This is a genomic window from Delftia sp. CH05 (assembly GCF_009827015.1).
Lineage (GTDB): Bacteria > Pseudomonadota > Gammaproteobacteria > Burkholderiales > Burkholderiaceae_C > Comamonas > Comamonas tsuruhatensis.
In genome coordinates this window covers 1-43,784 of record NZ_WUMG01000050.1, presented here as the reverse complement: position 1 = coordinate 43,784, position 43,784 = coordinate 1, and the positions used below count along the sequence as shown (strand labels likewise).

The following is a 43,784-nucleotide window of genomic DNA, read 5'->3' as shown; positions in this document are numbered from 1 at the left end:
CCCCTGCGTCCCCTGCCCTCCCTGATCTTCGCCAGCCGCTGGCTGCAGCTGCCGCTGTACCTGGGCCTGATCGCCGCCCAGGGCGTCTATGTCTGGCACTTCCTGCTGGAGCTGTGGCACCTGATCGAGGCCGCCTTCGGCAACCAGGAAGCGCTGCAGGCGCTGATCACCAGCATCGGCTACAAGCACGATGCGCCCATCGGCGCGCTCAACGAAACCATCATCATGCTGGTGGTGCTGGCGCTGATCGACGTGGTGATGATCTCCAACCTGCTGATCATGGTCATCGTGGGCGGCTACGAAACCTTCGTCAGCCGCCTGGGCCTGGACAGCCACCCCGACCAGCCCGAGTGGCTGGGCCACGTGAACGCCTCCATCCTCAAGGTCAAGCTGGCCCTGTCCATCATCGGCATCAGCTCCATCCACCTGCTCAAGACCTTCATCAACGCAGGCAGCTACGACGTCAAGGTGCTGATGTGGCAGACCATCATCCACGTCACCTTCCTGGCCAGCGCCCTGGCCATCGCCTACACCGACAAGCTGATCAACAGCACGGCCGGCAACCACTGAGCCGGCGGCATCCCACACCGAAGCCCCGCAGCGCCAGCCGCTGCGGGGCTTTTTTCATTGGCGGGCGCCGGGCACGCTTTTTGCCGCAGATCGGGCCTGAAGCTTTCCTCAAGCTGACGCTTGACCGATTTTATTCATCGATGACAGCATACGCATTGTGAATCATGGCCTCAATGCTCTCATTAATAGAGCAAATAATGGCCGGATTGCAACCCCCAAGGGCTTGAAACAGCCCAAAACAGGCCTTCTTCGGCTCATGCGTTTTGACGCAGTAAAACCTGTTTTATATAATTTCGGCTTCTTTACAACCTGCCAAGCAGGTCATCGGCACCGTCTTCACGGCCTGCCGATCCCTCCGGCGGATCGTTGTGCTCCCGGCACAGCCCCGTCAACCGGGCCGAAACTCGGTCCTGATGTTGTGGGGCATCGCGCTGGCTGATCTTCAGCCACGATGCCCGCCTGAGACACCGCGCGCGCTTGCCGCCGGCTGCTCTCGACCTCTGGCTCTTGCGCACCGCTTCGCGTGCCATCCGAGCCGTCTCGGGTGCTTTCGCACCTGTTTGAATTCCAGCAACGGGGGACGGCCGTCCCCTGCAGCGAACGGCATCAGGGCTTCATTTTTGGCTTGCGCGCCAGCGTCTTCGCCCGTCGAGGACGCTGGACTGTGTTCCATCTCACCCAAAAGGAGAACGCCACAGTGGCCAAGCAGATCATCATCGATCATGTGTTCAAGGTTTTCGGGGACGACCCCAGGACCGCACTCGAGCTCGTCCAACAAGGCCTGAGCAAACAGGAGATCCTGGAGCGCACGGGCCAGTCCATCGGCGTGTTCGACGCCGACTTCACCATCGAGGCCGGCGAGATCTTCGTCGTCATGGGCCTGTCGGGCTCGGGCAAGTCCACCCTGGTGCGCATGCTCAACCGCCTGATCGAGCCCACGGCCGGGCGCATCGTGGTCGATGGCCAGGACATCAATGCCCTGAGCGAGCGCGATCTGCGCGCGCTGCGCCGCAAGGACATCTCCATGGTGTTCCAGTCCTTTGCGCTGATGCCGCACATGACGGTGCTGGACAACACGGCCTTCGGCCTGGAGCTGGCCGGCGCCGACAAGGCCGAGCGCCAGAAGCAGGCCCAGGCCGCGCTGGAGCAGGTGGGCCTGGGCGCCTGGGGCGCAAGCTATCCCGACGAGCTGTCGGGCGGCATGCAGCAGCGCGTGGGCCTGGCCCGGGCGCTGGCGTCCGATCCGTCCATCCTGCTGATGGACGAGGCCTTCTCGGCCCTGGACCCCATCATCCGCACCGAGATGCAGTCCGAGCTGCTGCGCCTGCAGCAGATCCAGCGCCGCACCATCGTCTTCATCTCGCATGACCTGGACGAGGCCATGCGCATCGGCGACCGCATCGCCATCATGAAGGACGGCCAAGTGATCCAGGTCGGCACGCCCGACGAGATCCTGCGCAGCCCCGCCGACGACTATGTGCGCAGCTTCGTGCGTGGCGTGGACGCGGCCTCGGTCTTCAAGGCCGGGGACATTGCGCGCCAGGCCCTGACCGTGGTGTCGGAGCACAGCGACCGCGGCTGCCGCGCCGCCCAGCGCCTGCTGGAAGACTCCGACCGCGACTACGCCTATGTGGTCAACGCGCGCCGCCGCTTCCTGGGCGTGGTGTCCTCGCAATCGCTGCGCGACGCACTGCATGGCCGCCCGGGCATGCTGGGCCTGAGCCACGCCTTCCTGCCCAACGTGGAGCCGCTGTCCGCAGGCACGCCCGTGGCCGAGCTGTTCGGCCCCGTGGCCGCTGCGCCCTGCGCGCTGCCCGTGACCAGCGACGACGGCCAGTTCATGGGCGTGGTCAGCCGCACCACCATGCTGCGCTTCCTGGACCGCGACACGCCGCCCGTGCCGCCGCCGCAGGAGATCGTGCCGCCCGTAACGCTCAACCCGCATTTCCCGGCCTCCAACGCCCCAACCGTCGCCCCCACCGTCGCGCCGACCGTGGAGCCGATCGAACAACGACAAGGAGATGCCGCATGAGCGACGCCAACAACAGCCTGAACCCGAACACCGCCGCTGCCGCCACCGATCCCTGGGCCGAAGCAGGTGCCAATGCAAACGCAGCCCCTGCTGCCGCCGATGCCGCGGCCCCCGCAAGCGCCGATCCCTGGGCAGCCGCCTCCACGCAGGCGCCCGCCGATGCGTCGCCCGATCCCTGGGGCGCTGCCAGCAGCGGCGATGCACCGGGCGGCGACTGGCTGGGCGCGTCGGCCGGGGTTCCCGACGACGCACAGGCCAGCCTCTGGCACCAACTAACCACGGACGGCCTGCCCGTGCAGGGCTGGATCAACAGCGGCCTGGAATGGGTGGTCCACCATTTCCGCCCCTTCTTCCAGGCCGTGCGCACGCCCATCGACGGCACGCTGTCGGGCATCACCGATGCCATGCTGGCCCTGCCCTGGCCGCTGCTGATCCTGATCCTGACCCTGGTGGCCTGGCAGTTCGCGGGCCGCGCCATGGCCATTGGCGCCGCCGTTTCGCTGGTGGTCGTCGCCATGCTGGGCATCTGGCCCGAGGCCATGGTGACGCTGTCGCTGGTGCTGACCTCGCTGGTGTTCTGCATGGTCATCGGGCTGCCCGTGGGCATCCTGCTGGCCTCCAGCGACCGTGCGCAGCGCTGGACACGCCCGCTGCTCGACGCCATGCAGACCACGCCGGCCTTCGTCTACCTGGTGCCCGTGGTGATGCTGTTCGGCATCGGCAACGTGCCCGGCGTGATCGTGACCATCATCTTCGCGCTGCCGCCGCTGATCCGCCTGACCAACCTGGGCATACGCCAGGTGCGCCCCGACCTGATCGAGGCCAGCCGCGCGTACGGCGCCTCGCCCTGGCAGCTGCTGTGGAAGGTGCAGCTGCCGCTGGCCATGCCGTCCATCATGGCCGGCGTGAACCAGGCGCTGATGCTGTCGCTGTCGATGGTGGTGATCGCCTCCATGATCGCCGTGGGCGGCCTGGGCCAGATGGTGCTGCGCGGCATCGGCCGCCTGGACATGGGCCTGGCCACCGTGGGCGGCCTGGGCATCGTGCTGCTGGCCATCGTGCTGGACCGCATCACCCAGGCCATGGGACAGACCACCCGTGGCGGCGCGCGCTGGTGGCACAGCGGCCCCGCCGGCTGCATTGCCCGCCTGCTGGGCGCCGGCAGCAAGCCAGTTCATCGCGGCAGCACCAGCTGAACGCCTTGCCTGCGGCGCGGACGGGCCTTCTGCCGCGCCGCCTTCCCGAAAAACGGCCAGCCCCGCTGGCCGCCCGCTCCCCTTTCATCACACAACGGAGGAACCCGAGGATGATCCAAGCCCTGAACCCCAACCGACTGCAGGCCAACGCACTGCGCCACTGGCTGCGCGCCGGCGCCATCGCCACAGGCATTGCGCTGGCCAGCGCCAGCGCATGGTCGGCCGACGAACAGCCCGGAAAGGGCGTGAAGGTGTTGCCACTGAAGAGCTCCATCGCCGAAGAGAGCTTCCAGACCCTCATCGTCATGAAGGCCCTGGAGAAGCTGGGCTACGACGTGCAGCCCTTCCAGGAGGTCGAGTACCCCACGGCCCACGTGGCGATTGCCAATGGCGATGCCACTTTCCTGGCCACGCACTGGAACCCGCTGCACGCCGACTACTACAAGAACGCGGGCGGCGACGCCAAGCTGTTCCGCAAGGGCGTGTACTCGGACAACGCCGCCCAGGGCTACCTGATGGACAAGAAGACGGCCGACGAATACAAGATCACCAACCTCGGCCAGCTCAAGGACCCCAAGATCGCCAAGCTGTTCGACTCGGACGGCGACGGCAAGGCCGACCTCACCGGCTGCACGCCGGGCTGGGGCTGCGAGGCCGTGATCGAGCACCACCTGACGGCCTACAAGCTGCGCGACACCGTGACCCACAAGCAGGGCACCTACTCGGCGCTGATCGCCGACACCATCTCGCGCTACAAGGCCGGCAAGCCCATCCTCTACTACACCTGGACGCCCTACTGGGTGAGCAACGTGCTCAAGCCCGGCAAGGACGTGGTATGGCTGGAGGTGCCGTTCTCCTCGCTGCCCGGCGAGCAGGCCAAGCTGGACACCAAGCTGCCCAACGGCAAGAACTACGGCTTCGTGGTGAACAAGCAGCAGATCATCGCCAACAAGGCCTTCACCGACAAGCATCCCGATGCCGCCAAGTTGTTCGAGCTGATGCAGGTCCCCGTGGGTGACATCAGCGCACAGAACCACATGATGAGCCAGGGCCAGAGCAAGCCTTCGGACATCAACCGCCATGTGGACGGCTGGATCAAGGCCCACCAGAAGACCTTCGACGGCTGGCTGGAACAGGCCCGCGCCGCAGCCCGCTGAACGCTGCGGGGGAGCCGCGCCAGGCGCTCCCCCGGCTTCCTGCTTCAAAGGCCCGATTCGGCGGGCCTTTTGAACATGCGCAGGGCGATGGCCGTGACCACCACGCCCGCCACCAGCGCCACCGCATACATGGCCACATGGGTCACGGCATTGGGAATGGGTGCGACGAAGATGCCGCCATGCGGCACCTTCAGCTCCACCCCCGCCAGCATGGACACGGCACCGGCCACGGCCGAGCCCAGTACCAGGGCCGGAATCGTACGCAGCGGATCGCGCGCCGCATAGGGAATGGCCCCCTCGGTGACAAAGGCCAGGCCCAGCACGCCGGCCGAGGCGGCGCTGCCGCGCTCCTCGCGCGTGAAGCGGTCGGCAAACAGGCGCGTGGCCAGGGCCAGCCCCAGCGGCGGCGTCATGCCGGCAATCATGGCCGCAGCCATGGGCGTGTAGACCTGGCTGGCGATCATTCCCGTGGAAAACGCATAGGCGGCCTTGTTCACCGGCCCGCCCATGTCAAAGGCCATCATCGCGCCCAGCAACAGGCCCAGCAGCAAGGCACTGGCGCCCTGCATGCCGCGCAGCCAGGCGCTCAGCCACTGCAGCAGCTCGGCCACGGGCGCACCGACCAGATAGAACATCAGCAGCCCCGTGAACAGGCTGCCCAGCACGGGCAGGATGAGCATGGGCAGCAGGCCCTTGAGCGCCTGCGGCAGCCGGATGTGCGCCGCCATGAAGGCCACGCCGTAGCCTGCAATGAAGCCGGCCGCAATGCCGCCGATGAATCCCGCCCCCATGCTGGACGCGATCATCCCGCCGATCATGCCCGGCGCAATGCCGGGCCGGTCGGCAATGGAATAGGCGATATAGCCGGCCAGTGCCGGCACCATCAGCGCAAAGCCGCCCTTGGCGCCGATCTGGAACAGCGTCCATCCCAGCGTGCCCTGGTGGGCATCGTCATGGACATAGATGCCGCCCAGCGCAAAGGCCATGGCGATCAGAATGCCGCCGGCCGTGACGAAGGGCAGCATGAAGGACACGCCGGTCATCAGGTGGCGATAGGCACCGCCCTGGATCCGGGCCGGCGTGGGCGCGGCGCTGCCTGCAGCAGCAGCGCCCACGGCGGCACCATGCACGGTGGCTTCGGCCAGCGCCTTGGCGATCAGCCCCGAGCCGTCGCGTATGGCCGGCTTGGTGCCGCTGCGCAGCAGCGGCTTGCCCGCGAATCGCGAGAGATCCACCTCGCGGTCGGCGGCAATGATGACCAGATCGGCCTCGGCAATCTCCTGCGGCGTCAGCGCATCGAGCGCGCCCACCGAGCCTTGTGTCTCCACGCGCATGGCGTGGCCCAGCGCCGCCGCGCCGCGCTGCAGCCCCTCGGCCGCCATGAAGGTATGGGCGATGCCCGTGGGGCAGGAGGTGACGGCCACGATCCGCTTGCCCGTGCGCTTGCCCAGGCTCTCGCCCATGCGCTGTGCTGCGGGACTGGCGGCAGCGCAGCGTGCAAGCACGCCGGCCGGATCATCAAGCGCCTCGCGCAGGCTGCAGCGCTCGACGGCGGCGTGCACGAAGCGGGAGGCATCGGCGGCGGTATCTGCATCGTCATGGGTGCCGGCATCCCCCACGATCAGCAATTGCCCGGCCTGCGCGGCGGCATCGGCCGCATGCAGCCCGATCACACCGCCGCTGGCGCGCACTTCCACGGCCAAGGGACGCTGTCCGGCCGCATGGCGCAGGGCTTCGGCGGCCAGCAGCGCTTCGGCGTCGTGCCCGGCCGCTGCGATCACCACAAAAAGAGGGTTCATGAAAGCTCCTGAAGAATGGGGGATCACGGCCACTGGCATGGCTCCAGCAGCACGCTGGCAGCCAGTGCCTGGACGCGGTTGGCATCGACTTCGCGCGCGGGCGCGGCCTGCAGCCAGGCCAGTGCGCTGGCCGTGGACAGGCGCGCGGTGTCCGCCAGATCCAGTCCGCGCAGCCGCGCGGCCACCATGCCCGCGACCATGGCATCGCCCGCACCCACGGAGCTGCCGCGCGCGCGCTGCGGCGGCCGCGCAATCACCGCGCCTTGCGCGCTGGCAAACAGCGCGCCCTCCTCGCCCATGGACACCACGGCCAGCCCCAGCCCCCTGTCCAGCAGGCGGCGCGCGGCGGTCAGCAGCGCGTCGCGGCCGTCCAGGCGCAGGCCGGTGGCGGCCTGCAACTCCTCCCGGTTGGGCTTGATGGCCCAGGGCATGGCCGCATGGGGTGCCGCCAGGGCAGCAGCCAGGGGGGCCTCGCTGGTGTCCAGCAGCACGTCGGCACCGGCGGCCACGGCCTGGGCCTGGAGCCGGGCCCAGCTGTCCGCAGGCAGGCCGGCAGGCAGGCTGCCCGACAGCACCACGGCCAGGCCGGGCCGCAGATACCGGGCCAGCGTGGACATGACGGCGTCCAGATGCGCTTCGGCCAAGGCCAGGCCCGGCAGGTTGATGTCCGTGGTCTGGCGTCCGCCGTCGGCCACCAGCTTGATGTTGGTGCGCGTCTGGCCCGGCACGCGCAGGCAGGCGTCGGCAATGCCGCGCTGGGCGAACAAGGCCTCGAACATGCCGGCGTTGTCACTGCCCAGCACGCCCAGCGCGGCCGTGGACACGCCCAGGCCCGCCAAGGCGGCGGCAACATTGATGCCCTTGCCGCCCGGCGCCTGCACGCTGCCCAGCGCGCGCTGCACCTGGCCGGGCAGCAGCGCGTCCAGGGTCACAAGCTGGTCTATGGCCGGGTTCAGGGTCACGGTAATGGCTTGCGGGGCGTTCATGCCGTCACCTCCTTGGCCAGTGCCCGCACCTGCGCGGCATCCTCGCAGCCGAGCGCCCTGTCTGCGAGCGCCTGCAGCTGCCGCAGGCTGGCCGCGCGCAGGCCGGCCTTGACACCGGCGATGTCGTTGGGGGTCATGGACAGCTCGCCCACCCCCAGCCCGGCCAGCAGCAGCGCACCGAACGGGTCGCCAGCCAGTCCGCCGCAGACGCCCACGGGGCGCGCACGGGTGGCAGCGCCCTGCACGGTGGCGCGCACCATCCGCAGCACGGCCGGATGCAGGCTGTCGGCCTCGGCCGCCAGCTGCGGGTTCTGGCGGTCCATGGCCAGCACGTACTGGGTCAGGTCGTTGGTGCCTATGGAGAAGAAATCGGCGTGGCGGGCCAGTGCGTCGGCCTGCACGGCGGCGGCGGGCACCTCGATCATGATGCCCAGCGGCAGGACCGGGGCGTCCAGTTCGGCACGCAGCCGTTCGCAGGCCGCGCGCAGCGCCAGCAGCTCCTGCACGCTGGTGACCATGGGAAACATCACGGACAGCCTTGCGCCATCGCGGGCCGCCCGGTACAGGGCGCGCATCTGGGGCTCCAGCAGGTCGGGGCGGCGCAGCAGCAGCCGCGCGCCGCGCACGCCCAGGAAGGGGTTGTCCTCGCGCGGCAGCTCCAGGTGGGCGACCTGCTTGTCGCCGCCGATGTCCAGCGCGCGAACGATCAGCGGCCGGCCCTCCAGCGCCTGCGCCATGGCGCGGTAGGTTTCGTACTGCTCGTCCTCGCCGGGCGTGCTGCCGCGCTCCAGGAAAAGGAATTCCGTGCGCATCAGGCCCACGCCCTCGGCGCCCTGGGACAGGGCCAGCGGCACCTGCCCGGGCAGGTTGACGTTGGCGCAGACTTCGATGCGCACGCCATCGGTGGTGATGGCAGGCAGGCTGCGCTGCGCGGCCACGCGTTCCTGCAGTGCCTGCTGCTCGGCCATGTGGGCACGCGCCGAAGCCAGGTCCTGCTCCGAGGGATCAAGGTAGATGCGGCCATTGGCGCCATCGACGATGGCCAGGGCCCCATCGGCCATGCCCAGCACGCCGCCGCCTGCCGCCACGGCGGCCGGCAGCCCCAGCGTGCGCGCGAGTATGGCCGTGTGCGAGGTGGGACTGCCCTGCGCCGTGACCAGCGCGGCCACGCGCGCCGTGTCCAGCTGGGCGGTTTCCGAGGGAGAAAGATCGGCCGCGACCAGGATGCAGCCGCCTTCCGGCAGGCCATCCGGCCCCGCCGCTGCCAGCGAGGGCTGCAGTTGCACGAGCACGCGCCGGCCCACGTCGCGCAGGTCGGCGGCACGCGCGGCCAGCGCAGGGTTGTCCAGCGCCTGGAGACGGGCAGCGCCCTCCTCCACGGCCTGGTCCCAGGCCCAGGCCACGCCGTGGCCCTGGACCATGAACTGGCAGGCGCGCGTGATAAGTCCGGTGTCGCCCAGCCACTCGGCCTGCGCGCTGAAGATGGCCGCATCGCCTTCGCCCAGGCGGCGGCGGGTGTCGTCATGCAGGGCGCGCAGCTGGCCCTGTGTCTCGGCCAGCGCCGCATGCAGCCGCGCACCGCCCACGCTGAGCGGCTCGGGCAGGTCGGGGATCTCGGCGGCCTCCACACGCCACTGGTGGATGCGGGCCACGGCCAGCCCCGGGCTGGCGCCCAGGCCCACAAAGGCAGGCCGCGCCAGCGGCGGCAGCCAGCCCGTGGCGGGCGATTCGGCCGACTTGCGCGCAGCGGCGTCGGCATCGGCACGTTCCTGGGCCACCAGGGCCTGGGCCACGGCGCACAGGCGCTGGACCGCGGCCCTGGCGTCGGGGCCCTCTGCCGAGATGGTGACCTTGTCGCCTTCGCGCAGTCCCAGCTGCAGCAGGCTGGCCATCTGCCGCGCATCGGCCACCTCGCCGCCATGGCGCACCTGCATGCGCGAGGCAAAGCCGCGCGCCGCCTCCGCCCAGCGCGTGGCAGGCCGCGCATGCAGGCCGTTGGGATAGGCAATGGTCCATTCGCACGCCTCGGCCAGGTCCACTGCCGCCGGGCGGGCGGCAGGCGGTGCCGGGTCCGCCTGCCCCTGGAGGACATCGATGACCTGCTGCGCATCGCCGGTGGTGAACAGCGCCTGCAGCCGGGGTGTCTGCAGCAGGCCGGCCAGGCGGCGCAGCAAGGTGATGTGGGCATCGGAGCGTGCCGCCACCGCCACGACCAGATGCACGTTCTGGCCGGCATTCCAATCCAGGCCCTCGCGCACCTGGAGCACGGCCACCGCGTCGCGCAGCACCAGGGCCCGGTCTTCGGCGCGGCCGTGGGGAATGGCCACGCCGTGGCCCAGAAAGGTTTCGGCCTGGGCCTCGCGCGCCTGCATGCCGGCGGCATAGCCAGGGGCCACGCAGCCGCTGTCCTGGAGCAGCCGGGCGGCCTGGTCAATGGCGTCGGCCTTGTCGCGCACCCTGGCGCCCAGGCGCACGGCGATCTGCAGGCCCGCAGGAGCGGTGGGTGCAACCGCCGGGAGGGATGAATGGGCATTGTTCATGGCGCGGATTGTGGGAACGTTCCCAACCATCGGTCAATCTGCACTGCAACATAACCTGGCAACAATCCGGCCATACCCCGGCATTTATTTGGAGTTATCCTCTGCGGCACACCACAACCAACGGGAACGATTGCATTGAGCATCAGCATCAACGATGTGGCCCGTGCGGCCGGGGTTTCCAAATCGACGGTGTCGCGCGCGCTGGCGGGCGGCTCGGTCAGCGAAGAAGTCCGGGCGCGGGTCGCGGCCGCCGTGCAGGCCACGGGCTACCGGCCCAATCTGATGGCACGCCGGCTGCGCGCGCGCGACGCAGGGCCCATGGGCGTGCTGGTGGCCGACATACGCAACCCGTTTTTCACGGCCCTGATCCGCGCGGTCGAGGCCGAGGCCTATCGCCAGGGCCGGCGCGTGCTGTTGTGCAATACCGACGAAGACCCGCAGCGCGAAGCCATGTACCTGCAGCTCATGCAGGAAGAGCGCATCGCGGGACTGATCTTTGCGCCCACCCAGGCCAGCCTGCACAAGCTCGAGCGCATGCAGCTGGAGTTTCCCGTTGTCCTGGTGGACCGGGCGGGCGCCCCGGCCTTCCATGACAGCGTGGTGCTGGACAACGCCCAGGCCTGCGCCACCCTGGTCAGGCATCTGGTGGACCAGGGCCGCCGCCGCATTGCAGGCGTCTTCGGCAGCACCAGCAGCACGGCGCGCGAGCGCTGCGACGGCTATCTGGCCGCCATGCGCGATGCAGGCCTGGAGCCCGACTTGCGCCAATTGCTCCCGACCAGCGATGCCGCCGAGGCCGAAGTCACGCAATGGCTGCGCCAGCCGCAGCGGCCCGACGCCTTCGTGGCCAGCAACGGCCTGCTGCTGGAAGGCTGCCTGCGCGCGATACGCGCAGCCGGCCTGCGCATACCTGCCGATGTGGCGCTCGCCGGTTTCGACAACGAGCGCTGGACAGAACTGGTGGCCCCCGCCATCACCGTGATCGAGCAGCCGATCGACGCCATGGGCCGAACGGCCTTCAGCCTGCTGATGGAGCGGCTGCATGCGCCCGAGCTGCCCGTGCGCAAGGTGGTCATGCAGGGGCGCTGCATTGTGCGCGAGTCCACGCAGGCGATTCGCTGAGCGCGGCTTTCGGGGCCGCCTGCCAAGCCCCGCCTCAGGAGGGGGCACATGGACTTTCAATGTTACAAACAGTCGCAAACAACGGACTTGCACCCATAATCGCTCACAATTTTGTCCCGTTGACCTCATGAACCAGCCCCAACATCCCATCGTCCATGGCACGGAAGACGTGCTGATCAGCCTCTGCAACTCCGTCTCGCGCGTGCTCCAGGTGGCCACGCAGTGCCAGATCCAGTATTCGGGCATGGTGCAGCGCATCACCAAGACCAGCCTCAAGCCCGACATCGGCTGTTTTGTCCTGGTGGACGGCGGCTTTTCGGGCCTGGTGATCATCAACTTCTCGGCCGCCGCCGCCATGGAACTGTACCGCAGCTACATGCTGAGCATGGGCATGGGTGAAGAGGACCTTGCCAGCTCCTACACCTCCGACGATGTCAGCAACGTCATGGGCGAGCTGATGAACCAGGTGGTGGGCGACTTCACCAGCAAGGTCCAGCGCGAGCTTCAGACCTACATCACGCAAAGCCAGCCCAAGATGATCCGCCTGAACAAGCAGGTCAACCTCAGCGTGGATGCCAACCTCGACTCTCCCGAGGCGCGCCGCGTGACCTTCTACACGGGCAACAACAACATCTTCTATCTCGAGCTGGCCATGGACCGCACGGAGTTCATCAAGGTGGTGGATTTCGAACCGCAGGAGCGCCCCGACCCGGACGCCCTCATGGCGCAGGCCAACGCCAGCGCCCCCGCCGCAGCGCCTGAACCGGCCGGCAGCACGGACACCGACGAACTGCTCAAGTCCCTGGGCATGTAGGCCCCGCCTCCCCTGCGGGGGCCAAAACCCTGACGCCTGCGGATGTATCAGGCGACTCCGGGAAACGATATCGTTGACATGCAGATAATTGGAATGCCAACTATTTGAATGCCACGATGTCTTCCCTTCCCGACCAGTCCCCGCCCGCGCAAGCCGATGCCGCCAGCGTGCAGCGGCATTTCATGTTCACGCTGGGCCAGGTCAACAAGCAATGGCGCCGCACGCTGGACAGGCTGCTGGCGCCCATGGGCCTGACCCAGGCGCTGTGGATGCCGCTGATGCACCTGGCGCGTTCGCCTGAAGCCATGCGCCAGAAGGATCTGGCCCATTCCCTGGCGCTGGACAGCTCCTCGGTCGTGCGTCTGGTGGACGGCCTGGCCGCCCAGGGCTGGATAGAGCGCGTGGACGACAGCGACCGCCGCGTCAGGAAAATCCAGCTCACGCCAGCCGGCCATGCCCAGGTCGAAGCCGTGCAGGGCCTGCTGCAACAGGCCCGCGCCCAGGTGCTGGGCGCCGTGCCGCCCGAGGAACTGGACGCGGCCTACGCCACGCTGCAGCGCCTGCTGGAGGCCATGGCCGCCGAGCCCGCCTGCGACACGGACCTGCCCGACGAGCAGGCTGCCTGAGATGGCTGCCGAGCACTCTTCGCTGCCACCCGCCCAGGACCATACAGCGGCCAGCCGCAAGGCGCCGCTGTGGCTGCTGGTGGTCGTGACCATCGTCGGCACGCTGGCCATGCACATGTTCCTGCCCGCCCTGCCCGATGCGGCACACCAGCTCCAGGCCGGCGCCAGCCAGATGCAGCTGACCATCACGGTCTACATCCTGGGCCTGGGCGTGGGCCAGCTGATCTATGGCCCGCTGTCGGACAGCCTGGGGCGCCGCCCCATGCTGCTGGCAGGGCTCATCCTCTATGCGCTGGCCAGCCTGGCGGCCTTTCTCGCCCCGTCCGCCCCCTGGCTGATCGGCGCGCGGCTGCTCCAGGCGCTGGGCGGCTGCGCGGGCCTGGCCCTGGGCCGCGCCATTGCGCGCGATTCGAGCACGCCCGAGAACGCCGTGGGCAGCCTGGCGCTGCTCAACCTGATGATGATGATCGGCCCCGGCATCGCGCCGGCCATCGGTTCGGCCATCGACGACGCCCTGGGCTGGCGCGCCATCTTCGGCACGCTGGCCGTGGTCGGCGGCGTGACGGCCTTCGCCATCTGGAAGCTGCTGCCCGAAACCGGCCAGCCCACGGGCCGCCTGCACCTGGGCACCATCCGCGACGACTACCGCAGCCTGCTGCGCTCGCCGGCCTTCGTGGGCTTTGCCGTGGGCGGCGGCTGCGCCACCACGTCCATCTATGCCTTCCTGGCGGCGGCGCCCTTCGTGTTCATCGAGCAGCTGCATTCCACCAAGCATGAGGTGGCCATCTACCTGGGCCTGCTCATGGGCGGCATGGCCGTGGGCAATGCGCTGGCCCGCCAGCTGATACGCCACTGGCCCCTGGAGCGGCTGATGCTCAACGGCAATCTGCTGAGCCTGGCCAGCGCGGCCATGCTGCTGTTGCTGGCCCTGTTCAACCAGCTCACGCCGGCCATCGTGGTGGGGCTGATGGTGCTGTTCGCGCTGGGTTCGGGCCTGACCAGCCCTGCGGCGCTGGCCAGCGCGCTGAGCGTGCATCCGCGCCTCACGGGCTCGGCCGCAGGTGTCTACGGCAGCACGCAAATGGCCGTGGGCGGCCTGTGCACCTTGGGCGCCAGCCTGGGCAGCAACCCGGCGCTGTCGGCCGCGCTGGCCCTGGTCGTGGCGTGCGTGGTGGGGCAGTTGGGCTTTCGCAGCGCGCTGCGCCACGCGCAGCGTGCGCCCGGCTGAGGGCCATGGTCCCCGAGGCGACGGCCCGGCCGCGCGGAGCGCAGGCGGGGCCAGGGCCTCGATTACATTGGCGCAGCCGTGGGCCCTTGCCACGGACCACAGGAGACAAAAAACATGCGCCAACTTTCCTTTTCCATCGTCCTGCGCCAGGCCGCCTCCGGCACGCTGGCGGCGGCCGCGCTGCTGGCCGGCCCGGCCGCCCAGGCCGGCTCCATCGAGGCCGCCGAGTTCAAGAGCGCCACGCTGCAGCGCAGCTGGACCTACAACGTCTACCTGCCCACGGGCTACGATGCCCAGTCCAGGCTGCGCTACCCCGTCATGTACCTGCTGCACGGCAACGACGGCCAGCGCAACGACTGGCCCGTCAAGGGCAACCTGCTGCGCACGGTGGACCAGCTGATCCAGAACGGGGAGATCCCGCCCGCCATCATCGTCATGCCCGACGCGGGAACGACCTGGTACGTGGACCTCAAGGAGCCCATGGAGACGGCCTTCTTCCAGGACCTCGTCCCCCATGTCGAGAAGAAGTACCGCACCCTCACCAGCCGCGATGGCCGCGTCATCGGCGGCCTGTCCATGGGCGGCTACGGCGCGCTGCGCTACGTGCTCAAGTACCCCGAGAAATTCCAGGCCGCCGCCCTGCTCAGCCCCGCCATCTACAACCCCGAGCCGCCCGCCGATTCCTCGGCACGCTCGGTCAAGGTCTTTGCCGAACCCAACACGGGCGGCCAGTACAGCACCACGGTCTGGAAGAGCTACAACTACCCTGTGCTGTGGGACAGCTTTCTCGCCCGCAAGATCAGCGTGCCCATGTACATCAATTCGGGCGACGACGATGAATTCATGATCGAGTCCGACGCCGCCCAGCTCTACGCCCAGCTGCGCAGGAACAAGCAGCCTGCCGAGCTGCGCATCGTCAACGGCAAGCATGAATGGCCGGTCTGGGAAAGCACCATCGGCGACGCGCTCAAGTACGTGTTCCGCACCGTGCGCCGCCCGCAGGCGGACAACTGAGCCAGGCCATGACGCAAAAAAAGGGGAGCCGATCGGCTCCCCTTTTTGATGGCGTCAGCAGGTCCTACAGATTGCCGACCATCTTGGCAGGGATCACCCAGGCGTCGAACTGTTCGCCGGTCAGGTGGCCGGAAGCCACGGCGGCTTCGCGCAGGCTGGAGCCTTCCTTGTGCGCCTTCTTGGCGATGTAGGCCGCCTTGTCGTAGCCGATGTGGGGGTTCAGCGCCGTCACCAGCATCAGCGAGCGCTGCACCAGCTCGGTGATGCGCTCGCGGTTGGGTTCGATGCCCACGGCGCAGTGGTCGTTGAAGCTCTTCATGCCATCGGCCAGCAGGCGCACGCTCTGCAGGAAGTTGTGCGAGACCATGGGGCGGAACACGTTCAGCTCGAAGTTGCCCGAGGCGCCGCCGAAGTTGATGGCCACGTCGTTGCCGAAGACCTGGGCCGCCAGCATGGTCACGGCTTCGCTCTGCGTGGGGTTGACCTTGCCGGGCATGATGGACGAGCCGGGCTCGTTCTCGGGGATGGAGATCTCGCCCAGGCCGCTGCGCGGGCCGGAGGCCAGCCAGCGCACGTCGTTGGCGATCTTCATCATGCTGGCGGCCAGCGTCTTGAGCGCGCCGTGGGCGTGGACCAGGCCGTCGCACGAGGCCAGGGCCTCGAACTTGCTGGGCGCCGTCACGAACGGGTAGCCGGTGAGCTGGGACAGCTCGGCCGCCACGCCCTCGGCATAGCCCTTGGGCGCATTCAGGCCCGTGCCCACGGCCGTGCCGCCCAGCGCTAGCTCGTACAGGTGCGGCAGCGCGGCGCGCACATGCTTTTCGCCATGGGCCAGCTGGGCCACCCAGCCCGAGATTTCCTGGCCCAGCGTCAGCGGCGTGGCGTCCTGCAGATGGGTGCGGCCGATCTTGACGATGTCGGCATAGGCCTCGCTCTTGGCCTGCAGCGTATTGCGCAGCAGGGCAATGGCGGGCAGCAGCTTTTGCTCGATGGCCGTGACGGCAGCCACGTGCATGGCGGTCGGGAATACGTCGTTGCTCGACTGGCTCTTGTTCACGTCGTCATTGGGGTGGACCAGGCGCGATTCGCCCCGCTCGCCACCGAGGATTTCGCTGGCGCGGTTGGCCAGCACCTCGTTGACGTTCATGTTGGTCTGCGTGCCCGAGCCCGTCTGCCAGACCACCAGCGGGAACTCGTCCGGGTGCTTGCCGGCGATCACCTCGTCGGCGGCAGCCAGGATGGCCCGGGTCTTCTTCTCGTCGAGCAGGCCCAGCTTGTGGTTGACGGTGGCCGAGGCCTTCTTGACCTGGGCCAGCGCGTGGATGATCTCGCGCGGCTGCTGCTCGCCGCTGATGTCGAAGTTCTGCAGCGAACGCTGCGTCTGCGCGCCCCAAAGCTTGTCTGCGGGGACGGCTATGGGTCCGAAAGTGTCTTTTTCCTGGCGGGTCGCGGTCATTGGTGTGGACTCCTTGGTGAAAACAACGCGGCGCAGTTGGCTGGAGGCAGGTCGGCGGGCCGCGCGTTGCGTGGCTCGGGGATGTCTGGCTGGCGGGGCCGCAATGGCAAAAACCCGCCCATGGTAACTCCGCAAATGGGAACCTCTCGCATCCATCCCCCACTGAGGTGTCGCCGAGGCGGGCTTGTCCAGGCAAACCCCTCGACTCTTGTACAAGACTGCACCCCTTGCGTGCACTTTCCGCCGCGCAGCGCCGATAATCGCCCCCGGGATTCCCCTCCCCTGTTCCCCCGATCAAAAAGACACCCCACCGATGACCACCACGATCCGCCAGCAGGACCTGATCGATTCGATCGCAGGCGCCCTGCAGTACATCAGCTACTACCACCCCGCCGACTACATCGCCCACCTGGCCCGCGCCTACGAGCGCGAGCAGAGCCCGGCGGCCAAGGACGCGATGGCCCAGATCCTGACCAACTCCAAGATGTCGGCCACCGGCCACCGCCCGATCTGCCAGGACACCGGCATCGTCAACGTGTTCCTGAAGGTGGGCATGGACGTGCGCTGGGAAGGCTTCACGGGCGGCCTGGAAGACGCCATCAACGAAGGCGTGCGCCGCGGCTACAACCACCCCGACAACACGCTGCGTGCCTCGGTCGTGGCCGATCCGCTGTTCGCGCGCAAGAACACCAAGGACAACACGCCTGCCGTCATCAACGTGCAGATCGTGCCCGGCGACAAGCTGGACGTGACCGTGGCCGCCAAGGGCGGCGGCTCGGAGAACAAGTCCAAGATGATCATGATGAACCCCAGCGACAACCTGGTGGACTGGGTTCTCAAGACCGTTCCGACCATGGGCGCGGGCTGGTGCCCGCCGGGCATGCTGGGCATCGGCATCGGCGGCACCGCCGAGAAGGCCGTGCTGCTGGCCAAGGAAAGCCTGATGGAAGACCTGGACATGTACGAGCTGCAGGCCAAGGCCGCGCGCGGCGAGAAGCTCGACCAGGTCGAGGAACTGCGCCTGGAGCTGTACGAGAAGGTCAACGCCCTGGGCATTGGCGCGCAAGGCCTGGGCGGCCTGGCCACCGTGCTGGACATCAAGATCAAGATGTACCCTACGCATGCGGCCTCCAAGCCCGTGGCCATGATCCCCAACTGCGCGGCTACGCGCCACGCGCACTTCGTGATGGACGGCTCCGGCGCGGTCTACATGGACGCGCCCTCGCTGGACCTGTGGCCCAAGATCGACTGGGAGCCCGACTACAACAAGTCGCGCCGAGTGGACCTCAACGCCCTGACCAAGGAAGAAGTGGCCAGCTGGAAGCCCGGCGACACACTGCTGCTCAACGGCAAGATGCTCACGGGCCGCGATGCCGCCCACAAGCGCATCCAGGACATGCTGGCCAAGGGCGAGAAGCTGCCCGTGGACTTCACCAACCGCGTGATCTACTACGTCGGCCCCGTGGACCCGGTCAAGGACGAAGCCGTGGGCCCCGCAGGCCCGACCACGGCCACCCGCATGGACAAGTTCACCGACATGATGCTGGAGCAGACCGGCCTGATCGCCATGATCGGCAAGGCCGAGCGCGGCCCGGTGGCCATCGAGTCCATCAAGAACCACAAGTCGGCCTACCTGATGGCCGTGGGCGGCGCCGCCTACCTGGTGTCCAAGGCCATCAAGAACGCCAAGGTCGTGGGCTTCGAGGACCTGGGCATGGAAGCCATCTACGAATTCGACGTGGTGGACATGCCCGTGACCGTGGCCGTGGATGCCGGCGGCACCAGCGCCCACATCACCGGCCCTGCCGAATGGCAAAAGCGCATCGCATCCGGCGAGTTCAAGACCATTGAGATTGCCTCGGCCTGACGCCGGCGCCAAGCGCAAAGAGGCCGCCTTCGGGCGGTCTTTTCATTGGCGCGGGCATTTGTGACAGACTGCCCGCTGCCTGCAACACTGCCCATTCAACATGACCATCGCGCTCGTCCTCATCGCCCTGCTGGCCGCGACCAGCCTGGCGTGGCGCCTGTCCTCCCGCCGCCATGTCCTGCCCTGCCCGTCCTGGCTGCGCTGGATGGTCGAGCTCGACAATCCCTTCGCGGCCAGCAACAAGGCCGCCTTCATCGTCGGGCAACTGCAGATCCAGCCAGGCATGAAGGTGCTGGACGCGGGCTGCGGCCCGGGCCGCGTCACCCTGCCGTTGGCACGTGCCGTCGGTGCGCAGGGACAGGTGCTGGCCGTGGACCTGCAGCCGGCCATGCTCGAACAGGTGGCGGCCAAGGCGTGCGCGCAGGGGCTGGAGAATGTGCGCACCCAGGCGGCGGCGCTGGGCCAGGGGCAGCTGGCAGCCGAGCAGCACGACCGCGCCGTGATGGCCGCCGTGCTGGGAGAGATCCCGGACCGCCAGGCCGCGCTGGCCGACGTGTTCCAGAGCCTGCGCCCCGGCGGCCTGCTGGCCGTGGCCGAGCTGGTCTTCGACCCGCATTTCCAGCGCCGCACCAGCGTGGAAAAGCTGGCAGGCAAGGCAGGCTTCATCCCCCACTCCTTCCACGGCCATGCGGCCGCCTATCTGCTGGTGCTGCAGCGCCCTCTCCAACCATGACCACCACACATTCCCCTGTAGCGACCCTGCGGACACCGCGCCTGATACTGCGCCAGTGGCAGGCCGGCGACCGGCAGCCCTTTGCCGCGCTGAATGCCGCCCCACAGGTCATGGAGCACTTTCCGGCACTGCTCAGCCGTGAACAAAGCGATGCCATGGCAGACAGGATCCAGGCACTGATCGAGGAACGCGGCTGGGGCTTCTGGGCGGCAGAACACCTTGCCAGTGGCGAGTTCATGGGCTTCATCGGGCTGCACACTCCCGCCGCGTCTTTGCCGTTCTCGCCCTGCGTGGAAATCGGCTGGCGGCTCGCCCGGCCTTTCTGGGGCCAGGGCCTGGCCAGCGAAGGCGCGCGGGCGGCGCTGGAGCACGGCTTCGGCGCGTTGCATCTGGAGTCCATCGTCTCGTTCACCGCGCTGTCCAACCTGCGTTCGCAGGCCGTGATGCAGCGCCTGGGCATGGAGCGCGACGCCCATGACTTCGACCATCCGGAGGTGCCGGCAGGCCATGCGCTGCGCAGGCATTGCCTGTACCGCCTGACACATGCCCAATGGCTGCAGCAGCAAGCCATGGCCCGAGCATGAACGCGCCCGAGCGGGCATACTGGGCGCCGCCTCCAAAAGCCTTTATCCGCATCTCCACATGACCTCCCCGGCCTCTCCCATCGGCGTCTTCGACAGCGGCATCGGCGGCCTCAGCGTGCTGCAGGCGCTGCGCCATGAGCTGCCGCATGAGCGCTTCATCTACCTGGCCGACAGCGGCTATGCACCGTATGGCGATGCACGCGGCGACGCCTTCGTGCAGCAGCGCACGCGCACCATTGCGCGCCACCTGTGCGAGCAGCACCAGATCAAGGTACTGGTGATCGCCTGCAATACGGCCACGGCCGCTGCCGTGGACATGCTGCGCGCTGAAATGCCCGAACTGCCCCTGATCGGCGTGGAGCCCGCCATCAAGCCTGCTTCGCTATCGAGCCAGACCGGCCACGTGGGCGTGATGGCCACGCGCGGCACGGTGAGCAGTGCGCGCTTTGCCCGGTTGGTGGCCGACCATGGCCAGCGCGTGCAATTCCATGTCCAGCCCTGCGACGGTCTGGCCAAGGCCATCGAGGAAAGCACGGAGCAGCCCGTTCCCGCCGACCCCATGGCCACCGAGGTCGCGCGCCTGTGCGCCAGATATGTGAATGCCCTGGGCAGCTTCGGACAGAAGACGGGCGAGATGGATTCCCTGGTGCTGGGCTGCACCCACTACATATTCGCCCGCGAGCAGTTGCGCACGCTGCTGGGGCCGGACATCCAGTTCATCGACACAGGTGCCCCGGTAGCCCGCCAGACGCGGCGCGTGCTGGACCGCCTGGGCACCCTGGCCAGCGAAACAGGACCCTTGCCCGCGGCGGAGGGCCAGGTCCGGTTGATGACCACGGGATCGCTGCAGGCCCTGCAGGCTGCGGCATCGCGCTGGCTGGATCTGCCCGCGCAATGCTGCTCGTCCGTTCAGGTCGGCGAATCCAGCGCCATCCCCACGGCCGCTTGAATCACGGCTGCGCCTGCCACAGGCGCCGGCCCGAGTGGTCCATCCAGCTCAGGTACAGCCGCAACTCGAACTCCAGCTGGTGGTATTCGGGCTCCATGTGGGTGCACAACTGGTAGAAGGCCTTGTCGTGATCGGGCTCGCGCAGGTGGGCCAGCTCGTGGACGACGATCATGCGCAAAAAAGCCTCGGGCGCTTGCTTGAACAGTGCACCGATGCGGATCTCATGCCGTGCATTGAGGCGACTTCCCTGCACCACGGCGCGGCGCGTGTGCAGGCCCAGGGCGTTGTGGACCACATGGATGCGGCCGTCGTAAGCCACTTTGTTCAGCGTGCCGGCATTGCGCAGGTGCCGGCCCTTGAGGGCATCCACGTAGTCATAGAGGCTCTTGTCCGTGCGCACGGCATGGGCCTCGGGATGCTTGCGCAGCAGCCAGGCCTCGGCCTTGTCATCGGCCAGCCAGCCACGCACCTGTGACTGCAGCGCGGCCGGGTAGGCGGACAGGTAGGGAAGCGGCAGCGCGCCACCGGCCACCTCGCGCCGCTGCTCGCGCTGGCGGCGCACGGTCTCGGTGACTGCTCCGGAATACTTGGGCGTGCTGGTCTGTGCCGCCATGGCTGTACGCTGCGCGGGGCAGCGCCTTGCGCTCAATGCAGGTGGCGGGGGCGGCGGTTGCCGCCGTGGCCCGAACCCGATCCACCCATGCCGCGCGGCGGCTTGCCGATCTCCAGCGAGCTGACCAGGGCGTCGAAGCGCTGGGAGAACAGCTTGTCGATCTCCTGCACCACGCCACCCAGCTCGGAGCCGTCGAAATGGCGCTCCATCAGGTTGACCACGTCCTGCACCAGCAGGTCGCGCTGCACCTGCATGATGGCCGCGGGCGTCGGGCCCACGAAGAGCATGACGAAGTCGTCGCGCGACTCGGCCTCTTCGGACTCCTCTTCCTCGTCGAACTCGGTGTCGTAGAAGGTTACCTCGATGGCAGCACCCTGCTCGGCCAGCTCGTTGATGCCCATGCACATGTCGTCCAGCGACTGGCGGAAGTCCTCATCGCCGCGCACCGTCCAGCACACCTGGAGCAGGCGCTCCTTGGTATCGAACTGGATGCCGGGCTCTTCTTCGTAGACGCTGCCAGCGCCATCGGCCAGGGAGCGGGCACCCGCATACTTCCACAGCGGGCCCAGCGCTTCCTGCAACTGCTCGTAGGTCGTGTCGGGGCGCAGCAGCACCTGGCCGTGCACGTGGATTTCAAATGGAGCGTTGTAATTCGACATGTTCTCGTCTGGGATGAGTTTGGCCACACCTGTCACGCCGCACCATGTGCCACGATCAATGTCAACGGAACGCATGCAGGCATCGCCATCACTGTCTGCCCGAGCCGCGCCATCCAGGCAAGCAGCCCGGGGCCTGATGAAGGGATTCTCGCACGTTATGCCAACGGGCAAGGACTTGGCAACGCATGGACACCGTGCAGCGCAGCAAGCGGGCAGGACCGTCGATGCACGTTGCGGCCCGACGCCTGAATTTGCGGAACAGCAGGCGCCTTGGCTGCTTCAATCCGCTACCGTATAGATAGCAACAATGCCTAGTACGTATTGGGTTGTGGTGCCCCGAGCCGGGATCGAACCGGCACGCCCCTGTTCGGAAGCGGCGGATTTTAAGTCCGCAGTGTCTACCAATTTCACCATCGGGGCCCTGCACCGCAGCGTCACAGGTCAGCGCGAACTGCTCACACCTGCAACTGCAGCACCAACGAAAAAGGGAAGCGTTACCGCTTCCCTTTTTTCTGAATTGGAGCGGGAAAACGGGTTCGAACCGTCGACCTCAACCTTGGCAAGGTTGCGCTCTACCAACTGAGCTATTCCCGCATATCTGTCAAGCTGCGCGCCTCACAGAGCAGACTTGAATTCTAGCGCAGATTTCCGGCACTCCGGACCAAGTCCGGAAAAAATCCACGTCGAAGCGGATCAATGCCCACCCGCACAGCAGCCCGCTCCATGCCGTCGCTTACTTGCCGTCGATGCGGTCCTGCATGCGCTTGGCGCGCTGTTCAGACGGGGGGTGAGAGCTCAGGATGGAGCTGCCGCCACTGCCACCGCTGAGCTTGGCCAGCTTCTGGAACGATGTGACCAGGCCCTGGCGACTCATCTTCTTTTCCGTGAGCAGGTCAAAGGAATAGTCATCAGCCGCCGACTCCTGGGACTGGGAGAACTGGGCGTTGATGAACTTCTCACCCAGATCTCCGGCCTGCGAGCGCGACAGCGAGGCCAGCGCCGAATTGCCGCTATTGGCTGCAATCGAGCGCGCAGCCGATGCCGCATAGGCCGTTTGCATGCGCTTCTTACTATGACCCAGCGCCACATGCCCGATCTCATGGCCAATCACGCCACGCAATTCATCGTCGTTCATCAGATCCATCAGGCCGCTGTAGACGCGAATGCAGCCATTGGCCATGGCCCAGGCATTCACGTCCTGCGTCATATAGACCTTGTAGACGGCTTTTTTCCCATTGACGGCCTGCGGCATGCTGGCAATGACCTTGTTCAGCCGCACCGTGTACTTGCTCTTGGCATCGGCCACCTTGTTCTGCGCATCCATGGCCGCGCAGGAGTCGTTGGACAGCGTGACCACATCGTCATCCGTGAGTGTCATGGCCTTCATGGCCGTGGAGCCCGAATCCAGCAGCCCGCCCACATCAGCGGACTCCATGGTTTTACAACCCGCCAGCACCACGCCGCTGGCAACAATCGCCGTCAATAGCTTGATCTTCATAATCCCTCCCGATGAATGAAGCGCGCATCATATCCACGACCGGCCAATTGAAACCACTGCCAATGGCAAGCCATTTGCACTTTTTTGCAATTTTCCAACCAACTTCCAATAAGCACGCTCGCGGCGAGGATCCAGGCAGAACAATTGGAAACAAAATAATTCACCGAACTGGCAATGAATTACAGAATGGAATTCTCTTCATGTCACAGAAGAACAAGCCCTGAACCACTCGCAGAGTGCCGAAACTTTAGAGAGAGGGAGAGATGGAGCTTGACCGGGCACGGGGCTGGCTCGAACCAGACAGCAAGGACAAGCAATGATCCTGACGCAGAAAAAGAAAAAGGCCCCGAAGGGCCTTTTGAACTGTTTTCGCAATGAATTTTTGGAGGCGCGAACCAGAGTCGAACTGGTCTAACCGGATTTGCAATCCGGGGCATAACCGCTTTGCTATCGCGCCAAGATCACTATCAAACAACTACAGCATTGCTGCAGCTTTTAGAAACTGGAGCGGGAAAACGGGTTCGAACCGTCGACCTCAACCTTGGCAAGGTTGCGCTCTACCAACTGAGCTATTCCCGCAAACATTCAAGCAACTACCCGTCACCTGAATCGAACGTACACAAGGCACATTCAAAACTGGAGCGGGAAAACGGGTTCGAACCGTCGACCTCAACCTTGGCAAGGTTGCGCTCTACCAACTGAGCTATTCCCGCTTGAATCATCCATTCTGGCAGCCAACCGCCACCAGAACCGAACACACCCGAAACGGCATGTTCAAAATCTGGAGCGGGAAAACGGGTTCGAACCGTCGACCTCAACCTTGGCAAGGTTGCGCTCTACCAACTGAGCTATTCCCGCATTTCTATCGAAGCCTGACATTCTACAACGTCGTTTGCTGCGATGGGATGAATTGTAGCGTAGTTCTTGGAGGGTTCAGGAAAAACGCTACATTTTTTCATCTTCAGTGCTTGACTGCAGGCTCCACAGCCTTGGTTTCCGCCGGGGCCACGGCGGCGGCCTCCTCGTCGGACAGAGGCTCTGGCACGCGTTCCAGCGCCACCTTGAGGACCTGGTCGATCCACTTGACGGGGATGATTTCCAGGCCGCTCTTGACGTTGTCGGGGATCTCCTGGAGGTCCTTGACGTTCTCTTCGGGAATCAGCACCGTCTTGATGCCGCCACGCAGGGCAGCCAGCAGCTTTTCCTTGAGGCCGCCGATGGCGGTGACCTCACCGCGCAGCGTGATTTCACCAGTCATGGCGACATCGGCACGCACCGGGATACCCGTCAGCGCAGAGACGAAGGCCGTCGTCATGGCTGCACCCGCGCTGGGGCCGTCCTTGGGGGTTGCGCCATCGGGTACGTGCACGTGGATGTCCTTCTTCTCGAAGGCCTCGTCCTTGATGCCCAGCATGCGCGAGCGGCTGCGCACCACGGTGCGCGCGGCTTCGACCGATTCCTTCATCACGTCGCCCAGCGAGCCGGTGCGCGAGATCACGCCCTTGCCGGGCATGATGGCGGCCTCGATGGTCAGCAGATCGCCGCCGACCTCGGTCCAGGCAAGACCCACGACCTGGCCGATCTGGTTGTTCAGTTCGGCACGGCCATAGGTGTACTTGCGAACACCCAGGTAGTCAGGCAGGTTGTCGGCAGTGACGACGACGGTGGGCTCCAGCTTCTTGAGCTGCAGGCCCTTGACGACCTTGCGGCAGATCTTGGACAGCTCGCGCTCCAGCGAACGCACGCCGGCCTCTCGCGTGTAGTAGCGCACGATGTCGCGGATGGCGGATTCCTCCACCCGCATCTCGCCTTCCTTCACACCGTTGTTGGTGATCTGCTTGGGCAGCAGGTAGCGGATGGCGATGTTGACCTTTTCGTCCTCGGTGTAACCCGACAGGCGGATCACTTCCATGCGGTCCAGCAGCGCGGGCGGGATATTCATGGAGTTGGAGGTCGCCACGAACATCACGTCGCTGAGGTCGAAGTCCACTTCGACGTAGTGATCGCCGAAGGTGTGGTTCTGCTCGGGGTCCAGCACTTCCAGCAGGGCGCTCGACGGATCGCCACGGAAGTCCATGCCGAGCTTGTCGATTTCGTCCAGCAGGAACAGCGGGTTGCGCGTGCCGACCTTGTCCAGGCTTTGCAGCACCTTGCCCGGCATGGCGCCGATGTAGGTGCGGCGGTGGCCGCGGATTTCCGCCTCGTCACGCATGCCGCCCAGCGCCATGCGCACGTACTTGCGGCCCGTGGCCTTGGCGATGGACTGGCCCAGCGAGGTCTTGCCCACGCCCGGAGGTCCGACCAGGCACAGGATGGGCGCCTTGACCTTGTCCACGCGCTGCTGCACAGCAAGATATTCAAGGATGCGGTCCTTGACCTTTTCGAGGCCGAAGTGGTCGGCATTGAGCACCTCCTCGGCATTGGCAAGGTCGTGCTTGATCTTGGTCTTCTTGCTCCAGGGCAGACCCGTGAGCACGTCGATGTAGTTGCGCACCACGGTGGCTTCGGCCGACATGGGCGACATGAGCTTGAGCTTCTTGAGCTCGGCCTCGGCCTTCTTGCGCGCCTCGGCGGGCATGCGGGCCAGCTTGATCTTCTTTTCGATCTCTTCGATGTCGGCGCCGTCTTCGCCCTCGCCCAGTTCCTTCTGGATGGCCTTGACCTGCTCGTTCAGGTAGAAGTCGCGCTGGTTCTTCTCCATCTGGCGCTTGACGCGGCCACGGATGCGCTTGTCGACGTTGAGGATGTCGACCTCACGGTCCAGCTGCTCGAACAGGTTTTCCAGGCGCTCCTTGATGTCCACCAGGTCGAGCACGGCCTGCTTGTTCTCGAGCTTGAGCGGCAGGTGCGCGGCGATGGTGTCGGCCAGGCGGCCGGCATCGTCGATGCTGGCGATGGAGGTGAGGATCTCGGGCGGGATCTTCTTGTTGAGCTTGACGTACTGGTCGAACTGCTGCGTCACGGCGCGGCGCAGGGCTTCGATCTCGCTGGGCTTGTGGGTTTCGGCCTCGGGCGCCACGGGCACGACGGAGCCCACGAAGTGGGTCTCTTCATCCATGACCTGCTTGACCAGCGCGCGCTGCTGGCCTTCGACCAGCACCTTGACCGTGCCGTCGGGCAGCTTGAGCATCTGCAGGATGGTGGACACGCAGCCGACGTCGAACATGTCGGCCGCCGTGGGTTCGTCCTTGGAGGCGGTCTTCTGGGCCACCAGCATGATGCGGCGGTCGCCCTCCATGGCCAGCTCCAGCGCCTTGATGCTCTTGGCGCGGCCCACGAACAGCGGGATCACCATGTGGGGGAACACGACCACATCGCGCAGCGGCAGCAGCGCCAGGTCTAGGGGGGTGGAAGGCAAAGGGGTATGTCCTGACATGGGAATCCTCGGTTTGTCAGCGGAAGATGGTCCGCCCACCGGTGTATTTCAACCCCGCAGCCCGAAAGGATTTCGGGCCACAGGGACTTGCGCTGCCGGACCTTTGCAGGCAGCGGCGCATCAGGCTTTCTTGGCCGCCTCGCGGTAAACCAGCAGCGGTGCTTTTCCGTCTTCGATGGTGGACTCGTCCACCACCACCTTCTCGACATTGTCGGCATTGGGCAGTTCGTACATGGTGCCGATCAGCGATTGCTCCAGGATGGAGCGCAGGCCACGCGCACCCGTCTTGCGCGCCAGCGCCTTGCGGGCGATGGCCTTGAGCGCGGCAGGCCGGATCTCCAGCTCCACGCCTTCCATGGCCAGCAGCTTGCTGTACTGCTTGACCAGGGCGTTCTTGGGCTCGGTCAGGATCTGCACCAGGGCGTCTTCACCCAGTTCAGCCAGGGCCGTGACCACGGGCATGCGGCCGACCAGCTCGGGGATGATGCCGAACTTGATCAGGTCTTCAGGCTCGATCTCCTGGAACACTTCCGAGATGGAGCGCTGCTTCTTGCTCTTGACCGTGGCGCCAAAGCCGATGCCCGACGCCTCGGTACGGTTCTCGATGACCTTCTCCAGGCCCGCGAACGCGCCACCGCAGATGAACAGGATGTTGGTCGTGTCGATCTGCAGGAAGTCCTGGTTCGGATGCTTGCGGCCGCCTTGCGGAGGCACGCTGGCCATGGTGCCTTCGATGAGCTTGAGCAGGGCCTGCTGCACGCCCTCGCCCGACACGTCACGCGTGATGCTGGGGTTGTCGGACTTGCGCGAGATCTTGTCGATCTCGTCGATGTAGACGATGCCGCGCTGCGCACGCTCGACGTCGTATTCGCAGCTTTGCAGCAGCTTCTGGATGATGTTCTCGACGTCCTCGCCCACGTAGCCGGCCTCGGTCAGCGTGGTGGCATCGGCCATGACGAAGGGAACGTTGAGCATGCGTGCCAGCGTCTGCGCCAGCAGCGTCTTGCCGGAGCCCGTGGGACCGATGAGCAGGATGTTGCTCTTGGCCAGCTCAATCTCGTCCTTGCCGGCCTTGTCCTTGTGACGCAGGCGCTTGTAGTGGTTGTATACGGCGACAGCCAGCGTGCGCTTGGGCAGGTCCTGGCCGATCACGTAGTTGTCCAGGTTGGCCTTGATTTCGGCGGGCGTGGGCAGGTCGCCTCGGCCGTCCTTGGCCTCGGTGCTGGGCTGCTCGTCGCGGATGATCTCGTTGCAGAGATCGATGCACTCGTCGCAGATAAAGACTGACGGACCCGCGATCAGCTTCTTGACCTCATGCTGGCTCTTGCCGCAGAAGGTGCAATAAAGGTTTTTTTCGCTGGAGGAGCCTTTTTTCTCGGCCATGGGGTCGGTGCCTTGTTACAGAAATATGGAAAAGGATGATAACCAAATGGAAAGCGGCGTTTTCCGTAGGGGGAAAACGCCGCCCATTCTCATACAGCCTCCGGGCTTCAGGAGCGCTTGTTGATCACCTGATCRACCAGGCCGTAGTCCTTGGCTTCGTCGGCGGACAGGAAGTAGTCGCGCTCGGTGTCGTGCTGGATCTTTTCCAGCGGTTGGCCCGTGCGCTCGGCCAGGATCTTGTTCAGGCGCTCGCGGGTCTTGAGGATCTCGCGGGCGTGGATCTCGATCTCGGTGGCCTGGCCCTGCATGCCGCCCAGCGGCTGGTGGATCATGACCTGGGAATTGGGCAGCGCAAAGCGCTTGCCCTTGGTGCCAGCGGCCAGCAGGAAGGCACCCATGCTGGCTGCAATGCCGGTGCACAGCGTGGACACATCGGGCTTGATGAAGTTCATCGTGTCGAAGATGGCCAGGCCAGCGCTCACGGAGCCGCCGGGGCTGTTGATGTAGAACGAAATGTCCTTGTCGGGGTTTTCGCTTTCAAGGAACAGCAGCTGGGCCACGACGAGGTTGGCCGTCTGGTCATTGACAGGGCCCACCAGGAAGATCACCCGGTCCTTGAGCAGGCGCGAGTAGATGTCGTACGACCGCTCTCCGCGGCCGGACTGTTCGATGACCATTGGGATCATGCCCAAACCCTGAGTTTCCAATGCGCTCATGTTTTCTCCAGTACTAGGGGGCTACTTTAGCCGTATCCGGAAAGAAAATGGGGCTTGTGCGCCAAAGCACAAGCCCCGCAGATGCCAACCCGCCCGCCGATCTCACGAAGCGGCAGGCAGGCGGTGCTCAAACCCTCAGGCCTGGCCCATCAGTTCGTCGAAGGACACGGCCTTGTCGGAGACCTTGGCCTTGCCCAGCACGAACTCGGTCACGTTGTTTTCGATGACAACGGCTTCGACTTCAGCCAGGCGTTGGCGGTCGCCGAAGTACCAGCGTGCCACGTCTTCGGGCTTTTCGTAGCTGGCGGCCAGCTCTTCCACGTGGGCCTTGATCTGCTCGGGGGTGGCGTGCAGCTCGTTGGCGCGCACCAGCTCGGCCACCACCAGGCCCAGGCGCACGCGGCGCTCGGCTTGGGGCAGGAACACGTCTTCAGGGATCTCGGCCTTGTCGGCGTCCTTGATGCCGCGCTGCTGCAGCTCGGCGCGAGCGCCTTCCAGCAGACGGGCGACTTCAGCCTGCACCGAGGCCTTGGGCAGTTCCAGCTCGGCCTTGGACACCAGGGCGTCCATCACGGCCTGCTTGTTGCGGCCCTGGACGCGGAACTTGACTTCACGCTCCAGGTTCTTCTTGATGTCGGCGCGCAGGCCTTCGACCGTGCCTTCAGCCACGCCCAGTGCCTTGGCAAAGGCCTCGTCCACTTCGGGCAGGTTGGCGGCTTCGATCTTCTTGACCGTCACCAGGAAATCGGCGGTCTTGCCGGCCACGTCCTTGCCGTGGTAGTCAGCGGGGAAAGCCAGGGGGAAGGTCTTGGACTCGCCGGCCTTCATGCCGCGCACTGCGTCTTCGAATTCCTTGAGCATCTGGCCTTCGCCGACCAGGAACTGGAAGTCTTCAGCCTTGCCGCCGGAGAAGGTCTCGCCGTCGATCTTGCCTTCGAAGTCCACGGTCACGCGGTCGCCGTCCACGGCCACATCGGCCTGGGCGCGCTGCGCGAAGGTGCGGCGCTGCTTGCGCAGGATGTCCACGGTCTTGTCGATGGCAGCGTCGTCCACTTCGGCCGTCAGCTTCTCGACTTCGGCCGAGGTCAGGTCACCGATCTTGACTTCAGGCATCACTTCGAAGATGGCTTCGAACTGTGCCTCGCCCTCGGGAGCGCCTTCCTTTTCGGAGATGCGGGGCTGGCCGGCCACGCGCAGCTTGGCTTCGTTGACAGCCTGTGCGAAAGCCTCGCCGACCTTGTCGTTGAGCACTTCGTACTGCACCGAATAGCCATAACGCTGGGCCACCACGCTCATCGGCACCTTGCCGGGACGGAAGCCGTCCATCTTCACGGTGCGCGCCACTTGCTTGAGGCGGTTCTCGACTTCGCTCTGGATGGAGTTCAGGGGCAGGCTCAGCGTGATCTTGCGCTCGAGCTTTTCAAGGGTTTCAACAGTAACGGCCATGTTTGTTCCTATGAGGGATTGGACCGTGCCGGCTGCTGTACAGCCCGCACCGTATTGCGCAAAAGTCACGGTGCAACGCGAGCCAAAGCCAGTCGGCCGCGCGGCACCTCAGATTTCAAGGGCTTACATCACATGCGCCTGGCCGCTGGGGACCGCACATGGTTCGCTCAACCCGTGATGTAAGCGAAGCCGGACATTATAAACGAGGCGGTTTTAACCTCCGGACGCACCCACTTGCGGGGAATCCCCCAATCCGTTTGCAAACGGGCCGTCCCTACAGGAAGCGGGCTTGGGCAGTGTTCGCCGCAGTTGAGCGGCGTTGGTGCGTGGTGCGCGGGGGGCGGGTCGTCAACCATTCAAAAACAATCACTTGCCTTCACAGCGCGGGATTCGCGCGGGCCGTTCAAAAGCCTCGAGGTGCACTCTGCACACCCCAGGTCGACATGTACACGACCTGATCAAAACCCCGCTTGCCGTCCTCAATCAGCAGATGAAACAGGGTCACTTCAAATTGAAACATCTGCCCATTCGACCTATACTGTATGTGCATACAGTAGAAAGAAGACGTGATGCAGCACCAGATTGAGACGGTCAGGGACGATGTGGAAAGCGCCAGCGAGCAAGTGGCCGCCATCTGCGAGCTGCTGGCTGCAGCCCGGGGCACGGCCGTGCACGCCTCGGCCATTACCGCATTGCTGCTGCCGGTGTCACGCAAGCTCAGCGCGGCGGCGGGCGACCTGTCCGACCATCTGCATCGCAGCCAGGCAATTGGCAGCAAGCGCAGCTAGCCCAGCCCACCTTCGCCTCGACAAGGCCCCGCCCTGCGGGGCCTTGTCGTTCCTGCACCGGATACGCCGATGGTGTGCCCGGTTTGCGCACAGGCTTCGGCGATTGCCCGGTTGGCGCCCCTGGGCAAACATGGCATTCATCCCCGGCCCGCGCGCCGGACCCGGCATACCGCCTGCCCGGTGCCTCCGTGATCCGGTGGACTGAGGCGTTCCCGGCATCCGCAGCCACATGCATGGCGGGTGCACCAGGAACAGGTCCGCGCGGGCCGGCCCACGAGGAGCTTCAGTGAGTCTTGCCATTCCCTTTCCCGCGCCGGATCAGGCGATACCGCCACCGGCCCGTGCCGCCGCTCCCGCCGACCCTGCATACAGGGAGCGCGACTGATGCAGGCCATCGCCCGTGAATACGAAACGCTGGACGAGCTGTGCATGCGCCAGTTGGGCGCCACGCGCGGCGTGGTGGAAGCCACGCTGGAGCGCAACCCGGGCCTGTCGGCCCACGGGCCCCACCTGCCCGCCGGCCTGGCCGTCGAGCTGACCGAACCCGCCCAGGCACCCAGCCTGCCCTTGATCAGTTTCTGGGATTGACATGGACCGAGAAACCATCGTCAAGACCGCCGCCCTGGAAGGCGCCAAGGCCGCGCCTCCCGTCACCGTCGTGGCCGCTAACGTGGCCAATGGCTGGACCATGACCCATACCGCCACCGCGCTGACCATCGTCTACGTGCTGCTGCAGGCCGTGTATCTGCTGTGGCGCTGGCGCAATGAGCGCGAGGACCGGCGCGCGCGCCAGGCCGAGGACGCTGCGCGCAGGAAGGCATCTTCGACCGCCACAGACACCGGAGCGGCCCCATGAGCACAGCGCGCATGCCAGCGGCAGGCCTGGGCATTGGCGCGGCCATTCTCGCGGCCTGGATTGCCGCAGAAGGCTTCAGCGCAGATCCGATCATCCCGGTTCGCGGCGATGTACCCACCATCGGCCACGGCGCCACGCGCTACGAGGACGGCACGCGCGTGACTCTGGCCGACCCGCCCATCACCCGCGAACGGGCGCGCGAGCTGGCCATCAACCTGCTGGAGCAGCAGTACGGCGCCTGCGTGCGTGATTCGCTGGGCGACACGCGGGTGCACCCGGCCGAGTTCGCCCAGGCGGTGGACTTCGCAGGCCAATACGGCTGCGGGGCCTGGCGCGGCTCCTCGATGCTGACCAGGACACGGGCTGGCGACTACGCCGGCGCCTGCCAGTCCTACCTGTCCTGGCGATTCATGACCAGCAGCCAGCCTTTGCAGGGCTTCAGCCCCTATCGATGGGATGGCGCAGGCCGGCCCACGCGCTGGCGCTTTGACTGCTCTGCACCCGGCAACAAGGTATGCCGCGGCGTGTGGACACGCCAGCAGGCACGCCACGCGGCCTGCATGGAGGCCCAGCCTTGATGGACCGCCTGCAAACCCATGCCTGGCAGCTGCTGGCCCTGCTGCTGGCGGCACTGCTGGTCTGGCAGTCGCTGGCGCGGCTGGGTGCCGAGCGCGATGCGGCGCAGGCACGCACGGATCTGGCGACCGACCGCCAGGCTGCTGCCACCGCCGCGCTGCACGCATCCGAACGCTATCGACAACGGGAAGGAGCCTACCGTGAACGCCTCGACTTTCTTGCACGCGACACGGACCTGGCCCTGGCGCGCGCTGCGGCGGATGCCGATGCTGCCCGCGCTGCTGCTGGCCGGCTGCGCGGCGACCTCGCCGACTACATCACCGCCCACCGTGCCGCCGCCCAGGCTCGCGCCGCTGCCGGACAGTGCGCGCCAGGCACCGGCGCCCTCGATCTGCTCGCCGAGCTGCAGCGCCGCGCTGACGAACGAGCGGGAGCGCTGGCGCGCATTGCTGACGACGCCCGCCACCGAGGCAGCGCCTGCGAGCGCGCCTACGACGCCGGGCTCGCGCTGACCAGCGCCCTGACCAGCACCATGACCCAGGACCCACGCCATGCTCAAGCCCGCTAGCCTGCGCGACGCGCTCGTCGCTGCCCTGCCCCAGCTGCAACAGTCGCCGGGGAACATCCGTTTCACCATCCAGAGGGGCCGTGTGGTCAACACGGGCACGCCGTCCCTTTCCTGGGAATACCGCTACACGCTGAGCCTGGTGATTGCGGACTTCACCGGCAGCATCGATGCCGTGACCGTGCCGCTGCTGGTCTGGGCGCGGCGCCACCAGCCCGACCTGTTCGACCATGCAGAAAGGCGCGAGCAGGCGATCCGCTTCGACATTGCGCCTCCTTCCACGGACCCTGCAGCCGCCTCGCAGCCGCAGCAGCTCGCCATCGAGATCGACCTGGTGGAGGCCGTGCTAGCGCGCCCGCGCGAGGGCAGCCCCGGCGCCTTCGACCTGATCTACAAGCCCGAGCCGCCGGGCCAGCTCGACATTGCGCAGCGCCAGTTGTGGGAGCTGTTCCTGTTCGGCGAGAAGGTGGCCGAGTGGAATTACGACCCGCGCTGAGGCGTGGCCGGGCTGCATGCCGGGCTGCATGTGGCAGCGTGCGCCACGCCCGGCACACGGCGACACGCAAGGGCCCGGCCGGCACCATGAACGCCATGGATTCGCCCGTCGCACAAACCGAGAGCCCGTACGAGATCATCCGCCGCCTGGAGGGGCTGATCCGCACGGGCACCATCGCCGCAGTCCGCCATGCGCGCCCTGCGCGCTGCCGCGTCAAGACCGGCAACCTGACCACCAACTGGATTCCCTGGCTGGCCCTGCGCGCCGCAGGCGAGAACGCCAGCGTCTGGTGGCCGCCTGCCGTGGGCGAGCAGTGCGTGCTGCTGTCGCCCGGCGGCGACCTGCTGGGCGCCGTGGCGCTGACCGGCATCTACAGCAGTGCCGCAGCCCAGCCCAGCGACCGCGAAGGGGTGTGCCACACGCAGTGGAGCCCCACTGATTTCATGGAGCACGACAGCACCACGGGCCGTCTCAACATCAACGTGGCCCACGGCATCACGCTGCGCGTGGGCAACTCGGTGATCAGCATCGACGAGCAAGGCATCAGCCTGCAGGCCGGCGGCGGTTCGGCCACCGTCAATGCGCAGGGCCTGGCCGGCGCGCCCGATGTGACCACCGGCCCCATCAGCCTGCTGCGCCATCGACATGGCGGCGTCAGGGCAGGCGACGCCATCACGCAGGGGCCGCTATGAACCGCCATACAGGCCGCCGCATCGAGGGCATGGAGCATCTGCGCCAGAGCGTGGCCGACATCCTGTCCACGCCCATCGGCTCCCGCGTGATGCGCCGCGACTATGGATCGCTGGTCCCGGCGCTGCTGGACCAGCCCGACAACAACGCCACCCAGGCGCGCCTGCGCGCCGCCGTGGCCAGCGCGCTGATGCGCTGGGAGCCGCGCATCCGGCTGACGCGCATCGTGATCGAGCGCGATCCGGCCGCACCCGGGCGCGCCGACCTGACGCTGATCGGCACCTTCAACAACACGCGCCGCCCGGCCCCGCTGAGCCTGCAGATGCCCATCGCCCGCACCCTTTCATGAAGCAAGACATGACCCCTGCACTGGACGCCCTGCCGCCGCCCGGCGTCGTCGAGACGCTGGATTTCGAGCGCATCCTCGACGCCCACCGCGCCGATCTGCTGGCGCGCCACCCCGAGGCCGCCGAGGTCCTGGCGCTGGAGAGCGAGCCGCTCAACAAGCTGCTGGAGGCGCACGCCTATCGCGAGCTGCTGTACCGGGCGCGCGTCAACGATGCCGCGCGTGCGCACCTGATTGCGTTCGCCCAGGGCTCGGACCTGGACCACAAGGGCGCCTTCTATGACGTGGCCCGACTGCCCGGGGAAAGCGACGACCGCTACCGCCAGCGCATCCTGCTGCGCGTGCGCGCGCTGGCCGGCAGCGGCACGGCCGAGCACTACGAGCACCTGGCCATGACGGCCAGCGCCAATGTGCACAGCGCCATCGCCACGCAGCCCCAGCCCGGCCGCGTGAGCGTGCAGCTGTGGCTGGTCGAGCCCGCACAGGCCGAAGAGACCCTGGCCATCGTGCTGTCGGCCCTCAATGCGCCAGGCGCGCGGCCGCTGGGCGTGCCCGTGTCGGTATCGCTGGCGCGCCCGCACCCCATCGACATCACGGCGCACCTGCTGCGCGAGCCAGGTGCGCCCGTGGACATCGTGGCGCGCCTGCAGGCCGGCCTGGCCGCCCAGATCGCCGCCTACGCGCTGCTGGGCCGCGATGTGCCGCGCTCGTGGATCACCACGCGCCTGCATGTGGACGGCATTGCCCGCGTCACCTACCCCGACGCACAGGCCCCGGCCGAGCTCACGCCGCTGGCCGCCGACGAATACCCGGTGCTGGGCCGAGTGCAGCTGGTGGACGAGGGCCTGCAGGCATGAGCACCGCCGCCATCGTCCCGACGGCGCCCCGCCGCCACGTGCTGCCGCCCAACGCCACGGCGCTGGAGAAGGCCGTGGACCAGGTCGTCCCGAATTGGGACGGCCTGGCCGGCGCCTTTCCCGCGCCGGCCCATGGCGAGCCTGCGGCCTTTCTGCCCTGGCTGGCGGCCGAATGGGGCATTGCCCAGTTCGACCGCTACTTTGACGATGTGCCCGCCATCATCGCCAACGGCCTGCCCTGGCTGCGCGAGCGCGGCACGGCCGCTTCCATGCAGCGCGCGCTGGGCTGGCTGGGCTATGACGGCGCGCAGCTCGACGAGGACGGTGCCTGGCTGCACCTGGACCTGGGCCGCATCATCGGCGACGCAGAGCTGGCCAGCGTGGCCCATGTGGTGCGCGCCAGCCTGCCGGCGCATGTGCGCTTTTACCGCGTCTTCCACGGCCACGACCTGCGCCCGCTGCGGCTGGACCACGGCCCGGGCCTGGACGCCGGCATGCTGGACAACGACAGCGGCACCTGGATCGATGTGTCGCCATATGGCGAACCCGTCAAGCTCAGCCAGGGCCTGCCCCGCCGCACCGGCACCGAGGCACCGCCTTCGGACGGCGTGCTCACGGCCCAGCTGTTCCGCGTCACCACCATCGCCACCTATGCCGACCGCATGCTGCTCGATGCCTGGACGTTGGACAGCGAGATCCTGATCGACGCCAGCCTGGGCATCACCGAAGTCAACGCCACCACCACGGGCGAGCCCGCCTACTACGCGCCGCTGCGGCCCATTCCCGCCCAGGCCATGGCCACCCACAGCGCCTGGACGGCGCCCGCTCCGCTGGCCCTGGCCAGCCTGCACCCCTGGGCCAGCACCGAGCGCCCGCACGACAACACCCGTACCTGGACCGGACGCTGGGACAGCACGCCCTGGCGCCGATCCTTCGAAACCCGCACCACCACCACCGAAGAACCCGAGGAACCCTGAACATGGCAGTTCTGCAGCAAGCGGGCCGCATCGCCCTCGCCAAGGCCGTCGCCGCCCAGACCATCCACATCGCCTGGGGCCGCGGCCTGCCCGCCTGGGACGCCGCGCCCGAGCCCGAACCCATCACCGCCAACGCCCTGGTCGACGAAATCGGCCGCCGCCTGGTCACCGAGGTGCGCTTTGCGCGGCCCGACGACAACGGCGAGATCGAGCTGCCCAGCGGCGCGCGCTACAGCGTCAGCGACACCCCCACCACCTTCGTCTACCTGCGCGCGGCCTTCGGCTTCGACGACGCCAAGGGCGAGGACGTGCGCGAGATGGGCGTGTTCTTCGGCACCCAGGTCGCCACCGACGTGCCGCCCGGCCAGCGCTGGGTGCTGGCCAGCCAGCTGACCGGCAAGGGCGAGCTGTACACGCTGGAGCGCCGCCCCCGGATCCTGCGCAGCGGCAGCGTGCGCCAGGTCGAAGAAATCATCCTCCCCTTCTGAACGGCACCCCATGAGCCAGACCAAGATCTACGACCGCTTCGACGCCGGCAAGCGCTACGACAGGCTGCAGTTCGCGGCCGACCGCGTGCTGCAATCGGCCGAACTCAACGAGCTGCAGAGCATGCAGCAGCACCGCCTGCGCGGCATCACCGATGTGCTGTTCAAGGAGGGCGACATCGTCCGCGGCTGCCAGTGCATCACCTCCGCCGACACGGGTGCCACCACCATCGAGGCCGGCGCGCTCTACGTGGCCGGTGCCGTGCGCGGCATCACGCCGGGTACGCTCACCGTGGCCACCGTGGGCACGGTCTATGTGGGCGCCTACCTGCAGACCGACACCGTCACCGAGCTGCAGGACCCCGAGCTGCTCAACCCCGCCGCCGGCACGCGCGGCTATGGCGAGCCCGGGGCGCTGCGCGAGCGCGTGACCCTGGTCTGGGGTGCGCAGGGTGACGGCACGGCCGGCACCTTCTATCCCGTGTGGACCATCATCGACGGCTCCGTCATGCCCAAGGAGCCGCCGCCCAACATCGACGCCGTCACCCAGGCCCTGGCCCGCTATGACCGCGACAGCGCGGGCGGCACCTACGTGGTGCGCGGCCTGGACGTGATCATGGGCGAGGACCTGGCCACCGGCCAGCAGGTCTACACCGTGCGCGAGGGCGCCGCCCGCGTCAACGGCCATCCGCTGGAACTGGGTGCCAGCCGCCGCCTGGTCTACGAGGCCAAGCCCGACCTGTTCTTCGTGGACAGCGAGCCCCACACCTCGGCCGGCACGGCCGCCCAGCGCATCCGCTTCGACCGCCAGCCCGCTGTCGGCACACCCCAGGTGCGCGTGCAGGCGCGCAAGACCGTCACGCTCACGCACGGCGGCTTCACGGGCGCGGCCGACCCGCTGCCCGACAACGCCGTGCTGGCCGTGGACAGCGTGGTCCAGGCCGGCACCACCTACGTGCAGGGCACGGACTGGAAGCTGGTCGGCGGCCAGATCGACTGGAGCCCTTCAGGCGCCGAGCCCGTTCCCGGCAGCACCTACCAGGTCACCTACCAGTACATGCTCAACGCCACGCCCACGGCCGTGGACTCCACGGGCTTCACCGTGGAAGGCGCGCTCAAGGACACCCTGGTGCTGGTCAGCTACCACTACGCGCTGCGCCGCTACGACCGCCTGGTGCTCAACAGCGAAGGCCAGCTGCAGTGGGTGCCCGGCGTGCCCGCCGCGTGGTCGCCCAAGGTGCCGGCCGCACCCAGCGGCACCCTGGCCCTGGCCTCGGTCTACCAAAGCTGGGACAGCAACCGCCGCGTGGACCAGGACGCCGTGCGCGTCGTGCCCATGCAGACCCTCAAGGCCTACCAGGACCACATCCAGACCATCTACGCCGACCTGGCCGAGCTGCGGCTGTCGGTGGACGTGTCGGGGCGGCACAGCGGGGTCAAGAAGGGGTTGTTTGCGGATCCGATGCTGGACAACGGCCTGCGCGATGCGGGGCGCAGCCAGAGCGCCCATATCCTGGGCGGACAGCTGCAGTTGCCCATGAACGCCGCGCTGCACCAGATCGGCACCGACATCACCGCTCCCCAGACCACGCCCTACCAGCCTGTGGTCGTGCTCGACCAGTTGGGCCGAACCGGCTCCATGCTGGTCAATCCCTATGGCGCCTTCGATGTGCTGCCCAGCGCAGCCACCCTGACGCCGGCCGTGGACTACTGGACCGATGTGCAGACCCAATGGGCCAACCCCATCATCCTGCGCCTGACGCCCAGCCAGGCGCGTCCTTCGGAAACCGAAAAGCTGCTGTCCGAATCCACCAAGGCACTGGAGAAGCTGCGCCAGATCGATGTGCAGTTCTGGCTGGATTTTCCGGTGGGCGAAACCCTCACCGAGCTGATCTTCGACGGCATTCCCGTCACGCCCCAGCCCCTGACGGGCGGCACGCTCGTGGCCACGGCGCAGGGACTCAAAGGCACGTTCAAGATCCCGGCGGGCGTGCCCTCGGGCACCAAGAGCGTGCACTTCACGGGACGCGCCGGCAGCCATGCCGAAGCCGTCTTCACGGGCCAGGGCCAGTTGCTCGAGCGCAGCGTGGCCAAGATCACGGTCCAGCTCTACGACCCGCTGGCGCAGACCTTCACCCTGGGCACCACGCGCGAGATCTGCGGCACGCGCCTGTGGTTCGCCGCGGCGGGCGACAAGGATGTGCAGGTGCAACTGCGTGAAGTCACCAGCGGCGTGCCTTCGCGCAGCATCCTGGCCGAATGCGTGCTCAAGCCGGCCCAGATCAACGCCGACATCGCCGCAGCCAAGCCCACGCAGGCGCAATGGGCGCCGGTGCTGCTGGAGTCGGGCGTGGAATACGCCATCGTCGTGCTGACCAACGACGCCACCACCGCCCTGGCCGTGGCCGAGCTGGGCGGCTGGGACGCGGCGCGCGCGCAGTGGGTCACCAGCCAGCCCTACAGCGTGGGCGTGCTGCTGTCCAGCAGTAATGCCAGCACCTGGACGCCCCACCAGACACGCGACATGACCTTCGAACTGCTGGCGGCCGAACACACGGCCACCACGCGCACCATCGAGCTGGGCAGCATCGCCGTGCAGGACGCCACCGACCTCATGGTCCAGGCCGGCGCCATGCTGCCCGCAGCCGACGCACAACTGGTCTTCGCCATGCAGCTGGAAGACGGCAGCACGCTGGAGGCCGCACCAGGCCAGGCCGTGCAGCTGGCCAGCCGCTACAGCGGCAACGTGGCCGTGCGCGCCAAACTTTCGGGCAACACCAACCACGCAGCCCACCTGCTGCCCGGCATGCAGCTGGTAGCCGGTAGCCTGCAGGCCACGGGCGACTACATCAGCCCCGCCATCAACGCCGGCAGCAACGTCACGCTCAACGTGGTGGCCGAGGCCGTGCTGCCCGCCGGCAGCGCCCTGGCCGTGCAGATGCAGGCCGAAGGCAGCAGCGCCTGGACCAACGTGCCCTACCTGAGCACCAGCCCCCAGACCGCAGGCGTGCTGGAGCTGAGCTACCGCCTCACCGGCATCAGCGCCGAGCGCCTGCGTGTCCGCCTGGTCCTCACGGGCAGCCACGGCGCCCGTCCCCAGGTCACCAACCTGCGAGCCATCGTGATATGACATTGCACGACGACAAGACAGCGCAGGGCTGGCCCCTGCCCCACCCCGACAACCGCCTGGAAGACGACGTGCTGCGCCTGCGCCAGGCCGTGCAGGACGTGGACCAGGCGCTGACCGCAGCGCGCCAGCTCATCGACACCAAGGCCAGTTCCCAGGGCGTGCAGGACGCAATGGACGTGGTGGCTCACCGCATAGAGCAACTGGAGACCGCCGTCCAGTCGCTGAGCACCGGCAAGGTGGCCAGCGTCAACGGCGTGGCCGGCGTCAACGTCAAGCTCAACCCCGAGCACCTCGCGCTGGGCCCGGCCAACGGCGCCACCAGCGAAAGCTTCGGCTACGACGCCCAGGGCCGCATCAGCAGCATCACGCGCAGCGTCAACGGCTTCAGCGCCACCACCGCCGTCAGCTACGACGGCGCCGGCCGCGTCTCCCAGCAGCAGACCAGCTACCGCGGGCGCGTGCGCACGGAAACCTATGCCTACGACGCCGCCACGGGGCGGGTGTCGGGGGTGAATGCGACGGAGGTACAGGGATGAGTTTCGACGCAGTCAACTACGCCGAGTTGCGCCGGCTGGCCGACAGCGTGCAGCAGGCCGCTCAGAAGGTGGACTCCGGCCGCAATGAAGCCGCGGGACACAAGGCCGAAGTACTGGCCGCCATGTCCGGCAAGCTCAAGTTCACAGAGTTCCGGAGCAGCGGCTACTTCTACCCTTCGGCCAAGCTACTGGCCAACGGCGGCCAGGTATTCATACTGGCCGTTGGCGGCGGGCAAGGCGGAGCCCGTGGGGGATACAGCGGCAACAGCGGAGGCGCCGGTGGAGCGGTGCGCTTCGAGATTGGCGGCGTCGGCGGCCCTACCAGCGTAGTCATCGGCGCAGGAGGAAGCGGACAGACTGCAGCCTATATGAGCCAGGCCGCCAATGGTGGAGACACCTCGTTCGGAAACCTGCTGGCCATGGGCGGGCGTCAGTTCAAAAGTCCCACAGGTGTCGGCGACCCGTCCCCGCGCGGCTCGGCTGCCGGCCGCTCTTTCGGCGTCAGTGGATATGGTGGCCCCGGCGGCGCAGGAGGATTCGGCAGCTCGGGAACAGGCAATGCTACCCAGCCGGGCGCCGATGGTGTGATCGGCGGACTGGCTATGGGCAATAGCTCGACCGGGGACTACGGAAACGTCGTGCCCGGAGATCCCGGCTACAGCGGTGGCGGCGCCGGAGGCACGGGCGTCGCCGGCAGCGCGACACGGGGAGGCCACGCCGCACCCAACTCCGGCGGAGGCGGAGGAGGCGGCGGTTCGTCCGGGATCGGTCAGCATGCCGATGGCGGCAATGGCGGAAGCGGCTTTGTACGCGTCTGGTGGTACGAATGAATAAGCAGGACCTGCATTTCGCACTGATCAAGGCCGACCGCGTGCACAACATCATCGTTGCGGACGAGGAATTCATCGCCGAGTTGCAGACGCGCCAGCCATCACTGTGGGACAGCATCGAGCCAGTGGCAGGCGACTGCGCGATCGGCTCCGTCAGAACAGGCACAGGCTGGCAGATCTCCACCGAAGATCAAGCGCCTGCGCCCACAAACACACCCATAACCGAACCCGACGAATCGGCCGCAGGGCGCGTGTCGGCGGTCAATGCCACGGAGGTACAGGGATGAGTTTCGATCCCATCACGAATGCAGGCGTCAAGGCGCTGCAGGGTCAGGTCAACACGGTGCAGGCGCAGACGACTGCGCTGACGACGAAGCTAGCGCAGATCGAGAGTACGTTGGCCGGTTTGGGGACGGCCGCTGCGCGAAAGCCGCTCAGGGTAACCATCTACACCTGGGGCGCCGGCACGCATACGTTTCTGCCCGAGAGCAGCTACCAATATGTCTGGTTGATAGGTGCCGGGGGCGCCGGAGCTGTTGGCTACTCGTACTCCAACACAAGAATGCGCATCGGAACGGGTGGAGGTGCTGGCGACGAACTCTATCGGCGAATCACTCTCACAGGAAGTGCGACCTACGAAGTTGGCGCAGGCAGTTCGGGGCGCGGAGGCAATACAAGACTCGGGCAGCTCTCAGTGGACGGGGGGCCTCCAGGCCAGACCGGTGATTTCGACTTTCCAGCCTATCCGACCACGCAATCGACGCGGCGAGGCCATGGCATAACACCCGGCAATGTGGGAGCACAGGCTGGGGGCTCTTCCAGCATGGGAGTTGGGGGCGTCTGCGGCAACAACACCGTCGATGCTACGTATCCCACGGGATACGGCGCAGGAGGAGGCGGAAGCTACCCTACCCGCGCGGCGACCCCTGGTGCTGGTGGCTACATTCGCATCGAGGAGTATTGACCATGGAACGCTATGCAAAAGTCATCGAAGCGGTGGTAGACAACATCGTGCTTTCCGAGACTGTTCTACCGGATTGGATCCCGTGTGGCGACGCCTCTCCAGGCTGGCTGCATGACGCCAACACGGGCCTGTTCACCCCTCCGCCCACGGCGGTGTCCACTTCTGCCACACGCCACATCACCCCCCTGGCACTGCGCCGCCGCTTCACCCTCGCCGAACGCTCGGCTATCGAATGGGCCGCCGTGGACCGTTCCGACACCAGCGAGAAGCAGCGCAAGGATGCCGCCATGCTGCGCGCCTGCCTGAAGGATCAGGAGCAGGCTGGATTCATCGACCTGGACGATGCGGATGTGGCCGCCGGCATGCGGCTTATCGAGGACCTGCAACTGATCGCACCAGGCCGCGCAAGCGAGATCCTCGGGGCACCCGTCCAGCCCGGCGAACGCCCCTGACATATCCACCTGCAAAAGCCCCGGCGCCCGTTGAGTAGCCGGGGCTTTTCCTTTCCTGGTCGGCACCCCGAACCAGCGCCAAACCAAGCCTCTGTGCAGCCCTCCGGCACAGCCAAGGTCGCTGGCGCCCATGCCCATGCCGCGAGAACATCAATGCAACCCGGGCACAGCGCCAGCGGCCGTGCAGGCGGCAGGCGCCAAGCCCTGCAAGGACAACCAGGCCGCCTTCGCTGCATGAACTTCAGCATGACACAAACCATCACTGTCGATCCCGCCAACACCGCAGCTTGCGCGAAGGTGCCTGCATGAGCCTGGATGCCGTCATCAGTGCCGATCTGGTGAAGACGCGAGCGGAGATTGCTGCGTTGAGCAGTGCCGTGGCAAGTGCACGCAGCGAGATTGCAGGCTTGAACAGTCAGGTCAGCAACAGCAGTGTTCTAAAGAGCTTGCAGAGACTTCGCGTTCAGCCTAGCGGCAGTGCGCCTTACTACTCAGACGTTGCTATCGCGGCCATCAACCCTCAGAAAACCACAGTACTAATAAGGCAGGTGAATCCAAATGTCAGTGCAATGGTCTTCGATTGCGAGATCCTGAGTCCAACAGTGCTCCGCTGCTGGAACTACTTAATGGGCTCCGACTACAAAATCTACAGCGCAGGAGTGATAGATATCCAAGTGGTGGAGTTCAAGTAATGCCCCACCACTACGCCCAGCTCACCCCCGCCGGCGTGGCCTTCGCCATCACGGAAACGCACGCCGAGCTCAACGCCCCCGACCTGCTCCCCCTGCCCCGCTACGACACCTCGGTGCTCGGCCGCCGCTGGACCGGCACGCACTGGGAAGACGTGGCGCAGGCCTTGCCTGACGAACAGG

General features: G+C 66.9%; 42 protein-coding genes, 6 tRNA genes and 1 pseudogene. 32 read left to right on the top strand and 17 right to left on the bottom strand.

All coding sequences use genetic code 11. The features are described 5' to 3' along the window. Window positions 1-3 precede the first annotated feature (3 nt). The 4 genes from GRX31_RS25980 (at window position 4) to proX (ending at window position 4,955) form a co-directional block, all read left to right on the top strand. The gene (locus GRX31_RS25980; protein WP_133073214.1) at window positions 4-570 is read left to right on the top strand and encodes a TIGR00645 family protein; all 567 of its coding nucleotides are present in this window, start codon (window positions 4-6) and stop codon (window positions 568-570) included. A 697-nt stretch (window positions 571-1,267) separates the two neighbouring features. After that, the gene (gene proV, locus GRX31_RS25975; protein ID WP_016453088.1) at window positions 1,268-2,602 is read left to right on the top strand and encodes a glycine betaine/L-proline ABC transporter ATP-binding protein ProV; all 1,335 of its coding nucleotides are present in this window, start codon (window positions 1,268-1,270) and stop codon (window positions 2,600-2,602) included. After that, entirely contained in the window at window positions 2,599-3,798 is a 1,200-nt protein-coding gene (proW, locus tag GRX31_RS25970; protein ID WP_160855551.1) for a glycine betaine/L-proline ABC transporter permease ProW, read from the top strand. Before proV ends, proW begins: the two co-directional genes overlap by 4 nt. A 110-nt stretch (window positions 3,799-3,908) precedes the next feature. Beyond that, window positions 3,909-4,955, top strand: coding sequence for a glycine betaine/L-proline ABC transporter substrate-binding protein ProX (gene proX, locus GRX31_RS25965; protein WP_046985394.1), 1,047 nt, complete (start codon window positions 3,909-3,911; stop codon window positions 4,953-4,955). A 44-nt stretch (window positions 4,956-4,999) separates the two neighbouring features. Here proX and GRX31_RS25960 read toward each other — a convergent pair whose 3' ends face one another. From GRX31_RS25960 to ptsP, 3 genes are read right to left on the bottom strand one after another with little or no spacing between them, the layout of a single operon-like run. After that, complete coding sequence (locus GRX31_RS25960) at window positions 5,000-6,754, bottom strand: PTS fructose transporter subunit IIC (RefSeq protein WP_160855549.1); 1,755 nt, start codon at window positions 6,752-6,754, stop codon at window positions 5,000-5,002. A 23-nt stretch (window positions 6,755-6,777) separates the two neighbouring features. Then, on the bottom strand, window positions 6,778-7,740 hold the full coding sequence (locus tag GRX31_RS25955; protein WP_160855547.1) for a 1-phosphofructokinase family hexose kinase: 963 nt from the start codon (window positions 7,738-7,740) through the stop codon (window positions 6,778-6,780). Then, complete coding sequence (ptsP, locus tag GRX31_RS25950) at window positions 7,737-10,280, bottom strand: phosphoenolpyruvate--protein phosphotransferase (RefSeq protein ID WP_160855545.1); 2,544 nt, start codon at window positions 10,278-10,280, stop codon at window positions 7,737-7,739. The genes GRX31_RS25955 and ptsP overlap by 4 nt, the downstream gene beginning before the upstream one ends. 135 nt (window positions 10,281-10,415) lie before the next feature. Between ptsP and GRX31_RS25945 the strand changes: the two genes are divergently transcribed. From GRX31_RS25945 to GRX31_RS25925, 5 genes are all read left to right on the top strand, one after another. Continuing rightward, window positions 10,416-11,402, top strand: coding sequence for a LacI family DNA-binding transcriptional regulator (locus tag GRX31_RS25945; protein WP_046241709.1), 987 nt, complete (start codon window positions 10,416-10,418; stop codon window positions 11,400-11,402). A gap of 127 nt (window positions 11,403-11,529) precedes the next feature. Continuing rightward, window positions 11,530-12,216, top strand: coding sequence for a DUF3334 family protein (locus GRX31_RS25940; RefSeq protein ID WP_016445168.1), 687 nt, complete (start codon window positions 11,530-11,532; stop codon window positions 12,214-12,216). A 116-nt stretch (window positions 12,217-12,332) separates the two neighbouring features. Continuing rightward, a complete protein-coding gene (locus GRX31_RS25935; protein ID WP_047217614.1) occupies window positions 12,333-12,842 on the top strand; it encodes a MarR family winged helix-turn-helix transcriptional regulator in 510 nt (169 codons plus the stop codon). Between the two features lies 1 nt (window position 12,843). Next, the gene (locus tag GRX31_RS25930) at window positions 12,844-14,070 is read left to right on the top strand and encodes a multidrug effflux MFS transporter (protein WP_047471439.1); all 1,227 of its coding nucleotides are present in this window, start codon (window positions 12,844-12,846) and stop codon (window positions 14,068-14,070) included. A gap of 114 nt (window positions 14,071-14,184) precedes the next feature. Then, the gene (locus GRX31_RS25925) at window positions 14,185-15,084 is read left to right on the top strand and encodes an alpha/beta hydrolase (protein ID WP_016453096.1); all 900 of its coding nucleotides are present in this window, start codon (window positions 14,185-14,187) and stop codon (window positions 15,082-15,084) included. Window positions 15,085-15,148: 64 nt separating this feature from the next. On the opposite strand, the gene fumC is transcribed toward GRX31_RS25925, so the two are convergent. After that, window positions 15,149-16,540, bottom strand: coding sequence for a class II fumarate hydratase (gene fumC / locus GRX31_RS25920; protein WP_016445164.1), 1,392 nt, complete (start codon window positions 16,538-16,540; stop codon window positions 15,149-15,151). A 313-nt stretch (window positions 16,541-16,853) separates the two neighbouring features. Here fumC and GRX31_RS25915 point away from each other — a divergent pair, with 313 nt between their 5' ends. The 4 genes from GRX31_RS25915 (at window position 16,854) to murI (ending at window position 20,673) form a co-directional block, all read left to right on the top strand. Continuing rightward, window positions 16,854-18,407 carry a fumarate hydratase gene (locus GRX31_RS25915; RefSeq protein ID WP_013803260.1) on the top strand — a complete coding sequence of 518 codons (1,554 nt, stop codon included), beginning with the start codon at window positions 16,854-16,856 and terminating at the stop codon, window positions 18,405-18,407. 100 nt (window positions 18,408-18,507) lie between these two features. After that, window positions 18,508-19,140: a class I SAM-dependent methyltransferase gene (locus tag GRX31_RS25910; protein WP_160855543.1), complete on the top strand. Its 633-nt coding sequence runs from the start codon at window positions 18,508-18,510 to the stop codon at window positions 19,138-19,140. After that, window positions 19,137-19,724, top strand: a complete 588-nt coding sequence (locus tag GRX31_RS25905) for a GNAT family N-acetyltransferase (protein ID WP_160855541.1) — start codon at window positions 19,137-19,139, stop codon at window positions 19,722-19,724. The genes GRX31_RS25910 and GRX31_RS25905 overlap by 4 nt, the downstream gene beginning before the upstream one ends. A gap of 58 nt (window positions 19,725-19,782) precedes the next feature. Further along, entirely contained in the window at window positions 19,783-20,673 is an 891-nt protein-coding gene (gene murI / locus GRX31_RS25900) for a glutamate racemase (protein WP_160855539.1), read from the top strand. A 1-nt stretch (window position 20,674) separates the two neighbouring features. On the opposite strand, the gene GRX31_RS25895 is transcribed toward murI, so the two are convergent. The 13 genes from GRX31_RS25895 to tig all read right to left on the bottom strand — a co-directional run bounded on the left by GRX31_RS25895 (window position 20,675) and on the right by tig (window position 30,364). Continuing rightward, on the bottom strand, window positions 20,675-21,286 hold the full coding sequence (locus GRX31_RS25895) for a M48 metallopeptidase family protein (protein WP_047327108.1): 612 nt from the start codon (window positions 21,284-21,286) through the stop codon (window positions 20,675-20,677). Between the two features lie 32 nt (window positions 21,287-21,318). Continuing rightward, the gene (locus GRX31_RS25890; RefSeq protein ID WP_013803265.1) at window positions 21,319-21,945 is read right to left on the bottom strand and encodes a DUF6806 family protein; all 627 of its coding nucleotides are present in this window, start codon (window positions 21,943-21,945) and stop codon (window positions 21,319-21,321) included. 329 nt (window positions 21,946-22,274) lie between these two features. Then, window positions 22,275-22,365: transfer RNA gene (locus tag GRX31_RS25885), tRNA-Leu, on the bottom strand. A gap of 98 nt (window positions 22,366-22,463) precedes the next feature. After that, window positions 22,464-22,539 (bottom strand) — tRNA-Gly (locus GRX31_RS25880). A 139-nt stretch (window positions 22,540-22,678) separates the two neighbouring features. After that, window positions 22,679-23,443, bottom strand: a complete 765-nt coding sequence (locus GRX31_RS25875) for a M48 family metalloprotease (RefSeq protein ID WP_016445158.1) — start codon at window positions 23,441-23,443, stop codon at window positions 22,679-22,681. A 383-nt stretch (window positions 23,444-23,826) separates the two neighbouring features. Next, window positions 23,827-23,900 (bottom strand) — tRNA-Cys (locus tag GRX31_RS25870). Between the two features lie 46 nt (window positions 23,901-23,946). Further along, a tRNA-Gly gene (locus GRX31_RS25865) sits at window positions 23,947-24,022 on the bottom strand. A 58-nt stretch (window positions 24,023-24,080) separates the two neighbouring features. Further along, window positions 24,081-24,156, bottom strand: a tRNA-Gly gene (locus tag GRX31_RS25860). A 69-nt stretch (window positions 24,157-24,225) separates the two neighbouring features. Beyond that, window positions 24,226-24,301 (bottom strand) — tRNA-Gly (locus tag GRX31_RS25855). Window positions 24,302-24,404: 103 nt separating this feature from the next. Continuing rightward, the gene (lon, locus tag GRX31_RS25850; protein WP_016445089.1) at window positions 24,405-26,819 is read right to left on the bottom strand and encodes an endopeptidase La; all 2,415 of its coding nucleotides are present in this window, start codon (window positions 26,817-26,819) and stop codon (window positions 24,405-24,407) included. 120 nt (window positions 26,820-26,939) lie between these two features. Further along, a complete protein-coding gene (clpX, locus tag GRX31_RS25845; RefSeq protein ID WP_012204530.1) occupies window positions 26,940-28,202 on the bottom strand; it encodes an ATP-dependent Clp protease ATP-binding subunit ClpX in 1,263 nt (420 codons plus the stop codon). A 107-nt stretch (window positions 28,203-28,309) separates the two neighbouring features. Continuing rightward, on the bottom strand, window positions 28,310-28,918 hold the full coding sequence (gene clpP, locus GRX31_RS25840) for an ATP-dependent Clp endopeptidase proteolytic subunit ClpP (RefSeq protein WP_016445088.1): 609 nt from the start codon (window positions 28,916-28,918) through the stop codon (window positions 28,310-28,312). 135 nt (window positions 28,919-29,053) lie between these two features. Next, window positions 29,054-30,364, bottom strand: coding sequence for a trigger factor (gene tig, locus GRX31_RS25835; RefSeq protein WP_016445087.1), 1,311 nt, complete (start codon window positions 30,362-30,364; stop codon window positions 29,054-29,056). Window positions 30,365-30,933: 569 nt separating this feature from the next. Between tig and GRX31_RS25830 the strand changes: the two genes are divergently transcribed. The 19 genes and pseudogenes from GRX31_RS25830 to GRX31_RS25740 all read left to right on the top strand — a co-directional run. Beyond that, window positions 30,934-31,152: a hypothetical protein gene (locus tag GRX31_RS25830; RefSeq protein ID WP_016445086.1), complete on the top strand. Its 219-nt coding sequence runs from the start codon at window positions 30,934-30,936 to the stop codon at window positions 31,150-31,152. A 384-nt stretch (window positions 31,153-31,536) separates the two neighbouring features. After that, window positions 31,537-31,740, top strand: a complete 204-nt coding sequence (locus tag GRX31_RS25825; RefSeq protein WP_016445085.1) for a tail protein X — start codon at window positions 31,537-31,539, stop codon at window positions 31,738-31,740. A gap of 1 nt (window position 31,741) precedes the next feature. Next, window positions 31,742-32,008, top strand: a complete 267-nt coding sequence (locus GRX31_RS25820; protein WP_016445084.1) for a hypothetical protein — start codon at window positions 31,742-31,744, stop codon at window positions 32,006-32,008. Beyond that, window positions 32,005-32,586: a glycoside hydrolase family protein gene (locus GRX31_RS25815; protein ID WP_160855537.1), complete on the top strand. Its 582-nt coding sequence runs from the start codon at window positions 32,005-32,007 to the stop codon at window positions 32,584-32,586. The genes GRX31_RS25820 and GRX31_RS25815 overlap by 4 nt, the downstream gene beginning before the upstream one ends. Beyond that, window positions 32,586-33,152 carry a DUF2514 family protein gene (locus GRX31_RS25810; protein WP_160855535.1) on the top strand — a complete coding sequence of 189 codons (567 nt, stop codon included), beginning with the start codon at window positions 32,586-32,588 and terminating at the stop codon, window positions 33,150-33,152. Before GRX31_RS25815 ends, GRX31_RS25810 begins: the two co-directional genes overlap by 1 nt. After that, complete coding sequence (locus GRX31_RS25805) at window positions 33,136-33,645, top strand: phage tail protein (protein ID WP_046239913.1); 510 nt, start codon at window positions 33,136-33,138, stop codon at window positions 33,643-33,645. The genes GRX31_RS25810 and GRX31_RS25805 overlap by 17 nt, the downstream gene beginning before the upstream one ends. 95 nt (window positions 33,646-33,740) lie before the next feature. Continuing rightward, entirely contained in the window at window positions 33,741-34,337 is a 597-nt protein-coding gene (locus tag GRX31_RS25800) for a phage baseplate assembly protein V (protein WP_202396721.1), read from the top strand. Continuing rightward, window positions 34,334-34,684 (top strand): GPW/gp25 family protein, encoded by a 351-nt coding sequence (locus GRX31_RS25795; protein ID WP_016445079.1) that lies wholly within the window; start codon window positions 34,334-34,336, stop codon window positions 34,682-34,684. Before GRX31_RS25800 ends, GRX31_RS25795 begins: the two co-directional genes overlap by 4 nt. 8 nt (window positions 34,685-34,692) lie before the next feature. Next, window positions 34,693-35,538: a baseplate assembly protein gene (locus tag GRX31_RS25790; protein WP_236884674.1), complete on the top strand. Its 846-nt coding sequence runs from the start codon at window positions 34,693-34,695 to the stop codon at window positions 35,536-35,538. Beyond that, on the top strand, window positions 35,535-36,515 hold the full coding sequence (locus GRX31_RS25785; protein WP_160855533.1) for a phage tail protein: 981 nt from the start codon (window positions 35,535-35,537) through the stop codon (window positions 36,513-36,515). Before GRX31_RS25790 ends, GRX31_RS25785 begins: the two co-directional genes overlap by 4 nt. Window positions 36,516-36,517: 2 nt before the next feature. Beyond that, complete coding sequence (locus tag GRX31_RS25780) at window positions 36,518-37,003, top strand: hypothetical protein (protein WP_012204516.1); 486 nt, start codon at window positions 36,518-36,520, stop codon at window positions 37,001-37,003. A 10-nt stretch (window positions 37,004-37,013) separates the two neighbouring features. Then, a complete protein-coding gene (locus tag GRX31_RS25775) occupies window positions 37,014-40,130 on the top strand; it encodes a DUF4815 domain-containing protein (protein ID WP_074923275.1) in 3,117 nt (1,038 codons plus the stop codon). Next, window positions 40,127-40,666 (top strand): hypothetical protein, encoded by a 540-nt coding sequence (locus tag GRX31_RS25770; protein WP_047327083.1) that lies wholly within the window; start codon window positions 40,127-40,129, stop codon window positions 40,664-40,666. Before GRX31_RS25775 ends, GRX31_RS25770 begins: the two co-directional genes overlap by 4 nt. Next, window positions 40,663-41,496, top strand: a complete 834-nt coding sequence (locus GRX31_RS25765) for a glycine-rich domain-containing protein (RefSeq protein WP_160855531.1) — start codon at window positions 40,663-40,665, stop codon at window positions 41,494-41,496. The genes GRX31_RS25770 and GRX31_RS25765 overlap by 4 nt, the downstream gene beginning before the upstream one ends. Continuing rightward, entirely contained in the window at window positions 41,493-41,783 is a 291-nt protein-coding gene (locus GRX31_RS25760; protein WP_160855529.1) for a hypothetical protein, read from the top strand. Before GRX31_RS25765 ends, GRX31_RS25760 begins: the two co-directional genes overlap by 4 nt. Then, the gene (locus GRX31_RS25755) at window positions 41,780-42,460 is read left to right on the top strand and encodes a hypothetical protein (RefSeq protein ID WP_160855527.1); all 681 of its coding nucleotides are present in this window, start codon (window positions 41,780-41,782) and stop codon (window positions 42,458-42,460) included. The genes GRX31_RS25760 and GRX31_RS25755 overlap by 4 nt, the downstream gene beginning before the upstream one ends. Window positions 42,461-42,462: 2 nt before the next feature. Beyond that, on the top strand, window positions 42,463-42,912 hold the full coding sequence (locus GRX31_RS30660; RefSeq protein WP_202396720.1) for a hypothetical protein: 450 nt from the start codon (window positions 42,463-42,465) through the stop codon (window positions 42,910-42,912). 305 nt (window positions 42,913-43,217) lie between these two features. Further along, a complete protein-coding gene (locus tag GRX31_RS25745; protein WP_160855525.1) occupies window positions 43,218-43,604 on the top strand; it encodes a hypothetical protein in 387 nt (128 codons plus the stop codon). Next, window positions 43,604-43,784 (top strand): annotated as a pseudogene (locus tag GRX31_RS25740) (hypothetical protein); the annotation flags it as partial. The gene GRX31_RS25745 and the pseudogene GRX31_RS25740, both read left to right, overlap by 1 nt.

Excerpts from the sequence above, each read along its gene's own strand:
- proW (WP_160855551.1), top strand. The coding sequence starts at position 2,599 with ATGAGCGACGCCAACAACAGCCTGAACCCGAACACCGCCGCTGCCGCC.
- proX (WP_046985394.1), top strand. The coding sequence starts at position 3,909 with ATGATCCAAGCCCTGAACCCCAACCGACTGCAGGCCAACGCACTGCGC.
- GRX31_RS25960 (WP_160855549.1), bottom strand. The coding sequence starts at position 6,754 with ATGAACCCTCTTTTTGTGGTGATCGCAGCGGCCGGGCACGACGCCGAA.
- GRX31_RS25955 (WP_160855547.1), bottom strand. The coding sequence starts at position 7,740 with ATGAACGCCCCGCAAGCCATTACCGTGACCCTGAACCCGGCCATAGAC.
- ptsP (WP_160855545.1), bottom strand. The coding sequence starts at position 10,280 with ATGAACAATGCCCATTCATCCCTCCCGGCGGTTGCACCCACCGCTCCT.
- GRX31_RS25940 (WP_016445168.1), top strand. The coding sequence starts at position 11,530 with ATGAACCAGCCCCAACATCCCATCGTCCATGGCACGGAAGACGTGCTG.
- GRX31_RS25935 (WP_047217614.1), top strand. The coding sequence starts at position 12,333 with ATGTCTTCCCTTCCCGACCAGTCCCCGCCCGCGCAAGCCGATGCCGCC.
- GRX31_RS25930 (WP_047471439.1), top strand. The coding sequence starts at position 12,844 with ATGGCTGCCGAGCACTCTTCGCTGCCACCCGCCCAGGACCATACAGCG.
- GRX31_RS25925 (WP_016453096.1), top strand. The coding sequence starts at position 14,185 with ATGCGCCAACTTTCCTTTTCCATCGTCCTGCGCCAGGCCGCCTCCGGC.
- fumC (WP_016445164.1), bottom strand. The coding sequence starts at position 16,540 with ATGACCGCGACCCGCCAGGAAAAAGACACTTTCGGACCCATAGCCGTC.
- GRX31_RS25915 (WP_013803260.1), top strand. The coding sequence starts at position 16,854 with ATGACCACCACGATCCGCCAGCAGGACCTGATCGATTCGATCGCAGGC.
- GRX31_RS25910 (WP_160855543.1), top strand. The coding sequence starts at position 18,508 with ATGACCATCGCGCTCGTCCTCATCGCCCTGCTGGCCGCGACCAGCCTG.
- GRX31_RS25905 (WP_160855541.1), top strand. The coding sequence starts at position 19,137 with ATGACCACCACACATTCCCCTGTAGCGACCCTGCGGACACCGCGCCTG.
- murI (WP_160855539.1), top strand. The coding sequence starts at position 19,783 with ATGACCTCCCCGGCCTCTCCCATCGGCGTCTTCGACAGCGGCATCGGC.
- GRX31_RS25895 (WP_047327108.1), bottom strand. The coding sequence starts at position 21,286 with ATGGCGGCACAGACCAGCACGCCCAAGTATTCCGGAGCAGTCACCGAG.
- GRX31_RS25890 (WP_013803265.1), bottom strand. The coding sequence starts at position 21,945 with ATGTCGAATTACAACGCTCCATTTGAAATCCACGTGCACGGCCAGGTG.
- GRX31_RS25875 (WP_016445158.1), bottom strand. The coding sequence starts at position 23,443 with ATGAAGATCAAGCTATTGACGGCGATTGTTGCCAGCGGCGTGGTGCTG.
- lon (WP_016445089.1), bottom strand. The coding sequence starts at position 26,819 with ATGTCAGGACATACCCCTTTGCCTTCCACCCCCCTAGACCTGGCGCTG.
- clpX (WP_012204530.1), bottom strand. The coding sequence starts at position 28,202 with ATGGCCGAGAAAAAAGGCTCCTCCAGCGAAAAAAACCTTTATTGCACC.
- tig (WP_016445087.1), bottom strand. The coding sequence starts at position 30,364 with ATGGCCGTTACTGTTGAAACCCTTGAAAAGCTCGAGCGCAAGATCACG.
- GRX31_RS25830 (WP_016445086.1), top strand. The coding sequence starts at position 30,934 with ATGCAGCACCAGATTGAGACGGTCAGGGACGATGTGGAAAGCGCCAGC.
- GRX31_RS25825 (WP_016445085.1), top strand. The coding sequence starts at position 31,537 with ATGCAGGCCATCGCCCGTGAATACGAAACGCTGGACGAGCTGTGCATG.
- GRX31_RS25820 (WP_016445084.1), top strand. The coding sequence starts at position 31,742 with ATGGACCGAGAAACCATCGTCAAGACCGCCGCCCTGGAAGGCGCCAAG.
- GRX31_RS25815 (WP_160855537.1), top strand. The coding sequence starts at position 32,005 with ATGAGCACAGCGCGCATGCCAGCGGCAGGCCTGGGCATTGGCGCGGCC.
- GRX31_RS25810 (WP_160855535.1), top strand. The coding sequence starts at position 32,586 with ATGGACCGCCTGCAAACCCATGCCTGGCAGCTGCTGGCCCTGCTGCTG.
- GRX31_RS25805 (WP_046239913.1), top strand. The coding sequence starts at position 33,136 with ATGCTCAAGCCCGCTAGCCTGCGCGACGCGCTCGTCGCTGCCCTGCCC.
- GRX31_RS25800 (WP_202396721.1), top strand. The coding sequence starts at position 33,741 with ATGGATTCGCCCGTCGCACAAACCGAGAGCCCGTACGAGATCATCCGC.
- GRX31_RS25795 (WP_016445079.1), top strand. The coding sequence starts at position 34,334 with ATGAACCGCCATACAGGCCGCCGCATCGAGGGCATGGAGCATCTGCGC.
- GRX31_RS25790 (WP_236884674.1), top strand. The coding sequence starts at position 34,693 with ATGACCCCTGCACTGGACGCCCTGCCGCCGCCCGGCGTCGTCGAGACG.
- GRX31_RS25785 (WP_160855533.1), top strand. The coding sequence starts at position 35,535 with ATGAGCACCGCCGCCATCGTCCCGACGGCGCCCCGCCGCCACGTGCTG.
- GRX31_RS25780 (WP_012204516.1), top strand. The coding sequence starts at position 36,518 with ATGGCAGTTCTGCAGCAAGCGGGCCGCATCGCCCTCGCCAAGGCCGTC.
- GRX31_RS25775 (WP_074923275.1), top strand. The coding sequence starts at position 37,014 with ATGAGCCAGACCAAGATCTACGACCGCTTCGACGCCGGCAAGCGCTAC.
- GRX31_RS25770 (WP_047327083.1), top strand. The coding sequence starts at position 40,127 with ATGACATTGCACGACGACAAGACAGCGCAGGGCTGGCCCCTGCCCCAC.
- GRX31_RS25765 (WP_160855531.1), top strand. The coding sequence starts at position 40,663 with ATGAGTTTCGACGCAGTCAACTACGCCGAGTTGCGCCGGCTGGCCGAC.
- GRX31_RS25760 (WP_160855529.1), top strand. The coding sequence starts at position 41,493 with ATGAATAAGCAGGACCTGCATTTCGCACTGATCAAGGCCGACCGCGTG.
- GRX31_RS25755 (WP_160855527.1), top strand. The coding sequence starts at position 41,780 with ATGAGTTTCGATCCCATCACGAATGCAGGCGTCAAGGCGCTGCAGGGT.
- GRX31_RS30660 (WP_202396720.1), top strand. The coding sequence starts at position 42,463 with ATGGAACGCTATGCAAAAGTCATCGAAGCGGTGGTAGACAACATCGTG.
- GRX31_RS25745 (WP_160855525.1), top strand. The coding sequence starts at position 43,218 with ATGAGCCTGGATGCCGTCATCAGTGCCGATCTGGTGAAGACGCGAGCG.